Source organism: Verrucomicrobiota bacterium (genome assembly GCA_016200005.1).
Lineage (GTDB): Bacteria > Verrucomicrobiota > Verrucomicrobiia > Limisphaerales > PALSA-1396 > PALSA-1396.
Genome location: JACQFP010000079.1, coordinates 1 through 57,671, shown reverse-complemented (window position 1 = coordinate 57,671; position 57,671 = coordinate 1). Strand labels below are relative to the sequence as shown.

40 protein-coding genes and 2 pseudogenes (1 of these 42 running past the window's edge) are annotated in these 57,671 nt (G+C 58.0%); 16 read left to right on the top strand and 26 right to left on the bottom strand.

Going from position 1 to position 57,671, the window contains the following annotated elements; translation table 11 throughout:
- Both HY298_25730 and HY298_25725 read right to left on the bottom strand, forming a co-directional pair.
- Positions 1–634, bottom strand: partial view of an ABC transporter ATP-binding protein gene (locus HY298_25730; protein MBI3853659.1) — the 5' portion only. The gene continues 257 nt to the left of window position 1, outside the view; 634 of the gene's 891 nt are visible here — the first part of the coding sequence; the start codon lies at positions 632–634; its stop codon lies off the left edge, out of view.
- Entirely contained in the window at positions 631–1,224 is a 594-nt protein-coding gene (locus HY298_25725; GenBank protein ID MBI3853658.1) for a hypothetical protein, read from the bottom strand. Before HY298_25725 ends, HY298_25730 begins: the two co-directional genes overlap by 4 nt.
- A gap of 133 nt (positions 1,225–1,357) precedes the next feature.
- On the opposite strand from HY298_25725, the gene gcvP reads away from it, so the two are divergent.
- The 3 genes from gcvP to HY298_25710 all read left to right on the top strand — a co-directional run bounded on the left by gcvP (position 1,358) and on the right by HY298_25710 (position 5,773).
- Positions 1,358–4,288: an aminomethyl-transferring glycine dehydrogenase gene (gene gcvP / locus HY298_25720; protein ID MBI3853657.1), complete on the top strand. Its 2,931-nt coding sequence runs from the start codon at positions 1,358–1,360 to the stop codon at positions 4,286–4,288.
- Positions 4,289–4,305: 17 nt separating this feature from the next.
- Complete coding sequence (locus tag HY298_25715) at positions 4,306–5,115, top strand: ankyrin repeat domain-containing protein (GenBank protein ID MBI3853656.1); 810 nt, start codon at positions 4,306–4,308, stop codon at positions 5,113–5,115.
- Positions 5,116–5,329: 214 nt separating this feature from the next.
- On the top strand, positions 5,330–5,773 hold the full coding sequence (locus HY298_25710; GenBank protein ID MBI3853655.1) for a hemerythrin domain-containing protein: 444 nt from the start codon (positions 5,330–5,332) through the stop codon (positions 5,771–5,773).
- Positions 5,774–5,847: 74 nt separating this feature from the next.
- Here HY298_25710 and HY298_25705 read toward each other — a convergent pair whose 3' ends face one another.
- The 17 genes and pseudogenes from HY298_25705 to HY298_25625 all read right to left on the bottom strand — a co-directional run bounded on the left by HY298_25705 (position 5,848) and on the right by HY298_25625 (position 28,202).
- On the bottom strand, positions 5,848–6,630 hold the full coding sequence (locus HY298_25705) for a M14 family metallocarboxypeptidase (protein ID MBI3853654.1): 783 nt from the start codon (positions 6,628–6,630) through the stop codon (positions 5,848–5,850).
- Between the two features lie 393 nt (positions 6,631–7,023).
- Complete coding sequence (locus HY298_25700; GenBank protein MBI3853653.1) at positions 7,024–8,595, bottom strand: long-chain-fatty-acid--CoA ligase; 1,572 nt, start codon at positions 8,593–8,595, stop codon at positions 7,024–7,026.
- A gap of 60 nt (positions 8,596–8,655) precedes the next feature.
- On the bottom strand, positions 8,656–9,288 hold the full coding sequence (locus tag HY298_25695; protein MBI3853652.1) for a hypothetical protein: 633 nt from the start codon (positions 9,286–9,288) through the stop codon (positions 8,656–8,658).
- 94 nt (positions 9,289–9,382) lie between these two features.
- The gene (locus tag HY298_25690; GenBank protein MBI3853651.1) at positions 9,383–10,174 is read right to left on the bottom strand and encodes a prepilin-type N-terminal cleavage/methylation domain-containing protein; all 792 of its coding nucleotides are present in this window, start codon (positions 10,172–10,174) and stop codon (positions 9,383–9,385) included.
- A 114-nt stretch (positions 10,175–10,288) separates the two neighbouring features.
- The gene (locus tag HY298_25685) at positions 10,289–12,151 is read right to left on the bottom strand and encodes a hypothetical protein (GenBank protein MBI3853650.1); all 1,863 of its coding nucleotides are present in this window, start codon (positions 12,149–12,151) and stop codon (positions 10,289–10,291) included.
- A gap of 47 nt (positions 12,152–12,198) precedes the next feature.
- A complete protein-coding gene (locus HY298_25680) occupies positions 12,199–12,489 on the bottom strand; it encodes a hypothetical protein (protein ID MBI3853649.1) in 291 nt (96 codons plus the stop codon).
- A gap of 8 nt (positions 12,490–12,497) precedes the next feature.
- Positions 12,498–13,130, bottom strand: coding sequence for a hypothetical protein (locus tag HY298_25675; protein MBI3853648.1), 633 nt, complete (start codon positions 13,128–13,130; stop codon positions 12,498–12,500).
- A gap of 631 nt (positions 13,131–13,761) precedes the next feature.
- Positions 13,762–13,971, bottom strand: a pseudogene (locus HY298_25670) (type II secretion system protein).
- Between the two features lie 41 nt (positions 13,972–14,012).
- On the bottom strand, positions 14,013–14,846 hold the full coding sequence (locus HY298_25665; protein MBI3853647.1) for a prepilin-type N-terminal cleavage/methylation domain-containing protein: 834 nt from the start codon (positions 14,844–14,846) through the stop codon (positions 14,013–14,015).
- Between the two features lie 80 nt (positions 14,847–14,926).
- On the bottom strand, positions 14,927–16,834 hold the full coding sequence (locus tag HY298_25660) for a hypothetical protein (GenBank protein MBI3853646.1): 1,908 nt from the start codon (positions 16,832–16,834) through the stop codon (positions 14,927–14,929).
- Positions 16,835–17,433: 599 nt separating this feature from the next.
- A complete protein-coding gene (locus HY298_25655; protein MBI3853645.1) occupies positions 17,434–19,266 on the bottom strand; it encodes a hypothetical protein in 1,833 nt (610 codons plus the stop codon).
- A 309-nt stretch (positions 19,267–19,575) separates the two neighbouring features.
- Entirely contained in the window at positions 19,576–21,303 is a 1,728-nt protein-coding gene (locus tag HY298_25650; GenBank protein MBI3853644.1) for a CocE/NonD family hydrolase, read from the bottom strand.
- A gap of 216 nt (positions 21,304–21,519) precedes the next feature.
- On the bottom strand, positions 21,520–22,203 hold the full coding sequence (locus tag HY298_25645; GenBank protein ID MBI3853643.1) for a response regulator transcription factor: 684 nt from the start codon (positions 22,201–22,203) through the stop codon (positions 21,520–21,522).
- 137 nt (positions 22,204–22,340) lie between these two features.
- On the bottom strand, positions 22,341–25,427 hold the full coding sequence (locus HY298_25640) for an ATP-binding protein (GenBank protein ID MBI3853642.1): 3,087 nt from the start codon (positions 25,425–25,427) through the stop codon (positions 22,341–22,343).
- Positions 25,428–25,562: 135 nt separating this feature from the next.
- Positions 25,563–26,660 (bottom strand): annotated as a pseudogene (gene bioB, locus HY298_25635) (biotin synthase BioB).
- Between the two features lie 52 nt (positions 26,661–26,712).
- The gene (locus tag HY298_25630; protein MBI3853641.1) at positions 26,713–27,177 is read right to left on the bottom strand and encodes a response regulator; all 465 of its coding nucleotides are present in this window, start codon (positions 27,175–27,177) and stop codon (positions 26,713–26,715) included.
- A 224-nt stretch (positions 27,178–27,401) separates the two neighbouring features.
- Positions 27,402–28,202, bottom strand: coding sequence for a TIGR00282 family metallophosphoesterase (locus HY298_25625; protein MBI3853640.1), 801 nt, complete (start codon positions 28,200–28,202; stop codon positions 27,402–27,404).
- A 232-nt stretch (positions 28,203–28,434) separates the two neighbouring features.
- Between HY298_25625 and HY298_25620 the strand changes: the two genes are divergently transcribed.
- From HY298_25620 to HY298_25595, 6 genes are all read left to right on the top strand, one after another.
- Complete coding sequence (locus tag HY298_25620; protein ID MBI3853639.1) at positions 28,435–29,463, top strand: DUF3500 domain-containing protein; 1,029 nt, start codon at positions 28,435–28,437, stop codon at positions 29,461–29,463.
- Between the two features lie 349 nt (positions 29,464–29,812).
- On the top strand, positions 29,813–30,136 hold the full coding sequence (locus HY298_25615) for a hypothetical protein (protein ID MBI3853638.1): 324 nt from the start codon (positions 29,813–29,815) through the stop codon (positions 30,134–30,136).
- A 93-nt stretch (positions 30,137–30,229) separates the two neighbouring features.
- Positions 30,230–31,444, top strand: coding sequence for a class I SAM-dependent RNA methyltransferase (locus HY298_25610; GenBank protein MBI3853637.1), 1,215 nt, complete (start codon positions 30,230–30,232; stop codon positions 31,442–31,444).
- A 67-nt stretch (positions 31,445–31,511) separates the two neighbouring features.
- Positions 31,512–34,361 carry a tetratricopeptide repeat protein gene (locus HY298_25605; GenBank protein MBI3853636.1) on the top strand — a complete coding sequence of 950 codons (2,850 nt, stop codon included), beginning with the start codon at positions 31,512–31,514 and terminating at the stop codon, positions 34,359–34,361.
- 13 nt (positions 34,362–34,374) lie between these two features.
- Positions 34,375–35,547: a glycosyltransferase family 4 protein gene (locus HY298_25600; protein ID MBI3853635.1), complete on the top strand. Its 1,173-nt coding sequence runs from the start codon at positions 34,375–34,377 to the stop codon at positions 35,545–35,547.
- Complete coding sequence (locus HY298_25595) at positions 35,544–36,515, top strand: undecaprenyl/decaprenyl-phosphate alpha-N-acetylglucosaminyl 1-phosphate transferase (protein ID MBI3853634.1); 972 nt, start codon at positions 35,544–35,546, stop codon at positions 36,513–36,515. Before HY298_25600 ends, HY298_25595 begins: the two co-directional genes overlap by 4 nt.
- A gap of 29 nt (positions 36,516–36,544) precedes the next feature.
- Here HY298_25595 and HY298_25590 read toward each other — a convergent pair whose 3' ends face one another.
- Both HY298_25590 and HY298_25585 read right to left on the bottom strand, forming a co-directional pair.
- A complete protein-coding gene (locus tag HY298_25590) occupies positions 36,545–38,374 on the bottom strand; it encodes a ClcB-like voltage-gated chloride channel protein (GenBank protein ID MBI3853633.1) in 1,830 nt (609 codons plus the stop codon).
- A 314-nt stretch (positions 38,375–38,688) separates the two neighbouring features.
- On the bottom strand, positions 38,689–39,573 hold the full coding sequence (locus tag HY298_25585) for a mechanosensitive ion channel family protein (protein MBI3853632.1): 885 nt from the start codon (positions 39,571–39,573) through the stop codon (positions 38,689–38,691).
- Between the two features lie 176 nt (positions 39,574–39,749).
- On the opposite strand from HY298_25585, the gene HY298_25580 reads away from it, so the two are divergent.
- The 3 genes from HY298_25580 to HY298_25570 are packed head-to-tail and all read left to right on the top strand — an operon-like array spanning position 39,750 to position 43,378.
- Positions 39,750–41,321, top strand: coding sequence for a methionine--tRNA ligase (locus HY298_25580; GenBank protein ID MBI3853631.1), 1,572 nt, complete (start codon positions 39,750–39,752; stop codon positions 41,319–41,321).
- Positions 41,322–41,333: 12 nt separating this feature from the next.
- Entirely contained in the window at positions 41,334–42,350 is a 1,017-nt protein-coding gene (locus tag HY298_25575) for a hypothetical protein (GenBank protein ID MBI3853630.1), read from the top strand.
- Between the two features lie 8 nt (positions 42,351–42,358).
- Positions 42,359–43,378 carry a hypothetical protein gene (locus HY298_25570; protein MBI3853629.1) on the top strand — a complete coding sequence of 340 codons (1,020 nt, stop codon included), beginning with the start codon at positions 42,359–42,361 and terminating at the stop codon, positions 43,376–43,378.
- Between the two features lie 497 nt (positions 43,379–43,875).
- Here the strand turns inward: HY298_25570 and HY298_25565 are convergent, their stop codons facing one another.
- The 5 genes from HY298_25565 to HY298_25545 all read right to left on the bottom strand — a co-directional run bounded on the left by HY298_25565 (position 43,876) and on the right by HY298_25545 (position 53,829).
- On the bottom strand, positions 43,876–46,737 hold the full coding sequence (locus tag HY298_25565; protein MBI3853628.1) for a patatin-like phospholipase family protein: 2,862 nt from the start codon (positions 46,735–46,737) through the stop codon (positions 43,876–43,878).
- Between the two features lie 333 nt (positions 46,738–47,070).
- Positions 47,071–48,555, bottom strand: a complete 1,485-nt coding sequence (locus HY298_25560; GenBank protein ID MBI3853627.1) for a hypothetical protein — start codon at positions 48,553–48,555, stop codon at positions 47,071–47,073.
- Positions 48,556–48,835: 280 nt separating this feature from the next.
- Positions 48,836–50,326: a cytochrome c gene (locus HY298_25555; GenBank protein MBI3853626.1), complete on the bottom strand. Its 1,491-nt coding sequence runs from the start codon at positions 50,324–50,326 to the stop codon at positions 48,836–48,838.
- Positions 50,327–51,220: 894 nt separating this feature from the next.
- A complete protein-coding gene (locus HY298_25550) occupies positions 51,221–51,670 on the bottom strand; it encodes a hypothetical protein (protein ID MBI3853625.1) in 450 nt (149 codons plus the stop codon).
- A gap of 29 nt (positions 51,671–51,699) precedes the next feature.
- Complete coding sequence (locus tag HY298_25545; protein ID MBI3853624.1) at positions 51,700–53,829, bottom strand: hypothetical protein; 2,130 nt, start codon at positions 53,827–53,829, stop codon at positions 51,700–51,702.
- 509 nt (positions 53,830–54,338) lie between these two features.
- Between HY298_25545 and HY298_25540 the strand changes: the two genes are divergently transcribed.
- The 4 genes from HY298_25540 (at position 54,339) to HY298_25525 (ending at position 57,309) form a co-directional block, all read left to right on the top strand.
- Positions 54,339–55,046 (top strand): type II secretion system protein, encoded by a 708-nt coding sequence (locus HY298_25540; GenBank protein MBI3853623.1) that lies wholly within the window; start codon positions 54,339–54,341, stop codon positions 55,044–55,046.
- Positions 54,982–55,485 (top strand): hypothetical protein, encoded by a 504-nt coding sequence (locus tag HY298_25535; GenBank protein ID MBI3853622.1) that lies wholly within the window; start codon positions 54,982–54,984, stop codon positions 55,483–55,485. Before HY298_25540 ends, HY298_25535 begins: the two co-directional genes overlap by 65 nt.
- Positions 55,486–55,555: 70 nt before the next feature.
- The gene (locus tag HY298_25530) at positions 55,556–56,191 is read left to right on the top strand and encodes an NAAT family transporter (GenBank protein ID MBI3853621.1); all 636 of its coding nucleotides are present in this window, start codon (positions 55,556–55,558) and stop codon (positions 56,189–56,191) included.
- Positions 56,192–56,313: 122 nt separating this feature from the next.
- Entirely contained in the window at positions 56,314–57,309 is a 996-nt protein-coding gene (locus HY298_25525; GenBank protein ID MBI3853620.1) for a 2-hydroxyacid dehydrogenase, read from the top strand.
- Positions 57,310–57,671: the final 362 nt, after the last annotated feature.

The following is a 57,671-nucleotide window of genomic DNA, read 5'->3' as shown; positions in this document are numbered from 1 at the left end:
CTTCAAAAACCTTTCGGCCTTGATTCAAAACCGCGATGCGGGTGCAGAGTTGTTCCACTTCATTCAACAGGTGCGAGGAAAGCAGGATTGTCAGACCCAGTTCACGGTGCAATCGCAGAATCGTCTGCCGCATCTCGTGGATGCCTTCCGGATCGAGACCGTCGCTCGGTTCATCCAGAATAAGCAGTTCCGGTTTCGGCAACAACGCCTGCGCCAAGGCCAGCCGCGACCGCATCCCGTGCGAGTAGGTTTTGACTTTGGATTTTTCGCGACCGGTCAGGCCAACCCAATCAATAACCTCGCGCAAGCGTGCCGGCGGCGTGGGCGCTGTGTAGTGGCTCAAAATCTGTAAATTGCTCCAGCCGGACAGATAATCGTAAAACACTGGCGTTTCAAAAATCGCGCCGACCTTTTGCAGCGCATTTTGTCGGTGCGCGGAGACATCATACCCACAAACCCTGACGACGCCCGCCGTTGGCCAGACTTGACCAAGCATCATGCCAATGGCCGTGCTCTTTCCAGCGCCGTTGTGGCCAAGCAGGCCGAAGATTTCGCCGGCAGGCACGTTTAGCGTCAGGTCGTCAACCGCCAGACGGCCGCCGAATTTCTTTTGCACATTCCGCAGTTCGATCATTTCGGTCCGCCTCGCGCTATTGCACCGCTTTCCATCATGCGTTGCAACTCCTCCAGTATCGGAGCCAAGTCTGCTTTCGTCTGGGCCGAACTCTCGTTGTAGAATGATTTTAGGCCGATCTCCCGCACGCGTTTCTCCACCTCCGGTGTGATGACGGGAGCTCGATTGGTCGCCGCTACCGGCGCTGACGGACTGCTTTCGCGAAGATTCTCCCGTACTTCCTTGAGCCGTTTCAGAGCTTCGCCGATCGCCCGGCGTCGTTTCTCCTCTGACATTTTCTCAAATGCTGATAACATTTCTTTGAAACCGTTCGGCATTGTCGCTTCGATAAATGCGGTCTTCTCTACCTCCGTCATTTGTTCCAACCAGCCTTGCAAGACGCCGTCCATTCTCGCTTGTTGGCGCTCATCCGCAGCCAGGGCATTCAGTTTGAAGGCAAGTTGGTTGATGGCTTCCGCCCTTGCCTTGCCCGTCAAGCGGCCCAATTCCACCGATTGCGCGTAGGTCCTCAACTTCTCCGCGGTCATCTTGGAATTGCTTGCCAACGTGTAACCGCCCCACGCCAGCAGCCAGGCCGCAGATATCGTCATAGCCGCAAAAATCAAAGGGCGTTGGCGCCGATTCATCATGGAGCGAACTTAACGCATCACCGTTTTTTCGTCACGCAAAAGCGTCCGCCGCAAAATCTCTTGATTTGCCCGCAACGCCCCGTACTTTCCTCGCATGTTTGTAAACGAAGCAACCGACAAAAACCTGACCAACTCATCTAACGCCATTGATCCTGCCGTAATGGATTCACTCAAACATCCGGACCGTTTCGTCCGACGGCACATTGGTCCCAACGCCGACGATGTTCAACGAATGCTCTCGACGCTTCGTTACAACAACCTCGATGAGTTGATCGACGCCGCAGTTCCCGCCAACATTCGACTTAACCGGCCGCTCAATCTTCCTGCTGGTCGCAGCGAATTCGGCATTCTTAACGAACTCCGCTCCATCGCGGCGAAGAACCAGGTCTTTCGCTCTTACATCGGCATGGGCTACTACGATTGCGTCACGCCACCCGTTATTCAACGCAACATTCTGGAAAATCCCGGCTGGTACACGCAATACACCCCCTACCAGGCGGAGATTTCTCAAGGCCGCCTCGAAGGGCTGCTCAATTTTCAAACGATGGTCTGCGATTTGACCAAGCTTGAAATCGCCAACGCCTCAATGCTCGACGAAGCCACGGCTGCCGCCGAAGCGATGATGATGTGCCATCGGCTTAAACATGAGGAGGGACGGAACACCTTCTTCGTCTCGCAAAATTGTCATCCCCAAAACGTCGAAGTCGTCCAAACGCGCGCAAAAGCTCTCGGCATTGAGGTTGTAGTTGGCGACTACGAATCGTTTACCTTCGATGGAAAAACCTTTGGCGCGCTCGTGCAATACCCCGACACCTACGGTGCCATCCACGATTACTCCGGCTTCGTCGAAAAAGCCCACACCTCTGACGCCCTTGTCACGGTCGCGACCGATTTGCTCGCCCTTACCCTCATCAAACCGCCTGGTGAATTTGGCGCGGATGTCGCGGTCGGAAGCGCCCAACGTTTCGGTGTGCCGCTCGGCTACGGCGGGCCACACGCCGCTTTTTTTGCGACGCGCGACGAGTTCAAGCGCCAGATGCCCGGACGTCTTGTGGGCGTTTCTAAAGATTCACGCGGCCGTTCTGCCTTGCGTTTGGCTCTCGGCACGCGCGAACAACACATCCGCCGCGAGAAAGCCACCAGTAATATCTGCACGGCGCAGGCCCTGCTGGCCAACATGGCGATGGCTTACGCCTGTTACCACGGCCCGGAAGGTTTGAAAAAGATCGCACAACGAATCCAGACACTAACGGATGTGCTCGCTTCCGGCCTGGCGAGGCTCGGTTTTAATCCAGGGCACGCTCCTCACCTCCCTCACTACGACACAATCACCATCGACCTTGGCGACAAGCGCGCTGCCGAGGTCGTCAGTATCGCCGACGCACACCGGATGAGCTTTCGAGTCGTGGATCCTCACACCATCGGCATTTCAATTGATGAAACAACCACCGCCGCTGACATCGCCGAAATCTGGCAAGTCTTCAACGGTGACACCCCCCCCGGATTTACTTTTGCTGACGTTGCGGAGGACTCATCACGCAAAATGCAACACGCCTCACGCAGCTCACTCTTCCTCCAACACCCTGTCTTCAACCGTTACCACTCCGAAACCGAAATGCTCCGGTACCTCAAACGACTCGAGACTCGCGATCTTTCGCTCACAACCTCAATGATTCCCCTCGGCTCGTGCACGATGAAACTGAATGCATCGGCAGAAATGCTTCCATTGTCCTGGCCAGAGTTCAGCCGCATCCATCCTTTCGCGCCGTTGCGTCAGACCAAGGGCTACAAGATTATTTTCCAACAACTCGAAGATTGGCTGGCGGAAATCACCGGGTTTGCAGGGATTTCGTTGCAGCCGAACGCTGGCTCGCAAGGCGAATACTGCGGCCTCCTAATCATCCGTGCGTATCACCAGAGTCGCGGAGAAAGCCACCGCAATGTTTGTCTCATCCCAACCTCCGCTCACGGCACAAACCCCGCCAGCGCAGTAATGGCCGGCATGAAGGTTGTTGCGGTCGCGTGTGACAGCGAAGGCAACATCAGTCTCCAGGATCTGAAAGCCAAGGCCGAGGCTCATCGCAATGATCTCGCCGCGCTGATGGTGACTTATCCCTCCACGCACGGCGTGTTCGAGGAAACCATCAAAGAGATTTGCCAGATCATTCACGACCACGGCGGCCAGGTTTACATGGACGGCGCAAACTTAAACGCACAGGTCGGTCTGTGCCGGCCGGCCGACATCGGCGCTGACGTGTGTCACTTAAATTTGCACAAAACGTTCTGCATTCCTCATGGCGGTGGTGGACCTGGAATGGGGCCTATCGGTGTCGCTGAGCATCTCGTGGAATTTCTGCCCGGTCATCCGGTAGTGAATCTCGGCGGTGAGAATCCCATCGGCGCGGTCGCCGCCGCGCCGTGGGGTAGCGCGAGCATTCTGACCGTCTCATGGGTTTACATCGCCGCGATGGGTGCCGCCGGTCTAACGGAAGCAACCAAAGTCGCCATCCTGAACGCCAATTACATTGCCAAACGTTTGGAGAAATATTTTCCGGTGCTCTACAAAGGCCACGGTGATCTGGTCGCGCACGAGTGCATTCTCGATTTGCGGCAATTCAAGAGCGTTACCGTGGAAGATGTGGCCAAACGGCTGATGGATTACGGTTTTCACGCTCCGACGATTTCCTTTCCGGTGCCCGGCACGATGATGGTCGAGCCGACCGAGAGCGAATCGAAAGCCGAACTGGATCGTTTCTGTGACGCTATGATTGCCATTCACGCTGAAATCCGAGCCATCGAATCCGGTCAGGCCGACAAGCAAAACAATCTGCTCAAGAACGCGCCGCACACTGCCGACATGATCGCCGCCGACAACTGGAATCATCCCTATCCGCGCGACCAGGCCGTCTTCCCGGCAAAGTGGCTGCATGAGCATAAATTCTGGCCTTACGTGGGCCGCATCGACAATGTGTATGGCGACCGAAATCTGGTTTGCTCTTGCGTGGGGATGGAGAATTATTCTTAACACCGAACCCAACGAGAATGGACGAGAAAAGACAACGTGCGCCACGGTCTGACACAAAGTTGCTCCAAGCGTGCTTGGACGGAAATCTAGCCATCATCCGAGAGCGAATTGCTGCCGGTGCGAACGTCAACGCCGGAAGAAAAGACAAGCGTCCGCCCTTGGAGACTGCTGCTCGGTGTGGCCATTTGGAGGTTGTTCGCGAATTGATTGCTGCCGGTGCGGACGTGAATCAGATCGCGAAAGTCAATTTCGAGGTGTTTCCCGGCTCTGCGCTCAACGGAGCGATCAAACAGCATCATTTTGAAATAGCCCAGGAATTGGTTCGAGCGGGTGCGTCAGTTGCGCTGGAAACACATCCTGGCTGTAACGCGGCAAGCGAGGCGGCTTTCAAAACGATTGAAATGTATTGGCGCAAGAGTTCGCCATTGAAGTGGTTTGTGCGAGCAATCGAAATGGTGAGCGAAGAAAAGCCGCAGCTACGATCGTTCGAAGACTGGTTTGATTTTTTGAAACAAGCAGTGGCGGCAGGTGCAAAAGTGAATGACTACTGCCTGTGGGAAGCCTGCAAATTAGGTTGCACTTCAGTAGCGCTTTACCTCATTTCAATTGGAGTGAACATCAATGTCATGCCACATGAGATTTCCGCTCTGCAAAAAGCAATCCAAGGTGGGCTTGATGAAGTTGCTTTGGCGCTCATCGCAGCCGGTGCAGATCCTAACTTGACCGGAAAACTGAGTTCACCGCCAATCAAACTAGCCCGTGCAAAAAAAAGGCACAAAATCGTGCGAGCGCTACTGGATGCTGGCGCAACACCATTGACAAATTAATTTGTTTGCAGGGTTACGCGGAAAGGAAATTGTGTCGAAACTATTTCAGAGTTTTCCCATGAATCCGTTGACGTAGCTCGCCTTCTTCAACGGGAATCATGTTTCCATGTGGCTCAAATCCTCCGCGTTTCCGCGCCTGTACGCTTAATTAAGACAAGAAACGTCTGGCGGAATCGGCGGCGATGAGTTATTTGCTTGGTGTCGTCGTTGCACCATGAAGATCACGGACATTTTGCGGGCGGAACACACTGTGTTTCATCATCTCTTTGACCACGTCGAGGCCGCCGCGCCGCGTCTCAAGACGTTGGCAGAGGCGAAGTCCCTCGCGGCGCTCGTGGACAAGGTCATGTTGCCGCACTCGCAGACCGAGGACGAACTGTTCATCAAACCACTGGAGCATTGTTTCGAGCAGATTGGCCAGAGCGAGACGTTCCATCACGAACACGAATTGATCGAGGAGACGTTCACCAAATTGCGCACGGCCAAATCGGTCAAGGAGGCCAAGCAGCTCTTGCTCGGAGCAGTCACGGCGTCGCGCAAACATTTCGACAAGGAAGAGCGCATCGTGTTCCCGTTGGCGGAGCGGGTGTTGAAGGCGAAGACATTGACGGAACTCGGCAAGGAGTGGGTGAAGCGGCGTGCGGCGAGCTTGAAGTGATTCCGTAGCGGCGGGTCGTGAGACCGCCCCAATGATCTAGGAAGGAAGGTTTGCCGCGCTCTGACGAGACGCAGCTACAGGATCGATTTGAACGCCGCATTTACGCCGGTAAAGAGCGCGTTGACGCGAGTTGGTAGCGGAAAATCCGACGGCGCTTCGAGCGTGTAGCTCAATCGCGTCTTGTAAGTGAAGAGATAAAACGCCTCGGGCCATTCGGGGCGCGAGCGCGGATCGGCGCTGGGACGGATGATTCCGTTGTGCGCTTCGCGACCTTCAATTACGGGTGACTGGTCGATGGGACAAACCTTCGAGACGCTCTCCACGATGGTCTCAGCGAATGAAGGAAGATTATCCGGATTCAATTCATAGACATAGAAGCCGTGCGATTCCCAATCTTCATGGAGACAAAGGCAGACATCGAATCCCGGCTGTCGTTCCAGCCAGGCAATGTGGGCGCGCGTCTCCGCAGCCTGCAGGTGAAGATACTGCCGGTTGAGATCCACGCCGTCCGCATTCTCGCGTCGATTGAGTGGAAAGCCGGTGGGATTCAGGCACGGGCAAAGCCAGAGGTCCACGGCGGCGGGCCATTGATTCTCCTGCAACAACTGGCGGACGGCCAGCGGCGCGGCCGGCTCGTCACCGTGAATGCCGGCGCTGAGGTAAATGCGTTTTGTGTTGGGTGTGAGGTCGGATGCGCGGCGTGTGAAGGCCAGCAAATCACGACCGGGCGCCACGTGAATTTCCTGGAGGTTCCAACCATGCCTGCGCGCGGCGGCCAGGCAATCATTCAGCACGACGGTGATGTCGATCGTTTCGCCGTGGTAGCCGTCGAGGTTTTTGCCGAGCCGGTGCGTCATGCCATTCGATACTCCAGCGCGTTCGTTTTCAATTCACTACTCCAGCCAGCCGCTGTTAGAGGCACTTGCATATTTGAGGAAATGTCCGGTTTCAACATCTTTCGGATCCTACGACGACGGCGTGCCAGTGTACAATCCATTTGGAAAGTCTCTGAAACCAAAGTCACCCATTGGAGGAAATCGTTGTGAATCTCCTGGACCGGCTTGACGGCGAACCGCCCGCACCCTCGCAGATGAAAGCCCGGCCTTTGCGCGGCAGTGATTTACTCGCTGAAGCAATCCGTGTGATTACGGCAAACCCGAAGTTTTGTCCGGGCTGAGTCGCGGCCTCATTTCCAGCGCGGGTCAAAAAGACCGTTGCCGTCGTTCAAGTCAGCTTGGCGCCATGAACAACTACTGCGCAGCCATGTTCGGCTGGCCGCCGCGCAACACATACTTCTGGACCTTGCCGGTGGCCGTCTTGGGCAGTTCGGCGATGAAGTGGAACTCCTGCGGGACTTTGAAATGCGCCAGTTGGTCGCGACAGAAGCGCCGCAGCTCGGCCGCCTCCGTTTTCACGCCGTCGCGAAGAACAACGAAAGCGTGCGGCGCCTCGCCCCATTTCTCGTGTGACCATCCCACCACTGCGACCTCTTGCACGGCCGGGTGCCGGAGCAGGACACCTTCCACCTCCACAGAAGAAATGTTCTCGCCGCCACTGATGATGATGTCCTTCCAGCGGTCCCGAATTTCGAGATAACCATCCGGATGCACGACGGCGGCATCGCCGCTGTGAAACCAGCCATCGCGAATCGCCAGGGCTGTAGCCGCCGGATCCTTGTAATAACCGGCCATGACCGCGTGGCCGCGCATGACAATTTCCCCCATCGTGCGACCATCGTGGGGCACCTCATGTCCCGCGTCGTCCACCACTCGCACTTCGCCGGCGGCGAGACACTCGACTCCCTGCCGGGCTTTCAACCTTGCCGCCTCCCGGGCGTCGAGCCGGCTGTCGTCGGGTCGCGGTTCGCAGATGGTCACGATGGGCGAGACTTCGGTAAGGCCATAAACATGGGTGATGGACCAACCCAGTTCGCCTTCGATCCGTTCGATGGTGGCGGCGGCAGGAGGTGCGCCCGCCGTCAGTACGCGCACGCCGCGTGGCGCCGCGCGGCGTAGTTCCTCCGGCGCGCTGGCGATGCCGATGAGCACAGTCGGAGCGGCACAAAACAGGGTGACGCGTTCCCGTCCAAGAAGTTCGAAAATTGCTTTCGTCTCCGGCTTGCGCAGGCAGACATGCGTTCCTCCCACGGCGGTGATGGTCCAGACGAAGCACCAGCCGTTCACGTGGAACATCGGCAGCGTCCACAGATAACGTTCAGCGGAGGTCATGTGGTTGTGCGCCAGCCGGCCAAGAATGTTCAGATAAATGTTCCGGTGGGTCAACATCACGCCCTTGGGCCGCGCGGTGGTGCCGCTGGTGTAATTGATCGAGAGCAACTCGTTCTCCCGGACGGACGCAATTTCAAACTTCGGCGAAGCGGCCGCCAGATTCTCCTCGTACGACAGCCAGCCGGGTTTGCTCCCGTCAAAGGCGACGAAATGCTTTACGCCCGGCAATTGCGCCCGCACCTGATCTACGGCATCCAGATAGTCAGCCTGCGCGCAGACCACACACGCCCCACTGTGGCCTATGATATAAGCAAAATCGTCGGCGCGCAGGCGGTAGTTGATCGGGACGATGATCGCGCCGATTTGGGGCACGGCATAATAGGCTTCCAGATGCTCGTGTGTGTTCGGGGCGATGCAGGCGACGCGGTCGCCGGGTCGCACGCCCAGCTTCTGAAGCACCGCCGACCAGCGATCGCAACGGTCGAAGAACTGCGCGTAGGTCAGCCGCAGCGCCCCGTCCACCACGGCTTCGCGATGGGAGTAAAGTCGGCGGGCGCGCCGGGCAAACTCAAGCGGCGTAAGCGGTGCTTCCATGTTGGCGAAGGCGGCCAATGATGTGCCAGTGTAGTTTACGCAGCGTCCTCACGGCAAGGCTTACATTCTTCCCGGCGCGAGAACCACGTAATACCGGTTAAACCAGTCGCGGAGGGTTGCAGCCGGTTGGGAGGTTTGCGGCGGCGCGTCAGTGCGTGGCACGAAGGCCAGGTGGACCACGCCCGCCTCCAGCAGATCCTGGCAGCCGGGCGGGTTGCCCGAAATCAACACGATCTTGATGCCGCTTTGTTTCAGCAGGTCAAGGTCGGGCTTGTCCAGCATCGGAAACTCCGCGAACAGCACGAGGGCCGCCGCTTTGGGATGCGCCTGCAAAATCTGCAAAAAGCGATCGCGTGGGATGGCACCACCCGAGAACATGGCCATTGCGGGCGGCACGCTGAACCGCTCGGTGGCGGCGACGCCGACACCACCTTTCCTGAGCGCGGCGCTGAACGCCTTCACCTCAGCCGCCTCGACCGGGTTGACGCCGGCGCGGTTGTCGCGGGCGAGGATGACGACCTGACCTTGGTGGTTGAGCAGACGCGTGGTCTCCTCCCCAGCAACCTCGCCCAGCGCCCGATAAGGGTCCAGTTGGATTTTGGGCAGGCGACCGGGTCTGTTCACGTAGATCCAGGTGGCGGAGCCAAGGATTGCCAAGACAGTGAGAACAACGACGAGGGGCTTCTTGTTCATAATGCGGTCAGGGTCGCTTGTGCAGAATCCATAAATCCATCAAATCCACGCGCCGCACGCTGATTCGTTTTCCCAACTCGGCAATGGAGACGTTTTAGTCGCGGTCCCATTTCCAGCGTGGGTCAGAAAGGCCGTTGCCGCCCCAGACTTCAGAGCCCCACGCGGTTCGACCATCGGCGGTTTTGCCGGGCCAGTATTGCAGCCCCAGCGTGCTGACCTTGATGGCTTGCGCATGTCCATCCACGTAGCCTGTGGTGCAACGCCGGTTGTGACGGCCAATGGGACGGTAGGGGGTTTGATAACTGTACAACGAGCGAAGGCTGGGCGTGCAGAAAAAAAGGGAGCCCGCCTCCGGCACCTCGACCCACAGTTCGGGATTCGTCTCGGCTACGTTGGCAATCAGCCCGTCGTCGGCAATGAAGACGCTTTCGGCGGCATGCTTCACGCTGGTAAGAATCGGCTTCGAGTCCTGTTGATATTGCGGAACGGTCCAGGAGGTTAGTTCGCCGTGGTTCAAGCCCAGCCCGAATCCATTCTTAACACTGGGGCAGGCGATGAGGTTGGTCGTACGAGTATATGATCGCAGCAGGTCGGGCCACATCGTAGCGATTCCCGGGAACCAAGCGCTTGAGTTCGCCGGTTGGTTCCAGGCCACCAGCGCCACGGCCCGGTCCTTGTTGTCCTCCGCATACATGAGGTAACCCAGGCCGACCTGGCGCGCGTTGTTGATACATTTGATTCCACGGGCTTTCTCTTTCGCCCGGGCCAGTGCCGGTAACAGCAGGCCGGCTAAAATGGCGATGATCGCAATGACGACCAGCAGTTCGATCAGCGTGAACGCGACCCCGTCCCGGTGTGACGAGGTCAGGGTGCTGATGGTTTTCATAATTTTCGATTTGGTCGTGCTCATTTCAATTCTCTTTTCATCCATTGCGATTATCGAGGAGGCGCCAGCGACTGTCTCTGACGCCTCCGGTCCCAACCTGCCACCCCAAAATCTTCAAGGGCTATAAGGGATGCTGACGCGGAAGAATTCCGTGTTGTTGGTCGTGAATTCCTTGGTAACAAAAGTGACATTTGTGCCGTCGCTCAACACCGAAGTGCTGGGCACCGTATTCGGCCAGGCGACTGAGCCTCCCAAGGCGTTGGTGGTCTCCAAGGAATTCTGGCCGACACCGGGGCCGGTGGCGTTGTGCCACGTGGTGCGGTAAACGCTGCCCGTCGGCATCACGTAGATGCAGGAAGGAAAGTTCGCCGCCGGCAAGAAATTTGGCGGACTTTGCGCTACGTCCAACTGCTGGCCATTAGTAAAATCGCCTCGCACGACCAAGCCGTCCGTGTTGTTCGTGATGGTGACGTCACTCACAGTCATGTAGAAGCCAAGGCTTGGGTTGCCGATGTTCGAGCCGCCATTGGGACTCACGCCAAGGAAAAATTTAACCTGGCTGGCAAAATTGGCTTCATCGCCGGTTTGCAGGGAACCGGAAGCCTGCGCGTTGTTGGGGGCAATGATGGTGAAACTCGTGTCGCTGTTGGCCCGAAGAGTCCACGTGCCGGCAAACGGCGCATTGGAAAGCGTCGCCATCACCCCAGTGGTGAAGAGGGTATCGAGGTTGGCCTGCGCGTTGTTGCCGCTGTTCGCGTAGTACCCCAACACGGCTTTAGCGCCGCCCCGTCCGTCCGAGATGATGGCCAATTGCAGCACGGTCGGGTTGTCGAGCGCGATGATGTGGCCGTTCCAGTTTGGAATCAGCCAGACGTAAGCCATAAAATTACTGGGTCCATGCGCGGGAGGTTTGGCGATCGTGATCGCATAGGAGGCCGGAGCCTTCCCGACCCACGCACATTCTATGGGGACGGGGGCACCGCCCGAATTGGTTGTATAATAGCTTACGATCTCATTGAAGTTCGCCGGAGTGGCTTCGCTGGTGTTCAATTGCAGCCCGTCGGGTCCCGCGTTTTCCAGCGAAAGCAATGGCGGTGGTGGCTTCGGGTTTGGTGACACGGCCGTAGCGGGCACCACATCGGCGAAGGTCGTGCCGATTCTGAACTCATCAATCGTCATCTCGCAATTGACGCCCGTGCGGATGCCCGCATACCCCGAGCTGAAGGGAGCGCTGTGGTCAGCGGCAAAACCAGTAAAGAACAGCTCGCTGCCATTGGTCGGCTCCTTGGTCTGGTTGAGCCAGACATCCAGCCGGTCGTTGCCGAAGATCGCACTGGTCTGCGGCCCCGGGGCCAATTGGAATCGCCCAACGACGAGATTGGTGCCAGGCATTGACGATTGGATTTGAGCGGTCGTGCCGCTATGCTGCCCCTGGCCGAATGTCGGCGCGCGGATCTGCACAATAAAATCGTTGCTACCGGCGGGTCCCAAACACACCACGCCAGCCCCACCTACCGAATCGTTGGCCGACTCGAACAGGTTGACCGACCCGCCGCTGCCCGAAGCGACGTCATACGTTGCGATGAAGGAAAACCAGATATTTGTCCCCCACAAGGTCGTGATGTCGTTTAGGGGATTGGAGGGATCGAACCATTGGCGGGCTTCGGAATACGCGTTGGCGCTGTCGTGATCGAAAATAGCACCGCCGTTACCAACAATATAACCGCTGGTGCTGTTCGACCAGCTATAGCCATTTGTGATCACGAAATCCAACTCCGAAGGATTGCTCCCGCCGCCACCAAGATTGGCGCCAGTCCACGGCGCCATCCATCCGGTGCCGCCGTTTTGGTTTGAAAGAGTTGATCCGACAGGATAGTTGAAACTTTCATAAGCGATCAGTGCCGCCGGGCTGGTGCAAACCAGCGACAGCTCTCCGATCACAATCAAGTTGAGCTTTGTAAGTTTTGTTATTTTCATAATTACTTTGATATTGTGCGCCGGCTCATGTAGCCGTGGGTTCAAGCTTAATCAATTCTGAAGGCACCAGCCGTACGCAGAACTAATTTCAGGCCAAACCAACCGGCGATTTTGGCCAAAATATGGTAGATGTTGCGCCTCCAGACAGAACTGCATGCCATCACGGCGAACGGGCTAATCGTGGGTAATATTGACAAATCTCCCGGATACGTCATGTCACCAAAGTACGCGACAAGAACGTCGCGATTGCCGCGTTGCACGGCGAACTGCAAAGGCACCGCCGGCTGCCGATCGCAACGCTCGAAGAACTGCGCGTAGCGCCGGCGCGGCGCCAACACCGCAAGCCCTACATTTTTCCAGGCGTGAGAACCACGTAATAGCGGTTGAACCAGTCGCGGAGGGTTTGAGTCGGTTGGAAGGTTTGCGGCGGCCCGTCAGTGCGTGGCACGAAGGCCAGGTGAGCCACCCCCGCCTCCAGCAGACCCTGGCAGCCGGGCGGGTTGCCGGAGATCAACACGATTTTGATGCCGCTTTGTTTCAGCAGGTCAAGGTCGGGCTTGTCCAGCATCGGAAACTCCGCGAACAACACGAGGGCAGCCGTTTTCGGATGGGCCTGAAATATCTGCAAAAACCGATCGCGGGGAACGGTATTGCCCGAGAACATGGCAACTGTCGGCGGCACCGTGAACCGCTCGGTGGTGGCGACTCCAACATGGCCTTTTCTGAGCGCGACGCTGAAGGCCTTCACCTCGGCTTCCTGCACCGGGTTCGCGCCGCCGCTGTTTGCGCGAGCGATGATGACGACCTGCCCTTGGTGGTTGAGCAGACGCGCCGTCTCCTCCCCGGCGACCTCGCCCAGCGCCCGATAGGGATCCAGTTCGATTTTTGGCCCCCGCCCAAATGTGTTCCAGTAAATCCAGACGCCGGAAACAATAATCGCCACAACGGCGAGAACAACGACGAGGGGCTTCTTGTTCATAATGCGGTCAGGGTCGCTTGCCCAACGCGGCGATGGCGACGTTTTAGTCGCGGTCCCATTTCCAGCGCGGGTCAGAAAGGCCGTTGCCGCCCCAGAACTCGTTGCCCCAAGCGGTCTGGCCGTCGGTCGTCCGGCCGGGCCAGTATTGCAGCCCCAACGTGCTGACCTTGATGGATTCCGCGTGCCCATCCACGTCGCTGATCGTGCAACGCCCGTTGTGCCGGCCAATGGGACGGTAGGGCGTCAGGTAACTGTACCACGACCGAAGACTGGGCGTGGCCCAATAGAGGTTGGCCGACCCTGGCACTTCGACCCATCGGTCGGCGTTCGTCTCCGCCAGGTTGGCAATCAGCCCAGCATCAGCCATCACGGCCGCTTCGGAGGGGTGCTTCACAGAGTTCAGTTTCGGCCAGTACCATTGTTGGTATTGGGGTGCGACCCAACCTCCCAATTCGCCGTGGTTCAAGCCCAACCCAAACATGCTGTCTTTGACGCTGGGACAGTGAATGAGATTGGTGGTCTGAATATAAGAGCGCAGCGCGTCCGGCCACAGAACCCCGACGCCGGGAAACCAAGCGCTTGCGGGTGCCACCCGATCAAAAGAGCCGACAGCGACCACCTGATCCGCGTTATCTCCCGCATACAATGTATAGGCCAACTGAATCTGACGCGCGTTGTTCATGCATTGGATTGCGCGAGCCTTCTCTTTCGCCTTGGCGAGCGCCGGGAGGAGCAAGCCGGCCAGGATGGCGATGATGGCAATGACCACCAGCAGTTCGATCAAGGTGAACGCGATATCGACTCGGCATGGCAGCGGCTGGCGTCCGTTTGAGGTTATCATGATCTTGGTTTTCAAACGTCTCTTTAGAGTTTTCATTTCAACTAATCCGTGGTCCACTGCCAACGCGGGTCATAAAGGTCATTGCCGCCGAAGGGTTGCGCGCCGGCCCAGGCGGTCTGACCATCGAGCGTTTTGCCCGGCCAGTATTGCAGACCCATCTCGCTGACCCGAATTGACGTGGCGTGGCCGTCCACGTAACCGGCCGTGCAACGCCGACTGTGGCGGGCGATCGGACGCCACGGTGTGATGTAACTGTACCACGGCCGCGTGCTCGGGGGCAGCCACATGAGGTACGCGGACTGCGGTACTTCGACCCACAGGTCTGCGTTCGTCTCGGCCACGTTGACGATCTCACCCGCATCCGCGGTCGGAATAGCTTGGGATGGACGTTTCACTCGGGCGAGCTTCGGCCTCCAGTCTTGGTTGTACTGACGCGCGGTATAGGCGGTCAACTCGCCTTCCTCCATGCTCAGCCCGAATCCGGTTCTGACGCTGGGACAGGCCAGAATGTTGGTCCCATAAAGATACGGGCGCAACAGGTCTGGCCAAAAGGTGTAAATGGCCGGGAAGAGGGAGCCCGGCGGCGCCGGCTTGTCGGTCAGCCAGAAGGCTACGATCTGATCGCCGTTATCGGTGGGATACATATTGTAGCCCAACTGAATCTGGCGCGCATTGTTCATGCATTGGATGGCACGAGCCTTCTCCTTCGCCTTGGCGAGGGCCGGCAGTAACAATCCGGCCAGGATGGCGATGATAGCGATGACGACCAGCAGTTCGATCAGTGTGAAGGCACCGTTGTACCGCGGGGACCCGCGTTCCAAGCCGGTAAATAATTTCACGACTCGAGGTCTTGTTCGGTTTATCTCAGTTTCCATTCAATCAATCAAAATTACCAAAGAGACGCCAGAGAATGACTCTGACGCCTTCCACTCACCGACCCCCGCCCAAAAAATCATCAGGGAACATAGGGCACGCTGACGCGGAAATAGGCCGCGCTGTTCGTCGTGTATTTTGTCGTGATGAAAGCGATGTTGGTACTGTCGCTCAAGAGCGAAGTCGTTGGCACCACGGTCGTCCAAGCGCCCGAACCGCCCAAGGCGTTGGTGGTGGTCAGGGAGTTGGCGCCTGAACTGGTACCGCACGCGTTCCCCCAGGTGGCCCGGTAAAGGCTGTTGCTCGGCATCACATAAATGCACGAAGGGAAGTTGGCGAGCACAGACCAGTTAGGGGGATTCTGTGCGCTAAACGGTGCCCCGGTGCCGAAATCACTTTGAACAACGACACCGGGTCCCCAACTGGGGTTGATCGTCACGCCACTGTTGTTGGTGATGATGACGCCACTCACGGTCATGTAGTAGCCAAGGGCCGGGTTGCCGACGTTTGGTCCGCCGTTAGGATTCACGCCAAGGAAAAACGAAACGGAACTGGCAAAATTACCCTCATCGCCGGACTGCAATGAGCCGGAGGCCTGCACGTTGTTAGGGGCAATGATCGTGAAGCTCGTATCGCTGTTGGCCCGAAGTGTCCACGTGCCCGCAAACGGAGCGTTGGAGAGCGTTGCGATCACTCCAGTGGTGAAGATGGTGTTGATGTTGTCGTAGAGGGTGCCACCGCTGTTCACGAAGTATCCGAGCACCGCCTTGGCGCCACCCTGCCCATCGGAGATGATCGCCAATTGGACGGCATTGGGGTTGTCCAACGCCTGGATGTGGCCGTTGGGATTTGGAATCAGCCAGGTGTACGCCGTGAAGTTCGTCGGTCCGTTGGCGGGAGGTTTAGCGATGGTGAAGGAATAGGACGCGGGAGTCTTCCCAACCCAGGTAGCGTCAATGGCCACAGGAGCACCTCCAGAATTGGTTGTATAGTAGGTGACGATTTCGTTGGAGTTTGTCGGGGTGCCTTCGCTCAGATTAAACTGGACGCCCGCAGGGCCGGCATTTTCGATCGAAAGAAGCGGCGGCGACGGTATCTGGGCTGGCGAGTTTGCCGTGCTGGGAATCACGTCCGAGTAGTTGGTGCCGATTCTGAACTCATCTATCGTCATCTGCCCGCCACCACCCGTGCGAATGCCTGTGTAGCCTGAACTGACGGTGGCGTCGCGATAAGCGTAAAAGCCGCTATACCACAATTGGCTGCCGGTGGTGGGCTCCGCGTTCGGATTAAGCCAGACATCCAGCCGGTCGTTGCCGGTGAACGGCGGAGCCGCTCCGCCCGGTCCCGTCGGGTCCAACTGGAACCGGCCCACGACGAGATTGGTGCCAGGCCGGCACGCGGCGAGGTTCCTCAGATCGCTGGCCTGCGTGCCAAGGAGCGGGCCAGGAGCCTGACCAAATGCCCCCACCCGGAGTTGCACTTGGAAGTCACCTCCCCCAGCAGGACCCAGGCAAGTCACGCCGAAACCGGTTAATGAATCACCCAAGGCCTCGAATGGGAGGACAGCACAGCCACTGCCCGACGCGACATCATACGTCGCTATGAAGGAAAACCAGATATTGGTTCCGTAGGTGGTTCCGAAGCCCAAGGCCGTGCCGGGACTGAACCATTGCCGGAATTCCCCATGCGGAGAGGAGTCATGGTCGAAAATAGCACCGCCGGTGCCGACAATATAACCACCGGTGCTATTCGACCAGCTATATCCATTGGTGATCACAAAGTCCAACTCGTTGGCCTCGTTACCACCGCCGCCGATGTTGGCCCCCAGCCACGGGCTCAGCCATCCAGTACCGCCGTTTTGGTTCGATAAGGTTGAAGAGATCGAATAATTGAAGTCTTCAAAAGCAATTTGCGCCGCTGGGCAGGTGCAGACCAGCGACAGGAATCCGCTCACAATCAAGCTGAGTTTCACAAATTTAGGTGGTTTCATATTATCTGGGTTTGGGTTCATGGGTTCATGTTTAGCCGATCATGACGGCTGCAGGATTCGTCCTACTCCTTTCACGCCAACCCTGACACAGCGTGTCGGGATTGAAATTGTGCTGCCAGACAAAAAATGCATGTCATCAGGGCTATTGGGTTAATGTTGACTAATCCTAACATGGCTGCCGCATTACACATGTCACTCAAATTAGTGACAGAAGAAACTGTCGCCGGGCACTTGCTGTGCCGCTTCCCACCCGCTGGAAGTCGGTGTTTGCCGGACGCCGTATGCTCTCCAATCCGGTCGGGTCCTCGTGACGATATCTCTGCAAAGCGTCAGGAAGTTCGCACCAACTAACGAACTCCAGGCTGAAGAACGACCGTTGCTCAATCCACCACCGGCGTCACGATCCACCCAGTTTTCCGTTACAGTTGCGGGTCTTTGCGGATGCTCAGTTCGTCGGATAACATCGCAGGCTTAATCGACCTGTTGGCCGCGAAGTTCAAAGTGAGTCGCTCACTGCGGCCGTCGCGAAGGATTCGTTCGTCGGGAAACGTCAGCGCGATCTTTTCATTTGTGTGGACATCTGAGGGCAGGAGTGTGCGTCATCGCGGATGAGCGGTCTTTGTCCGCTGATCTTGATATTCCTTGAACAGCGCAAAAAAGGTGTGCGGATCGAGCACCTCGAAGTCCAGGTCCGGGCGCTGCTGGCGCAGGGCGGCGAGCGTCTCGCTGATTTGCGTCGGGTTCACCCACACGATGCGGAAGAAATAGAAGCCCGGAATCTTGTTCCCGTGATCCTTGATGGCCCTGGCCATGCGACCGGCGGTTTTCTCGGCGCCCTCGAAGTTGCACGCGTGGTTCAGCAGTTCCATCACCGGCATGTCTTTCCAAACCTGCGGCGCGGGGAGTTTTCCTCCCTGGTTGTGAAAATCAATCACGATGGTCGCAAAACCGTTCGGCGCGAACTTGCGAAACGCATCCTTCACGTCCGGCGTCGGTTCGTCCCAGTCCAGCACCATCGGTGCGATGTCCATGTCGGCCTCGCGGAAGAAACGTCGGTTGTGCTTCATGAACAGCGGCAGGTATTTCTTGCGGATGCGGTTTGGATTCATGTAACCGGCGGCGCTCGCGTCGGCGGTGAAGGTGTCGGCGGCTGTGGCGGTGCTGTAGAAATAGGCGATGAGGTCCGGGTAGGTTTCGAGCAGATTCGGGTTGATGCCCCAAGCCAGCGGAGTCTTGCCGCGGTCGGCGTTGTGCCAGTGGTTCGGCAGGAATTCGTAGAGCGGTGTGGCCGAGTCGTAATCCGCCATGAGAATGCAGAGGTAGGCTTTCTTTTCGAGCGGCACTTTCCGGGCGGTGCGGTGCTGACGGAGCGGCGCGCGCGGCGCCTGGCTGTGCAACGACTGATTGTAACACTGGCTCGAAATCGTGTTCTGGTAACAGTTGAACGGCGACATCAACCAGACCGATTCCCATTCCGTCGGCACCGGCTCGTGAGCGCTTTTGTGGTCGGGCATGTTGGCGTATTTCGAGAAGGCGAAAAAGCCGGTCAGCTCGGTCATGTGTTTGCCGGCGGATTGCCGGAGCGTGTCAGTCAGGAGGAGTTTGTAAGTTTCCAGGTCCAGGCCGAGGCGTTGTTCGGGATCATCCTGCGGCTTCTCGTCGCCCCACGGCGAGAGATCGAACACGAACGCGCGATTTTTCACGGCCCAATCGCGCGTGACGACGTAGCCGATGTCGCCGCGCGCCCGCGTGGAAAAGGAATCCTCGAAGAGACAAAGCCACTGCGAAGAGCAACGGCCCTTGGCGAGGTACTCGTGGATGGCCCAGCGATAGGCGTCGTTCTTCTTGCTGCCGGTCTCGGCGCCGGTGAACCGGCCACGGAGATCCGCGAGCACCGGCAGTTGCCATTGTTTCAAGAAACGGGCCGCGTACTCCGGGCTAAGCACGACGCCATCTTCAACTCCGGCCATCGTCGTCGCCACGTTCGCGGTGGCGGGCACGGCGGGGTCCCAGATGATGGCGCCTTTGAGCTGCTTGCCGGCGAGTTGGACGAGCGCGCTCAAGTCGGCCACTGGCTTCAACTCGCGTCCCTCGAGCCAGCGTCCGTCTTTCGAGAGCAGGTCGAGCCAGTATTGCGGACGGGCATAATTGCGCGAGAGCACGTAAAGCGCTGGTGACTTGCGATTGAGGATGCCTTGCAAACAGGCGACCGCCATCGCTTCGTCGTAGGATTCGGGAGTCGCATCGCGGGCAAGGGTGTAAGTGTAAAGCGCACGGCGCGGCGCAACGGTTCTTGTTTTGGCGGCATCCGCAGTCACGCCGGGCTGACGCGAAGCCCCGCTGCAAACCAATGCCATGGTCAACACGAACAGGCCGAGAGGACCCGGCACACGCCAATGATTGAGTGGATCGGCATTCTGTGATGTCCGCATATCGTTTGGTTTGCTTTCGGTAGAAATCCTGTTGTTTTGAACCAGCCGACCGAACACGCTGAGACTAAACATCCCACCGCCGGGCAGGAAGTCCAAAAAGGTGTCGCGCATTTCAGCTTCACCAGTCGCCGGCATCAATCGTGAGCAACGTCCGACCCTGAACCAGCCATCCCTTCCCCTGATCTGCGGTCGTGCGTTGTCCGCCGCTCGCGCTTAAAGCCGGTCGCCCTGCCGGGCTGTTCCATGCATCGCATCATGGCGCGCGTGTCGCAACGGCTCGAAGCGATGACCATCCGTTCTGCCGTTGTGTCATGGCCGTGGAATCACTGGCAGCAAGAGATGGGATGCGTGTTCGCGGTCGTGAAGAATTGTCTGTTTAGCGGTGAGCATTTCGGTGTCGGAGCCGATGGGGTTTCCGCTATTCGGGTTACGATCAAAACGCGGATAATTGCTGCTGGAAACTTCGAGGCGGATGCGATGGCCGCGTTTGAACAGGTTGCTGGTGACCCAGAGGTCAATCTCGAAGCGTTGGGTTTGGCCCGGCTCCAGGAGCGCGGGTTTGTCCGGGCCGTTGCGGTAGCGGGCGCGCAGAATCCCCTCGCACAAATTGTACGCCTTGCCGTCCGGATGCACGTCCACCAGTTTGCCGGTGAAATCCGTGTCGCGCGCGCTGGAAGCGGCCCAAAGGATCAGCTTCACCGGGCCGGTGACTTCGACTTCCTGCTCCAGCGGCGCCGTCGAATAGACGAGCACATCTTCGCGTTCTTCCAACTTGGTCTGGTCACAAGGTCCCGCAGTGGCGCCGACAATGTTGTTTCCGCCCACCGTGGCGACCGGGTTGTCACCGTCGTAAGTGAAACCGTCCTTCGGTTCGGTGCCGGGTTGGGTCGTGTTGAGCGAGCCGTCGCCCTTGAGCGAGTTTGCGTGGCCCGAGCTGCGAAGGTAGTAGGGCGTGAACCGCGTGCGCTTTAGCGGCCACTCGTTTTCGCTGTGCCAACGGTTCTCGCCCATGACAAACAGGTAATAAGGCGGCCAGTCGTGAATCTTCCTCTCTCGCCCTTTGAGCCAATATTCGTACCAATCGAACTGTCGGCTGAAAATTTTCAGTTCGGCGTCGGCGCCGAAATCGAGTTCACCGGTCTTGCGAACACCCACGCCATGTCCCCAGGGCCCCATGATGACGAACTGGTTGGTGCGCGCCTGCGGGCTGCGGGACTTTGTGCGCACACCGGTGGTCAAGTCGAGGGTCGCTTTCGAGAAAATGTCATACCAGCCGCCGACGTTCAGCGTGGGCACGGTGATCTCCGCATAACGGTAATCAATGCCGCGCTGTTTCCAGTAAGCATCGTAGGTGGCGTGTTGAACCCATTCATTGAGATATGGGATTTTTTTTTCGAACTGATCGCCGAACGTGCGCAGCGGCAAATAATTGTAGGCCTGCTGGAGTTTGTTGGAGTCCAACGCCACGCCGCCGACGGCCTCGCCCCAGCCCATCAGCAACCCTAGCATCACGGCGCCACCCGAATACGCCAGGTCCTCGTAGGTGTTGCCAAACGGCACCATCGGCACCATCGCCTTGAGGTATTTGCTCGAATTGGGCGCGGAGGCCCATTGTGTCCAGCCCGCATAAGAGGCACTCGAGGTGCCGACGTTGCCGTCGCACCAGGACTGTTTACCCACCCACTCCTGCGTGTCGAAACCGTCCTGCCCCTCGTGCAGGAACGGTTCCCAAATCCCTTCCGATTTTCCACGACCGCGGCAATCCTGCACCACTGTGACATAGCCTTTAGCAGCGACATCTTTGGCGCCGGGCCATTTTTCGTCCCCTTTGCCGTACGGCGTGCGAATTAGGATCACCGGCCAGGGGCCGTCGCCTTTGGGACGGAAGACATTCGCGGCAAGCTGGACGCCGTCGCGCATCGGCACCTTTACGTCCGCCTCGAAGATAAACGGCGGTTGGTCATTCTCCGCCAATACCGAAACGGCGAGGAAGACGCACAGCAACAAAGCCCGGCTGGAGGAAATCGAAGAGGTCATTTAAATGGCATTTTGAATACATCATGCAGCAGGTCCGCGGGAAAGGGCATGTCCCCAAAATGCGCGACATGACACATGCACCCACCAAGTTGGCACTTTCCTACCGGCAACAGTCCTCGTTGTCGTCCAGGTCCACAGAATAATCCGCACCAACTGCCCGCGAAGTTCTTTGCGCCCAATTGTGAACTCAACGACCAGCACCGTCACACAGGCTGGTCAGCCCCTGGCGGAACTGTGCGGCCGCGCCCCGCCCTCAACGAAGTGGGCGTACTTGGCGACGGCCTGGGCGCGGGAACGCACGTGAAGTTTCTCATAGATGCGGCGGACATAGGTGTTTACGGTATGCACGCTGATGTTGAGCCGGTCGGCGACCTCCTTGAACAGGTAACCTCGCATCAACATGTCCAGCACTTCCTGTTCGCGTGTGGAAAGAACCTCGCTTGCCGCCGCGGGAGCAGGATCGCGAAGGAAGGACTGGACGACTCTGCGGGCGATATTGCTGGTCATAGGGGAGCCGCCGCGGTGAACATCTTGCAGCGCGGCGAGCAGTTCGTCGCGCGGCGTTTGTTTGAGCAGGTAACCGGTCGCCCCCGCCGCCAATGCGTTGTAAATATGGTCGGTATCCTCATAGACCGTCAACATGAGGAACTGTGTGTCCGGCAGCATGGGCTTCAGTCGTTTCACCGCATCCACCCCGCTCATGCCGGGAAGGTTGATGTCCATCAGCACGACGTGTGGCTTCCGCTCGGCCAGCGGTGCCAGCGCGCTCTCGGCGTTGCTCCACTCGCCTGCGAGCTGGAAGCTGGAAGCGCCGCTGACCCAAGCCGCCAGAATCTTGCGGGCGTGCGGATCGTCTTCCACAATCGAAACGTCAATCGTCACGGATTTCTTATACCTCATCACGTCAAGTTTCGCTGTCATGTATTTTGGGGACACGGGGACACAACCACGGAAAACACAGACCAAGGTCCGACGCCTGCCAACCGGCGTGGGTTCAGCTTTCCCTGTAGGCACTCCGTGCTTTGCGATTCATCGAGTCAGGATTTGAACATCACGGTGAACTTCGCGCGCGTGCCCTCGCCCGGCGCGGTGTCCCAGTCACAGCGTCCGCCAATCTCTTCCATGCGTTTCTGCATGTTTGTCAGGCCGTGGCCGGCTGCGCAACGCAAACTGTCTCCTGACGCGGCGACCGCCGGGTTGGCGGGGTGCCAATGGAATCCGCGTCCATTATCCACCACGTGCAATTCAAACCCGGTGGGACGCAATTCGAGCGACACGCACACTTCGGTGGCCTGGGCGTGTTTGACAACATTGTGCAGCGCCTCTTTGAAGGCGAGGAAGACGTTGTGCCGAATCTCGGCGGTCAGCGCCACGGGTGGCAGTTGCACGGGCACATTGAGGCGGCAACGGATGTTGGCCGCGCTCAGGTAGTGCTGGGCGAAGCGACCAAGATAAGCCGCCAGGCTGTCCAACGTGTCGTACTTGGGGTTGACCGCCCAGACGATTTCGTCCATCGCCCGGGTGAGTTCACGGGCGGTGGTCTGGATTTGATCAACATTGGCCGCGGCTTGCGGCTGACCTTGAACCTCGCTGAGGACCGATTGGCTGAGCATGCTGATGCGCGTGAGGCTGGCGCCGAGGTCATCGTGAATGTCGCGAGCGATGCGGGCCCGCTCGCGTTCGAGTGCGCGCTGGCGCTCCAGGTGTTCAAGCTTGCGACGCAGGCGTTGGCGGACCACCCCGAGAACGCCGGCGGCCACCGCCCCGGCACCGCCAACGATCGAGGCTGCCCGGAACCAGAGCGTCTGCCAGAAATACGGCAGCAAGGTGAAAGCGACCGAAGCGCCAGCCTCGTTCCAAACCTCGTCGTTATTGCAGGCGATGACCTTGAAGGTGTAGTCGCCGGGAGGCAGGTAGCTGTATTCCGCGACACGCGTGACGCCCGCATCCACCCAGTCGTGCTCCAAACCTTCCAGCTTGCGACGAAAGCGGACTTTGTCAGGCGCCACGAAACTCAAACCAGTGTAGTGGAACTCGAAGCGCCGGTGCCCCGGCGGAATGCGCAGTGGCTTGGCGATCTCTGGGGCAAGTTCGTTCGGCCGTTCCACAGGTGGCTGCGTCGCCGGTTGCACCAACGTGTGGGATGAGCCGGGGGCAACGTCTGGGTTCGCGTGCATCCAGTTTTCCGACGCCACGCCATCCACGAACAGAGCTTCAATGACCACGGGTGGCGGCACGGAATTGGTGGTGACATTAGCCGGGTCCACCACCGCCAGGCCTTTAACGGTGGGAAACCAGAGTCGCCCATCCGCACTCTTGCAGGCACCGGGTTGAAATCCACCCAAACAAGTTGGCGCACTCAATCCCTCCGCCCGGCCATAGCTCAGGCAATGGACGGAACTGGTCTGGTCCCCGGCACAACGTTCGAGGTCGGATTTGCTGACGCGCAGAATGCCGCCCTGTGTGCCCAACCAAAAGTGGCCAATGCCGTCCGCCACGATGTGGCTCATGATCTTGCTGGGCAATCCCTGCGCGGCGCTGATGATGGAAAACTTTCCCCGGGCCAGCCGGGTCAGGCCGTTGTCCGTCGTGCCAATCCAAAGTGTGCCGTCCGGGTCGGCATACAAACAACTGACCAAGTCGCTGCCCAACCCGTCGTTTTGCCTGAACTGCTTCAACACACCCTTCCGCAAGGACCCCAGGCCGCCGCCCGACATGCCAAACCACAGCGTCCCATCCGGAGACTCTGTGATCGTCCGCACGTCCGGCAGCGTCAGCTTGTCCTTGCCGGCAAACCAGACCAGCTTGCCGGTTTCATAGCGATACAACCCTTCATGAGTGCCGATCCAAAGTTCACCGCCCCGGCCTTCGTACAAAGCAGCCACCGGCGCGGTTATGTTGCGCAGGTCGCCTGGCGACTCAAACCGCGCGCCGTTCCAGCGAAACAACCCACCACCCCACGTGCCGACGAACAGTTCCTGCTGTTTGGTTTCCAGCACGGACCAAATGAAGGGACTCTTGAGTCCGGCCGCTTGGCCCAACACAGTCCATTGCTGACCGTCATAACGATACAGACCGCCGCCTTCGGTGCCCACCCAGGCCGTGTCATCCGAATGTACGCTGAACGAGAGCACTCCGAAACCCTGCCAGCCATCCGGAGGCGACACCATCCGGACTTTGCGCGGACGCAAGCCTTCAAACCCCGTCCCGGTGCCGATCCAGCAATTGCCCTCCTGATCCACGGCGAGCGCCCGGATCCAATCGTGTGACAGGCCGTTGGTGCGGGTGAAGTGGAGCGGCTCGGCGCCGGATCTCAGCAGGTAAAGACCCTCTCGCTGTGTGCCCACGAGCAGTCCCGAGCGCGTCTCGATCAGCAGGTTGACGACCCCAAACTCGCGGGGAAAGCCTTCGACCTCCGTGGCCCACCCACCCTCGCGCCACTTACGGAGACGACCGTTCCCCAGCACCCACACCCCGCCCTCTTCCGCGGCAAAGACCCGCTCATAAATGGCGTTTGGTTGGTCTCCCGGAAAGACCACGGGCACAACGTTGCCCTGATCCAACGTAGCCACTTTGCCGCTGGACGCCATCCAAAGCCTGCCGTCCTTCGTCCGCGCCAAGGTCGCAATCATCATGGCCGAGGCGCCTCCGGGCGTTCGGGCGGTTTTGCCATCGCGCAAACGCAACAGGGTTCCGGTGTCGTTCATCAGCCACACGTCGCCCGCCTCGTCGCTGGTGATCGCCTGGAGGGCGCCGCCCGCCCAGTTAGACCCCAGATGGACTGATTGGAAGCGGCCGTCCGCCAGGCGCGTGACCTGGCCGGTTTCATGACCGATCCACAGCACGCGGTCCGGGCTTTCGTACAGGCTGGTGATGCGGCCGTTCGGCAATTCCGGCGTATTGCCCGAATCGAACACGGTGAAGGTCACGCCATCAAAGCGCACCAGGCCGTGGTAGGTGCCCAGCCAAAGGTAACCGTCGTGAGATTGGACAATGGCGGTGACGCTGTTCTGCTGCCAATTACCCTCGACCTGCGAGACCTCGAAAGGCTCCGCTGAAGCGCTTTGGCCGTTAGCGGCCTGGAGACCAGTTCCAGTCGCCCACAACAAAAAAAATGCCAACACACGCAACAAGCTCGCGTGACCGACCCACCTATGTCCTGCCGATGATAAAAACACAAATCTATTCCTGGCGGTTCTGGCTGGGCACGGGAGGAAGGGTTGAATCCAAACGCAAATCAAGGCAGGGCCAGTTTAGTTTTACGTCACCAGGACCGCTGCCGTCTGGCCAATTTCTTTTTCAAAACCACCGCTGTTTTCTTCCTGATCACTGAACCCGTGTTTGTCCCAGCTCGGATCCAAGCCGAGGTCTTTGAGCATTCGCAGGTCCTTCTCGACGGGCTGATTGAGCGTGGTGAGGTAATTGCCGACCATCAGCGCGCTCGCGCCGGCCAGGAAGACCATGCTTTGCGCGTCGCGCAAATTCACGGTGCGTCCACCGGCCATCATGATTTCCTGTCGCGGCAAAACGAACCGGAAGCAGGCGATGGTCTTCAAAATCTCCATGACCGGCAGCGGTTCGTTCTTTTAAAACGGGGTGCCGGGGATGGGATTGAGAATGTTGATCGGCACGACATTGGCGCCGATTTCTTTCAGCGAGAACGCGAGATCGCAGCGGTCCACGCGCGTCTCACCCATGCCGATGATGCCCCCGGAACAAATTTTGAGGCCGGCCTTTTTCAAATAGCCGATGGTCTCGACGCGGTCTTCGTACGTGTGCGTCGTGCAGGTCTGCGGAAAAAATCGACGCGAGCTTTCGAGGTTATGGCCGTAACATTCGAGCCCTGCTTCCTTCAGGCGATCCGCCACCTTCTGGCTTTTGATGATGCCGAGCGAGGCGTCGGGTCGCGTCTTGCCGCTGGCCTTCAATTCGCGGATGCGGTCGCAAACCTCGTCGAGCATCGGGCCTTCTTTCAAGCCTTTCCACGCGGCGACCAGGCCGACGGCAGTCACACCGTTCTGGTTCGCTTCGTCGGCGGCTTCGAGTACAGGTTCGGGATCGACAAAGCCGTATTTGGGCGAACCGGTTTGATAGAACGACGATTGCGCGCAGAAGCTGCAATTCTCCGAGCACGCGCCGGCTTTGGCGTTGACGATGGAGCACAGATGAATCTTGTTGCCCTTGAAATGTTCGCGGATACGGTTGGCCCACGACATCAAATCAAAAATATCCGCCGTGCTTTCCAGATCAAAAAGCCATTGACCTTCTTCGCGGTTGATGGCGCCGCCGGCCAGGACGCGTTTTCCAAGCGCGGTGATACGACCATGGCGCGTCACGTCAACAGATGCTGCAGTCATGCTTGACAGGATAGCGCGCGAGCGGATTTGCGCAAGGTCAGAACGCGCCAGCTTATTTGCCCGGACGTTTGCGATGGACGGGAGCATCCTTCGAGGGCGGGGTGAGCGGACCCGCCTCGCCCTGCTCTGTCCCGAGCACGGTGACCAGCGCCTGCCGCAACGTTGCCAGCAGGAATGGTTTGCTGAGGATGAGGTCAACGCCTGGAAACTGTTTGCCCTCAGCTTTGAAGATTTCTCCGTAAGCCGAGAGCATAATGACCGGCAATTCCGGCCACCGCTCCTTGATGGCAACCGCCAGGTGATCCCCTCGCATCTTCGGCATTTCAAAGTCGGTCAGCACCACGTCGAATGGTTTGGCCGCAAGTGTTACGAGCGCCTCGTCGCCGTCGTTTGCCAGTTCCACTTGATGGCCATCGTAGGAGAGCAACATGTTGACGGATTCGCGCAACAAACGCTCATCATCGACGACCAATATCCGAAGCGGTCGTCCCGGCCTGGGCTTGCTGGCGGAGGGCATCTACGGCTCACACTATCAACTCGCATTGTCTCTGGCGAGCATTTTTATTTTGCGCTTTTGTCGATCCCATACGAGATGCTTTTCTGCTGAACAACCGGCCATTTCGGTCGTAGATGGGTCGCTGAAATGCAAAATTCCAAGGGTTTGGTTGACGACGCGGTTGTGGCCGGTCAAGTCAGCAGACGTTGGCAATCAGGCGATCCGGCACTTTTCCGTGTGCAGGTTTAAATCGCTTCGGAGAGGCGCTGAATCTTCACAGCTTTACCGGTCGCTGCTTCGATTTCCACGACGACACCTTGGAGCAGCACACGGTTCTTTGCCACTTCAAACTTCTGCGGCTGGTTGGTCAGAAATCGCTTGATGATTGGCTCGATCTCGCGGCCAATCACGCTGTCGTGCGGGCCGGTGAAACCGGCGTCGGTCAGATACGCCGTGCCGCCGGGGAAGATTTGCTCGTCGGCGGTTTGCACGTGGGTGTGCGTCCCGATGACCGCGCTCACTTGGCCAGCGAGCATCCGCGCCAGCGCGATTTTTTCCGACGTCGCCTCGGCGTGAAAATCCACGAAGATGATTTTCGTCTGTTGGCGCAGACGTTCAACCTCGGCTCGGGCTGCGTGAAAAGGGTTTTCGAGATTGGGCATGAACGTGCGGCCTTGCAAATTCAAAACGGCGACTGAAATCGAATTTCCGATTTCTGCTTTCTGCTTTCTGCTTTCAAAAACCGCACTCCCCTGCCCCGGCGTTCCCGGCGGGTAATTGAGCGGACGCAGAAAGCGGCGCTCGTTCTCCAGGAGTTCGATGACTTCCCTTTGATCCCAAAGATGGTCGCCGCTGGTAATGACATCCACGCCGGCGGAGAAGATTTCCTTCGCCATGTCCGGCGTGATGCCCGAACCACCGGCGGAATTTTCCCCGTTGGCAATCACGAGGTCGATGCCGTGCTGTTCCCGCAATTTCGGAACGAGTTCTTTGACCGCGCGCCGGCCCGGCTGTCCCACGATGTCGCCGATAAAAAGAATCTTCACTGGCGGAACAGTAAGCGTCACGTCAGAGCACGCAAGCAAAACGGGCGTAAGTTGCCAATTCTCCTCACCCGCCCTAAAACAGCACCCTCTCCCCATCCGATGGGGAGAGGGACGGGGTGAGGGGCTTTTCGTGGATCGCCAGCGCGAACTTCAAACGGCAACAATGTGTATGTCTAGGAACAAGAATGATTTTCCGTTTGCGTTTTGGCGACGATTCGTTTGACTGGACGACATGAAGAATTCCCGATTGGTCTGTGTCGTCGTCTCGTTGTTCCTTGCGATTGTCTTCCGGGCTTCGGCGCATTCACCGGCCGAAGAAATGAGCGACGCGGCAAATAATTTTCTCGCGTCGCTGACCTCGGAACAGCAGGCCAAGGCGCGGTTTGAATTGAGGGATGAGGAACGCAAAAACTGGCATTTCATTCCCAAAGAACGCAAGGGACTTCCCATCAAAGAAATGACGCCGGCGCAGCGAAATCTGGCGCACGCGCTCCTCGCTTCCGGTCTTAGCCAGCGCGGCTATGCGAAGGCGGTCACGATCATGAGCCTCGAAGATATTCTGCGCGAACTGGAGCAAGGCAAAGGTCCGGCGCGCGATCCCGAGCGATACTTCGTGTCGATTTTCGGCAAGCCCGGCGACAAGGAAACTTGGGCCTGGCGCGTCGAAGGACATCATCTCTCGATCAACTTCACCATCGCGAATGGAAATGACATTGCGGCCACGCCGTCTTTCATGGGCACGAACCCAGCCGAAGTCCGCCAAGGGCCGCGAAAGGGATTGCGAGTTTTGGCCGTGGAGGAAGACCTCGCCCGGCAATTGGTGAAATCATTCAACGATGAGCAAAAGAAAACCGCGATTTACACCAACACCGCACCGGCGGACATCATCACTGGCGCGGAGCGCAAGGCAAGAATTCTGGCGACGACCGGCCTGCCCGCTTCCCGGATGAACAAGGACCAAAGCAAACTGTTGCTGGAGTTGATTCGGGAATATGTCTATCGCCATCGCGCGGAAGTGGCCGACCGTGATCTCGAAAAAATCCGAAAGGCGGGCTTCAGCAAAGTCTATTTTGCTTGGGCGGGTGGACTGGAACGAGGCGAGAAGCATTATTATCGCATTCAAGGCCCGACGTTTCTGATGGAATACGACAACACGCAGAACGACGCGAACCACATCCACGCCGTCTGGCGCGATTTCGAAAATGATTTCGGCGATGACTTGTTGAGGAGACATTACGAGCAGACACCGCATCCGAAATGAAGTGATTTGGCGATAAGACAAGCAGCAACAAACCCTTTCATTAACACCCAACTTCAGTTGGGTGTGGCTGGCCGGAGACACCAAGAAACCGTTTCAACGGTTTGCCGAATTCAGCAAACCGCTGAAGCGGTTAGGTGGCGAAGTTGTTCTCCTCACCCGGCTAAAGCCGGGTGTTAATGGGACTTGGAGCGAAGAACTGTGCTCCCTCTTTTGTTGCCCGTTCAACGCTCATTTCAGGAGGAATGCCGTGCTGGACAGAAACCTACGCCCAGAATACAGTCGCACCGTGAAACCAGATAGGCTGCAATACGCGCGGCCTACTTAGAACGTTAAGACAACGCCAGCGCGTATGGATAAAGACATCATATTGCCGCTCGTAATAGGCTCGTTCGCCATTGCTTTATTTGTCACCGTCTATTGGTGGTTCGACAGACGATCGAAAGTTATTTTGAAGAAGTGGGCGGATGAGAATGAATTTGAAATTGTGGAGAAGAAGCAGCGGTACATGTTTTTTACAGGACCATTCAAGTTCTGGACGAATAGCCGAAACCAGATCATTTATTTTTTTAAGGTGCGCGACCGAGATGGTCGTGAACGATCAGGTTGGGCGCGCTGTGGCAGTTTTTGGGGTGGAGTGTTTTTTAGTGATCAGATAGAGATTCGATGGGATTAGCCGCAAGCGGCCTGATACCGAGATCGCCTGTAAACTCTTCATCGCTCCGACAAAAGCCTTTTCCATGATTCCACCCGCGCGTAACGTGCGCGGGTGAATTTGTCTCCGGGCACAATTGTTTCATTGAGCATTACGGACATCGCGTTCGGCGGCGAGGGCGTCGCACGACGGAACGACTTCGTTGTGTTCGTCCCGTTCGTGCTCCTCGGCGAATTCGTCGAGGCCGAGATTACCGAGATCAAAAAGAAGTTTGCCCGCGCTCGTTTGCTCCGAGTAGTTCAGCCGTCGCCGGAGCGCGTGACGCCGCCGTGCCGTTACTTCGGTGATTGCTGTGGTTGCCAGTATCAGCACATCGCCTACGAAGCGCAGTTGCGCATCAAGCACAAGCAGATCGCGGATTTGTTCGAGCGGGTTGGGAAATTCGCCCCCGACCTTGTCGCGCCAGTGATTCCCTGTCCGCAACCTTACGGCTACCGCAATCGCATCATGATCCGCAGCCAGTGGAACAAGCCGCAGCAAAAGCTGAACATCGGCTTCATTCGCGCGGACAACCGGCTAGTGGTGGACATCGAAGAATGCAAGATCGCCGAGCCGGCGTTGAATCAAGAGATTCAACGAGTGCGCGCGCATCCGCCACCCAAAGGCGGCATCAAGGTTGTTCTGCGAGTCGCGCCGGAAGGCTGGGAGGTGCCGCGCGATTCGTTTTTCCAGAATAATTTTTTCCTGCTACCCAAGCTGGTCGAGGTGGTGCGGGAGCGTTTGCGAAGCGTTGGAGTTCAAGCTTCAGCTTGCCAGGAAATGTCGCCCCGCCGGGAACAAGCTGAAGCTTGGACTCCAACAGGGCGATTTCTCGTGGACGTTTATTGCGGCGTCGGTTTTTTCAGCGTGGAACTGGCCGACCTGGTGGAGTCGTTTGTGGGAGTGGAGTTGGACAACCTGGCCATCACCGCCGCGCGACAAAATGCGACGGCGCACAGCCGCACGAATGGCGAGTTCATCGCGGGCCGGGCGGAGGATTTGTTGCCGTCGCTCTTGACGCGCTTCCCACCAGCGAGCACGACGGTATTGCTCGACCCGCCACGCAAAGGATGTTCACCGGAAAGCTTGCAAGTGTTGCGTCAAACGCGACCCAGCCAGATCATTTATGTCTCCTGTCACCCGGCAACCCTGGCGCGGGACTTGAACGTTTTGTGCGCCGACGGTGTCTTTGAATTGGCGCGCGTCATTCCGCTGGACATGTTTCCACAAACCCAACATGTGGAATGTGTGGCGGATTTGCGTCGCAAGGACAGCCCGTCCGGAGAATAGCATCGTGCTGCTGATGGTAATCTAGCCTTGCCAAGTTGGCCGGCCTGGTTTTCAATGTGAACACCGCATGACAAACAAACATGAGTCGAACACGAGGAATCCTCCTTCCACAATTCTCCCGTGGCTGGTCGCTGCCGGAGTGTTGGTGTTGTATCTGGTGACGCTGAATCGCTGGGTGACGCTTGGCAACCTCGGTCAGATCATTCAATTGGGACGGTGGGACGGACAACTTCCCTTTTACTGGCCGCTGTATTTTGTTGTCACTTATCCCCTGAGCTGGCTGCCGATGAGCTGGCAACCGCAAGCCTTGAATCTTCTGGCGGCGATTTGCGCGGTGCTGACGCTGGCGTTGCTGGCGCGGTCGGTGATGTTGCTGCCTCATGATCGGACCCGCGAACAGCGTTTGCGCGAGCACAGTCCGTCTGCGCGGCTGTCGATTCCCGGCGCCTGGCTGCCGCCCGTGCTGGCGGTGCTGGTTTGCGGTCTGCAGTTGTCATTCTGGGACAATGCGACGGCGGGCACCTCGGAGATGTTTGACCTGCTGCTCTTCGCGTACGTCATCCGGTGTCTGCTGGAATACCGCGTCACGCAACAGGAGTCGTGGCTGACGAAGTTCGCGTTGGTATATGGACTGGCGATTCCAAACAACTGGGCAATGATCGGTTTTGCGCCGGCGTTTCTCGTCGCGTTAATTTGGATCAAAGGAACGGGTTTTTTCAAATGGCGCTTCATTGGCCGCCTGGCCGCTTGCGGTGCGGTGGGACTGCTGTTGTATCTCCTGCTGCCGCTGCTGCACAGCGCGTCGAGCCTGTCGGATGCAACGTTTTGGCAGGCCTTGAAGGCCAACCTGGTCGGTCAAAAGAGCATGGTGCGCAACGCGCTTGCCCTGCCGAAATACGTGGCGTTATTGCTCGCCTTGACTTCATTACTGCCGGTGGTGGTCATGGGCATCCGTTGGAAGTCGTCCCTTGGGGATACCAACGCCATCAGCATCAAGCTGACGACATGGATGTTTCATCTCGTTCATGGTTTGTTTCTGGTTGCTTGTGTGGTGGCCGCGTTTGATTCGGTTTTCAGTCCGCGCAAATTATCCATGGAGATAGGGCTGCGCACATCCTTTCTGACGCTGTATTATCTGGGTGCGCTGAGCATCGGTTATTTTAGCGGGTATTTTCTACTCGTCTTCGGCACGGAACCTTCCGGGCCGCGTTCACGCGCGGGTTTTTTACGGCGAGCCACGAATGGAGTCATCACCGTGATCCTTTGGCTCGCGCTGGTGGGCGGGCCGGCCGCGTTGATCTACCAGAACCTGCCCAGAATCCGGGCGAACAGCGCGGTGCCGTTGCGTCAGTATGCCGAACTGCAGGCAAAATCCCTCCCCAAAAACGCTGTGGTGCTCAGCGACGATCCGACCGAATTGTATCTGCTCACGGCCACGCTGCATCGAAACAAAACGGTGGATGACTACCTCCTGCTGGACACGCGTTTGCTGAAGCTGGCGAAGTACCATGAGTTTTTGAGCAAACGATATGCGCAACGCTGGCCGTATCGCACCTCCACCAACAACCCCACCGGGTTGATTGATGATGTCAGTTTGATGAAAATGATGTTTGACCTCAGCCGCAGCAACGAGGTGTACTATTTGCATCCCAGCTTCGGTTACTACTTCGAGGAATTCTACATGCGGCCGCACGGGCTCGTGTATCAGCTCAAAACCTATACCACCAACTCGATCAACGCGCCGTCGTCGACTCCGGATGAAATCTCCGAGAACGAAAACTTCTGGAAGCAGATTGGAACTGATGTCCTGTCGCCGTTGCCCGGACTGGTGAAACAGCGCGGTTTTGCGGCGACGCTGGTCAGCACGTACTATTCACGCGCCCTTAACTATTGGGGTGTCGAGTTGCAAAAGAGCGGTCAATTTGACGATGCCGCAGCCCACTTCCAGCGCGCGGTGGAACTGAACCCGGACAATGTGGTGGCGCAAATCAATCTCGACTACAATCGCGACCGGCGCGCCGGCAAGAAATCAACCGTGGATGTTGCCAAGACCATCGAAGACAGGTTTTCCAAGTACAGCAACTGGGAACAAATCATGCGCGCCAACGGCCCGTTTGATGAACCGAATTTTTGTTTCGAGCAAGGCCGCATCTTTACCAAAGGCAGAAACTATCGCCAGGCGGTCCAGCAATTTGATCGCGTGGCGGCGCTCGCGCCGGACCATCTGGCGGCGCGGTTATGGCTTGGTCAGTTGATGATCATGGGGCGGATGCCCGGCAAGGTGCTGGATTTGGTGGCGGAGATTCGCGCGCATCCCGAAACTTTTCCGCTGGATCAAACCAACCAGATCGAGTTGATCCGGCTCGAAGCCAGCGCGCAATTTGCCAGCACCAATTCGCAAGCGGCGGACGATATCCTGCAGGCAGCTCTCACCAAATATCCTCAGGACAAGAATTTGCTGGCGGCGGTCGCGCAGGTCCAGATGGCCTTCGGCCACCATGCCGAAGCCATGACCACGGTGGAGAAACTGTTGAGCCTCGCGCCGGACGATCCGCAGGCGCTGCTGAGCAAGGGCGCCCTGTGCATTCAACTCAAGACCTTCAAGGAAGCGGTTGCGCCCCTCACCCGCCTCTTGGAATTGCAGCCGGACAACAACGCCGCGCTGCTGAACCGCGCCATTGCCAATCTGCAAATCGACGAACTGGACGCCGCGCAAAGCGATTACGAGAAATTGAGAACCGCCTTCCCGTCGGCGTTCCAGGTCTATTACGGTCTGGGTGAAATTGCCTTCCGTAAAAAGGACTGGCAAAACGCCATTAAAAACTACGAGCTGTATTTGAAGCACGCGCCGCCCAACACCGAAGAACGAAGATCCATCAGCGCCCGACTCAAGGAACTCAAAGACGGCTCGCCCTGAACATGAAGAGCGGATGCGCGTCACCCACGTCATCACCCGACTCATTGTTGGCGGCGCCCAGGAAAACACCATTGCGTCAGTCTTGGGCTTGCAACAGAAACCCGGTCTGGAAGTAAACCTGATCTCCGGAGCGTCCCCTGGCAGTGAAGGCTCGCTTGAATCAGCATTCGTAAACTCACCTGGCTCGTTGAGGGTCCTGCCCGAACTGGTGCGGCCGGTGCATCCGTTGAAGGACTGTCGGGCCATGCGACATTTGACCGCGTTGTTCCGCACCGAACGGCCGCACCTCGTGCACACGCACAGCGGCAAGGCCGGTGTGTTGGGGCGGCTGGCGGCGGCGCGCGCGGGAGTGCCCATCATCGTCCACACCATTCACGGCCCGTCGTTCGGCCCGTTTCAAGGAGTGCTTTCCAACTGGATATTCTTGTCGGCGGAACGGTTGGCCGGAAGGGTCACAACGCATTTTGTGAGCGTCGCCGACGCCATGACTGAGCAATATCTCAACGCGGGTATCGGCAGGCGCGATCAGTTCACAACCATCCTCAGCGGATTCGACCTGGCTCCGTATTTGTCAACCACCAACGACCCGGCATTGCGCGCCAGCCTCGGAATTGCGCCCACCGACTTCGTCGTCGGCCAAATCGCCCGGCTGTTCAAATTAAAAGGGCACGAGGATTTGTTTCGCGTCGCTTCGGCACTGGTGCAGGAGTGTCCGCAGATCAAGTTCTTGCTCGTTGGCGATGGTCCCTGGCGGCGGCGTTTCGAAAATCAGGCCCGCGCCATGGGACTGGAAAGACAATTCATTTTCACCGGACTTGTTCCCCCGGCACAAGTTCCGTCACTGGTTGGTATCATGGATGCAGTTGTGCATCTGTCCTTGCGAGAGGGTCTGCCCCGCGCGTTGCCGCAGGCGTTGGCGGCGGCCAGACCTGTGGTTGCTTACGACTGCGGCGGCGCCAAAGAAATCTGCATCACTGATGAAACAGGATTTCTTTTGTCTCCCGGCAACACCTCGGAATTAACCGCGCGGCTATTGCAACTGGCGCGTGATTCCAGCTTGCGCGAGCGTCTGGGACGCCGCGGCCAACAAATGGTCAAGGAACGCTTCGACGTCAATCGCATGGTGGCCGATCTTTATGCGCTTTACTTGAAACTGGCCGCTGAAAAACACCTGACCCACACGTGAGTTTTCCATTCAACGTTTATCTGCTGGCCTTCGGCGGCGCGTGGCTGACCGCGCTTCTGACGTTGCCGGCGTGGCGGGCCTGGTGTTTGCGCATCGGGCTGGTGGACGATCCGGGCCATCGCAAGATTCACCAATCGCCCATCCCGCTGGCGGGCGGATTGGCCGTGCTGACCGGAATACTCGTGCCCACCGTCGCCGCGATCTTGCTCATCCAATCCGGCCTCACCGGTTTGCAAACCACCTCCTTGACTCACGGCTTGGGGGCGCGCCGCAAGGAACTGGCCGCGATCTTTTTCGGCGCGGTGACGATGGTCGCGCTGGGATTGTGGGACGACAAATATGAATTGCGCGCCTCCGTGAAATTCGCGGGACAGCTTTTCATCGCGGCCATTGTCGCCGGCGCCGGCGTGCGCGTGACCTTGTTTGTGCCCAGCATCGCGTTCAGCTACGCCATCACGGTTTTGTGGATTCTGACCGTCATCAATGCCTTCAACTTCATGGACAACATGAACGGTCTTTGCGCAGGTCTGGGTGCCATCGGCGCGTTTTGTTTCGCCGCGTTCGCCGCCGTGAGCGGGCAATATCTCGTGGCGCTGCTGGCGCTGCTGGTCTGCGGCGCGTTGCTCGGCTTCCTGCCGTACAATTTTCCGAAGGCCGGCGCGTTTCTTGGCGATGCGGGCAGTCATCTGGTGGGTTACCTGCTCGCGGTGCTGGCCATTCTCCCTCACTTTTATACGCAGAAGAATCCCCGAGTCCTGGCGGTGTTGACGCCGTTGCTGATTCTGGCCATCCCGCTGCTCGATCTGGTCTGGGTGGTCGCCTTGCGCTGGCGCCGCGGTCAACCGTTTTACATTGGAGACACCAATCATCTTTCTCATCGCCTGGTGCGGCGTGGTTTGAGTCCGGTCCGCGCGGTGCTGCTCATCTGGTTGCTGGCAACGGTCCTGGGTGTGTTGGCATTTATCTGAGTCCGCATCACGTTTCACGATTTCACGTTTCACGCTTTGCCCTGGCGGCCCGCGGCAATCGCTTCGGAAAGCAGTCCCAGCACTTCAGCGCGTGCCAGGGCGCCGACCAGTCGATATTCCTTGAATGAGTTTACCACGGGCACGTTCCGCTGTTCACTGGCGAGCACCGTCGGCAACGCCTCCAGCAACCGTTGATTGGGTGTCACGCACGGTGGCGGCGGACGCATCACGTCGTAGGCAATCACCGCGCTCATCTCCTCCCCGGCGTTGAGATACTCCTTCAAATCCTGAAGCGCCACGATGCCAAGCAGCCGCCTTTTGGCATCCACCACCGGGAGAAAATTATTCGAACTGGACAGGAAACGTTCGGCGATCTCCCGCAACTTCACATTCTCACGCACCGGCGGCACCGGCTCGCGCATCAGTTCGCCCACGGTTTGCTCAGTCGCAGTACCCATGCGCGCGCTTTCCCGGTCGGCGGTCAACTGGGTCAGTTGTAGTGGCGCCGTGTAGATGGATTCCCGATGCAGCCGGCGCGCCAGCAGTGACGAAACAACGCACGCCAGCATCAACGGCGGCATCAGCGAATAATTCAAGGAAATCTCGAACACCAAAATCATCGCCAGCAACGGCGAATGCGTGGTCGCCGCCAGCGCGCTCCCCATTCCCACCAGCGCAAACGCGCCGGTCGGCAGCCCGCCAGCCTGACCCAATTCGTGCAAGGCCGTGCCGAACACGCATCCCAGACCCGCACCCAAGAACAAGGTGGGCGTAAACACCCCGCCGACGGCGCCCGAACCAACCGTCGCCAAAGTGGCCAGTACTTTTGCGAGGAGCAGACCCGTCAGGAATAGCACGGGAAATAATTCTCCGGCATATTGACCGTGCAAAATCCGGTTCGTCATAACATAGCCGTTGCCCCACACACCGGGATAGGCCAGCGCGATGATTCCCACTGCCAATCCACCCAGAGCCAGGCGGGCGTAAATGGGCAGCGGCAGGCGTTGAAACCGTTCTTCGCACCAATGAAGCATTTTCAGGAAGGCGGCACCCGTCGCTCCCGCCAGAATGCCCAGCAACAAAAACCACGGTAGTTGAGTCAAACGGGTGACCGCAAACGTCGGCACAACATATCTCGGCTCCATGCCAAAAAAACTGTGGGACACAATCGAGGCGATGACCGAGGCAAACACCAGCGGCGCGAACATGTTCATCGAGAAATTCCCCAGCACAATCAGCGCGGCAAACACCGCGCCCGCCACGGGTGCATTGTAAGCCGCGGCAATGCCCGATGCCGCGCCGCAGGCCACCAGCAATCGCAGGCGGTAAGGTTGCCAGTTCGCAAGCTGTCCGCCCTTGGAAGCCAGCGTGGCGGCCAGTTGCACGATGCCTCCCTCACGTCCGATGGACGCGCCCGAACCGATGCTCAACAGGGAGGAAAGCGTCTTGACTATCCCAACGCGAAACGGCAGCCGACCGTCGCCCGCGACCACCACCTCCAGCAAATTGCTCGAACCTTTCTGCCCGGCAATGCGGAGTCCCCAATACAAAACCAGTCCGGCTGCCAGTCCGCCCAACGTCGGCGCCAACAATCGTTGCCACCAACCCAGAATCTCGGCCACTTCAACCGGGTCGCCCGTGTGACGCAAAAATAATTTCGTAACCGATTCCGTGCAGAGGTAAAAAAGCAGATTGACGAAGCCGCCGAGAACGCCCACGGCGCCCGCCAGGATCAAGTGAAAGGTCTCCTCGCTGAAGCGCAGCCGTTCGCGGAGACGCAACGCGCGCCGCCAATTTCGCAGAATATAAGCCTGCGCGCCTGCAACCACCTTCTCCAATGTCGGCGTCCCCAACTGCACGCTCCAACACTACTGCTTTTTTCGTCCTTGACGAGCGAGATTCCACGGATCGCAGTGCGCGAATCGAACCCCTGAACCCACCCCTGACCTCCTTCCCAGGAGGGGAGCAGCACACGCTCGCTTTGTTCCCCTCCTGGGAAGGGGTCAGGGGTGGGTGAGCGGGTGGCAGGTTCATGGGCAGCCTCCACGTCCATCTTGCCGCGCATCCTGGCCATGAACCCGGCACTCCGAATCCTTGTCCCACCTGGGACAAGGATTGGGAGACAGGCCCGGCATGGTTCATGGGAAAGGAATTGGGACGGGCGTGGTTCGGATCATGACTTTTCAGGAGATGGAGATGACGAGACGAACGAACCCGAGCGCAGATGCACGTCGCGTTGCGGAAACGGAATTTCAATGTTGTTCTCACGCAATTTCTGTTCGATCGCAAAATTGAGATCACTGCGAAACGTCCGCGGGCTGACCGTCATCTCCGAGGACCAGACCGCCAATTCGAAATTAAGCGAGTTGTCGCCGAAGCCGGTCATGAACAGGGATGGCTTGGGCTCTTTCAGCGCCTTCGGATGTTCGGCGGCGACTTCCATCATCAAGCCTTGCAGCTTTTTCAAATCCGTTCCATAGGCGACGCCGAAGGGGATGCGGTAGCGCACGCGGGGATCGTCGTAACTCCAATTCGTGACGCTGTGCGTGATGAAATCAGCATTCGGCACAATGATCGCGATGTTGTCGTTCGTCACCACTGTCGTGCTGCGCAAGCTGATCTTCTTGACCTGACCAGCCACGCCGGAGATTTCCACCCGGTCGCCGATGGCGATGGGTCGCTCCGCCAGGAGAATCAAGCCGCTGACAAAGTTGCTGATGATGTTCTGCAGACCGAATCCCAGCCCGACCCCCACCGCGCCCGCCACGATCGCCAGCGAACTCAGGTCGATGTTTGCCATCTGAAACGAAATGTAAAAGCCGAGCGCTAGAAAGCAGTAGCCCATGATTTTGCCCAACGCGTATTGCAAGGAAGGTTCGAAGTGCGATCGTTTGAGCAGGCGCAGTGTAAAATGCCGGCGCAGGAAGCGCTCCACCACGATGACCACGCCGAACAACACGAATAACTTGATCAGGTCGGCCACGGTGAGCGCCTTGAACAAGTGGTAGTCCAGTATTGATCGAAGAACATCGAACAGCTTGTTGAAGAAATCATCCATGATTCAGTTGGGTTTCGTTGATGGCCCGGGCGCCTGCCGGCACGCAGCCCGGCATCAATACTTGAGCACAGGCTAGGAGATTGGCGGCCGCAATTCAACTTCCGTTTGCGGCGGCCCGCCCTCGCCAATTCCCGTGATTGCCAAGCCGACGCGCCTTCGCCACACTCCCGTCGCGCATGAGCAAGCGATTTTACATCACGACCGCCATTGATTACGTTAACGGCCAGCCGCACCTCGGCCATGCCTACGAAAAAATCATCAGCGATGTCATTGCCCGCAGTCACCGCAGCCTGGGTGAGGAAGTGTTTTATCTTACTGGTCTTGATGAACACGGCCAAAAAGTCCAGCAAGCCGCCCAAGCCGAAGGAAAAGACCCGCAAGCCTATTGCGATGAACTGGCCGCGTCGTGGAAATCGTTCGCCGCCAGGCTGGATTTGACTATCGACGATTTTGTCCGCACCACCGAGGCCCGACACAAGGAAGTTGTCCAGGTGATTTTGTCAAAGCTCCACGCCGCTGGACAATTTTATAAAGCGACTTACAAAGGGTTTTACTCGACCAGGGAGGAGACATTCCTCACCGACAAAGATCGCCGACCGGATGGCACGTTCGATCCCGCCTATGGCGAAGTCATCGAGTTGGAGGAAGAGAATTATTATTTCGACCTGAAAAATCACCAGCAATGGTTGATTGATTACATCAAGTTCAACCCAAGCTTTATCGCACCCGACTACCGTCGCAACGAAGTTCTCGGCTTCCTGAAAAACAACACCCTAGAAGATTTGTGCATCAGCCGTCCCGCGTCCCGTTTGAACTGGGGCATTCCCCTGCCCTTCGACAACAACTTCGTCACCTACGTCTGGTTCGATGCGCTGGTGAACTACGTCACCATTCCAGCTGCTCTCGGTGATCCGACGGTTGTCCACGCCTTAAACCCTCAACCCTCAACCCTCAACCCTCAACTCTCATTGTGGCCCGCCGATATCCACGTCATCGGTAAGGACATACTGAAATTTCATGCCGTGTATTGGCCAATCATGCTGAAAGCGATGGGGCTACCATTGCCCAAACAAATCCTTGCTCACGGTTGGTGGCAGAAAGACGGAGAAAAGATCAGCAAGAGCACCGGCAACATCGTTGATCCCATCACTGTAATTAACGAATGGGGGTTGGACGCCTTCCGGTTTTACGTTGTGCGCGAACTCGACATCGGCCCGGACGGAAACTGGACCGACGCCGGTTTTCAGGCGCGTTACTCCGCCGAACTCGCCAATGGTCTGGGCAACCTCGTGAACCGTTCCCTTTCGATGCTCAAACGCTATCGAAACGGTGTCGTTCCCCTGCAGCACGACGAGCTAGCTGAGTGGGCAAGCACCATAACAAAGTCCACCATTGCACATTTAAAAGATAATCTGTTGCAAGGTGCGCTGATTACCATCTGGATGCTCGTCGTCCGCGCCAATCAATACGTCCAGCTAACTGAGCCCTTCAAACTCGCCAAAGACCCGGCCCGAGCAGGACGCCTCGACGAAGTGCTTTACAACCTCGCCGAAAGCTGTCGCATCCTCGCGGTTTTGCTCTGGCCGTTTTTGCCTAGCACAGCAACGAAGATTTACGCACAGCTTGGCTTGAGCGGTTCACCCGACACATTCGCATTGGCTGAGTGGGGCGGCTTGCAAGCTGGCCACACAATCGGCGAGGTATCTCCGTTATTCCCGCGCAAAGACCAGCCGGCAAAGCAACCCTAGAATCATCACCGCATGGATTCACCAGACTGGGCCAATCTCAGCGATGAAGAATTGTTGGAGAAGAACATCCGGCAGTTGGGTCTGAAACTCGAAGGCACGGAACTTCAGCCTTTGATCCAGCAGTTATACGACGAGCTTGCGCAAAAGAATCTTGTCTTTCATCCCCCTTGTTTTGTCGGCGATGAGTGGTTCTGTCCCGTCGGTGTTCCGGCGATTTTCATTCCGTTCTTCCTCACGCACGAGCGGTTGAGAAAACTGGAGCGAAAAATCATTCTCGAAGTCGAAGGCGAAACCAAGCCGTGGTTCATGCAACTGATGCGCCACGAAGCGGCGCATGCCTACTCCTACGCTTACCAACTTTACAAAAAGAAAAAATGGCAGCAATGCTTTGGCCTCGCCTCAACCGAGGAAACTGACACCTACCGTCCCCGTCCCTACAGCCGTTCTTACGTCATTCATCTTGCCGACTGGTACGCGCAGAGCCATCCCGATGAGGATTTCGCCGAAACGTTTGCCGTCTGGCTCACACCCGAGTTTGATTGGCGGGAGCGCTTTGGCGGTTGGAAGGCATTGAAAAAACTGGAGTATGTGGACGAATTGATGCGCTCCCTTGCCGGCAAACCGCCCGTTCACCAGCCCACAATCCGCGCGACAGACTACGATTGTCTCAACCTCAAACTTAAAACTTACTACGCGCGAAAACGAAAACTCTACGAGGATTCCTACCCTGATTTTTACGACCGCGATCTAAAACAACTCTTTGCAGCCGGCGAAGGAGAGGCGCATCGCGAACGGGCTTCGCGCTATCTGCGCTCCCATCGCAAACCCATCATGGACTCCGCCTGTCGCTGGACAAACGAGAAGAAATATCGCGTGAATCGCTTGTTGACGCGGCTTATCGATCGCTGTGATGAACTCAATCTCTATGTCGCTAACGATGACCCGACACTCCACTTACAAGTCGCCTCTTACATCACGTCGCTGGTGATGAATTATCTGTTCACCGGCAAATTCAAACGTTCAAAATAATCCCCACGGTGAAGAAGAAACAAAAAGTCCTCGCGCTGTTCGACGCCATGGGGCCAACCACCCTGGACCAGAATCTCAGCAAGGAACTCAAGACCAAAGATTGGGAAACCGAAGCCAACGTCCTCGAAGCGCTGGCGACGCTGGGCTACCCGAACGAGCACCTGGCGATCTTCGACGACACCGATTTGATCAGCCAGAAGATTGAAAGCTTTCAGCCCGACATCATCTTCAATCTGGCCGACCAGTTCAAAAACAATCGCGCGTTCGACCAGAACATCGTTTCGTTTCTTGAACTGCAGGACGTGCCGTTCACCGGCTGCGGCTCGACCGGGCTGACACTGTGCAAAAACAAGGGCATCTCGAAAAAGATTCTCGGTTATCACCGTATCCACGTTCCGGATTTCACAATCATTCCGCGCGGCAAACGCATCGCCCGCCCCAGCCGGCTTGCCTTTCCCATTTTCATAAAACCTTTGAAGGAAGAAGCGTCTTACGGAATCGCCCAGGCTTCGTTCGTGGAAAATGACGAGCAATTCAAACAACGCGTCGCATTCATTCACGAAAAATTTGATCAGGACGTGATCGCCGAGGAATACATCGAGGGCCGGGAGCTTTACGTCGGCATTCTCGGCAACCATCGCCTTCAGGTGTTGCCCATTCGCGAGTTGACCTTCAAGGAAGTGCCGCCCGACGAACCCAAGTTCGCCACCTACAAAGCCAAGTGGGACGAGGAGTATCGCAAGCGTTGGGGGATCCGAAATGAATTTGCGAAGGAACTCGATGCGGACCTCGTTCAACGCATCGAATCGATCTGCAAGAAAATCTACCGGCTGCTCGCCATCGACGGTTACGCGCGGCTCGACCTGCGATTGACCCCGCAAAACGAAGTCGTGTTCATCGAAGCCAACCCCAATCCCATCCTCGCCCGCGAAGAAGACTTTGCCGAGTCCGCCAAAAAGGCCGACATCCCCTACCCCAAGCTCATCGACAAAATCATCAATCTCGGCAAACAAACCACACGCGATTAGCCGACGTTCGCCCTCACCGCACGAGTTAAAAAACCATCTGAGCTTTTTACCTCTCGTTCTCCCTCACCCCGGCCCCTTCCCATGAACGCTGTTGCGCAGTCCGTCCCGGCTGCGAGTTGCGGCAGCGTCCCGCTGCCAGCGCGAACGCCCGGCGGGACGCCTGGCCAACTCGCAGGCGAAGACGCCCGCGCTACGTCGTCGCCCGTCTGGTTCAGGGGTTTAATGTGCGAAATGTCCTTTCGGGCAATTCCCTCCCCAAGGAGCGGGAGCTGCCATCGCCCAACCTCTGATTGCTCGGTGACTCTCCTGCCAACTCCAACGCCCGATCTTCCAAAGGAGTGGCGAACGATTCGCCCTCTCCTTGGGGAGAGGGTCGGGGTGAGGGAGGACGTAAAGCATTTTCAACGCAAAGACGCCAAGACGCCAAGGCGCAGGGAAAACAGCAGAACTTCTTTGCGTCTTCGCGCCCCGCAAACGCCAGCGTCGATGACGTCGCACTATTCAGTTTTTGCAATCGGCGAGTTGACGGAGGAGACCTCGACTTTTTCCTTCCAGCCGTCAAGCGGAGGACATTCGGCATACTGGCAGGCCCGGGCGACAAACGTACTGAGTTCATCTGCCGGTTGGCCGTCCAGGGGTTGCGCACGTAATGGGTCCTGGTAAATCCGGTCAATGACGAATTGGCCCAATGCGCGATAGCTCTCGAACTGCGATTCACTGAACCACTGGTCGCCGGTGGTCTCGTGCGGGAATTCCTGGCTGGCGCGCGAATAATTGTAGATGTCCCGCGGCTCGTCACCGCACAAGGCGGGCTTCAAGTAAATCAGTATCCCTTTCCTCGCGCCTTCATCGATGCTGCCGTAATCAATCTCCGCCACCGCGCAGTATTTCCCGAGCCGTTTCCCTTCGTCTCCAATACGCGAGAAGATGTCGAACTTCTTGATTTCAATTCTTACGCCGAGGTCCACCCGCACTTTGCGGATGGCGTTGCCGAGGTCTTCGAGGTTGCATTTGGGGTCGCAGCCGGCGTCGCTGACCACGATGAGCCGGCAGCGGCGCAGGATCATTTCGTAGAAGCCAAGATTTTCGAAGTGCCCGCCGTCAGAAAGATAAACGTAAGGGCTGGTGCTGTCGGTGAGGCCCAGTCCCTCCTTGACCATGTGGCGCACGGGCGAACGCGGCGCGGAGTCGTGAAAGGTGTCATGCCCCATCGCGCCGGGATTGCCGAGCCACCAGCCGAGCCGGACGTTGAACAGCGTCATGAGCAGGGCGACGACCGGCGAGGAATGATAACCTTGATTCGGGCTGGCCGCTGCGCCCGAAACTGCCATCGCGGTGCCAAGCGAAAGGCCGTTTTTAGGCTGGCCGATTTTTCTCAGACTCAAAGCGTAATGTTTGGTGAAGCGGTAGCCGAGCCGGAAATTCCCGCAGTGCAGGGTGCTGGCAGTGAAGGTCTCGGCCTTGCGCTCCTGCCACGCGAGGTTTTCGCCGGTGACGAGGTTGAGCGCCATGTTGACGATGTGCAAGGGCCGCTGCGGCCGCGCGGAGTTGCCCGGATCGCGCAGTTCCTGCAGCGGCAGATTGTCGCAGGGGTCGAAGCCGGTGAAGGGATTGGGGTCGCGTCTGGGATTGGAAGCGCCGAGATAGGCGCGCACGAGCCGATTGCGATAAATGGCGTGGAGCGAGAATTTGTTCACGTTGATGAATCGCGAAAGTAACCATCCCACGAAAGCGCCGACGAGGAGGAATCCGGCGGTCAACCACCACGGTGCGCTGCTGACGACCTGACAGAAATCCTTCCCCGCGTGAAGCCCCGAGTAGGTTTTGAGGTCGGAGACCAAGGGGCTCAATGGTTTCGCGGCCGTGACCAACAGCCTACTGGTGGCGAGTGAAAGGCCGGCCACCAGCGCCGCGAGCGAGATCGGCGCGGCCAGGGTCAGCGCCTTATCGAGAGAAAAGGCAAACGGGCTTTCCTTGGTTTTCCGTTCCTTGTTCGCCGCTGTGCTGCCGTTGTGGCCGACGATCAGGGTGAACAGTCCGCTGATGCCGCCGAGCGCGCCAAGGAGTTTCGGCAGCGCGAGCAATCCCAGGGGCGCAAATAAAACCAGGGCACCAAACAGGCTCCAGCCGACGATGGCGATGAGCAGCCACGCGCCCATCCGCGCCCACCATTCGCGGTCCTCGTCGGAAGTCACGTCGCTCACGACGCCGATGAAGAGGGTTGCCGCGACGAGGAACAACATCAGAAACACCGGCGCGGCAAAACAACTGAACAACATCGAACCCAGCGCAGAATTGGCATTCCGCACACTCAGGGATGCGGCACTCCACAAAAAAACGCCGCCCACCGCGCCGATGACCAGCGTGAGAAAAAATTCCTTGCGCAGATCGGCCCACTTGCCGGCGCGCCAGCGCTGCAAAAAACATTCCGCCAGAAGCCAGCCGGCAAAGTGCAGGACCGCGCCCAGCAGGCAATAGTTCATAATTTCCGGCTTCACTTCCGGCGTTCCACCGACGATTCCCAGGAACCATTTCAGGGCCGCGTTGCTTGTGTCCGTGTCGAGGCCGTTCTGCACCCACGACCACGAGGTGGTGATGCAAATCGCCGCCGCACACATCGGCGCCAAACACCAGAGGAGGAAGCTCTGTTGGTCGCGCCGCAGGAACCAGCCGCGGCTGTGTCGCTGTAAATCGTCCCGTGCCGCCGGGCGGTTCATCGCACTGTAGGCCATGCCCCACGCGGCCAGCAGAAACCCGGAGAAAAATCCCGCCGCGATCAGCCAGTCCGGCGGGGTCAGGTTCAGCAGTGACGCGTGAACGCGCGGCAAGGCGAAGAGCGCCAGCAGAATCGGCGCAAATACCACCCAGTTCAACAGCAGGTTGCGCAAATACGTCGCGGCCAGCACCCAGGTGTCGGCGGAGAACAAGCCGAGTTTCGGGCTGAGGTAATTGCTGTATTTGCGCAGATGGCTCAACGGTTCCGGCTCCGGATCGGTGACCGAATCAGGCTTGCCCGCTTTGAGTTTGTCGCACACCGCGTCCACTCCACCCGCGTGATGAATCCACGAACTGAGCCAGCTTCCGATATAGCCGCCGCCGGAAACGGTCGAAAGGTAATCAAAATGTTTCAACACTCCGTGCTTCGCGAGTCCCTGCGCCACCCCGAGCGCGAAGGTGGCGCTGCGGATGCCGCCGCCGGAAAAACAGAGTGCCGCGCTGCCGGCACCGGCATGGATTTGCCGGTAGATTCTTTCGAGATGAATGTCCGAGATTTTTCTGATGTGGTCTGGAAACGCCTCCTCCAGCAGGAGGCGGTTGAGCCGCGTGAGTTCGGCTGGGTCCAGCTCCAGTCGGGTCATCGCGACCGTTTCTTTTTTCAATCCGGCTTTGGGAAAATCACGATCGTGATAAAGGCAGCTCGGTGTTCGCAACAATTTGTTGAGCCACCGCGCCCGCTCTTCCTTGGTCGCGGAGGCGGGCAGTTGGGCCTGCTCGTCGGCGGGAAACAGCAGTTTGATTTTGGCAAGGAGTTCCTCGCTGGATTCTTTCAGGTGATCCGGCGCGAAGTCCCAGGAGAACGTGGTCGTCGCGCCGCCGTGGAGGGCGGCGTGTTCCTGGTCCAACACTTCAAAGAACGGGACCGGAAGTTTCCGCCGGTAGCTGGCAGTATGGAAGATTTTTTCGAGCATGGCCTAAAGGGTTTTCAGATATTCAATCAAGGATTGTTTCTCCGCGTCACTCAACCCGGTGCCGTAGGTGTGCCCCTGGTTGCCGTTGCCGCGTTCTTTTGCGTCGTGCTTCCAGCCAACGCGGATGGCTGGCGGCGCATGCGAGATGAAACCGACGTTGACCGGGTCGAACACATCGTAGCCTCGGTAGAAGTAAGCCGGGCGCTTGTCCACCGGTTCGAGCAAGTCACGCAGCGTCGGCACGGAACCGTTGTGCAGATAGGGCGCGCGCATCCAGAGACCGTCGAGCGGCGGTGAACAGTAACCAAAATTCTTCACCATGTTCGGACGAGTGATGCCCAGTCGCTTCACCGCGTCGTTGGCCTGGTCGGCGGCGGGTTGGGTCCAGGTGTCGAGGCGCTCGCGGTCGGTGCCGATCTCCTCGATGGGAATCGGCTTGTTCGTGCGCGGCTTGCCCACGTCGTGACATTCGGCGCAGTGGCGGTCGTAAATCGGCTTGCCCTGCCCCGCGAGCGCCGCGTCGATGGGGAACGGATATTTTGGTGGCGGCAGCGTGCTGAGGAAATTGTCGAGGTCCTCCATTCGTTTGATGAACCAGCGCCGCCGTTTGAGCGCCCAGTTCAGCCGGTCAATGGGATTGCTCTTGTCCGGGGCCGCACCGAGACCGAGCGCAGAGTCGATGAGCACCGAACGCACGGCGGGTGTATCGCAGCTCCAGTTGAGAAAAAGATTCGTGCCTTTGCGGGATTGCAGGTTCCAGTTGCTCGGGAAGTCGGCCTGACCCGTCGAGTTGTCCACGGGCATCGAGGTCATGAAATATTTCGTGAGGTTCATCGGGTCGTCACGGCCCGGCCCCCAATCCGGCCAGCCGGGGCGGTTCATCCAAGCGAACTGTTGCTTTTGGGCCTGCAGCGCCCGCTTGGTGAAGGGGATGATGACGAAGCGATAAAGCTGGCGGTCGATGAACGATAGTTTGGTCTCGCGGTCAATCTCCTCCAGAATGTTGCTGGCGTTGAAACGGGAATCGTCGCCGGCCTTCGCCAGGAAACGGAGCAGCCCTTGCACATCAACCGTGTTCGCGGGCGAAGCGACGACCACGTGGGGAACTTCGTCCTCCTTGCTGCGCCAGGTGCCCACGTGGCAAATGGCGCAGTTGTTGGCGATGCGTGGAAAGCCGACGACTTTCTTGCTGAAGCCAACGGGGATTTCCTTCCCTTCTTCCCAGACGAGACCGAAAGATTTGTAACCTCCGGGGCCGGGCATCAAGTCGGGAAAGATACGCGGCATCACCACCCAGATCCAATACGGCAGGCCGCGCGAAAACTCTGCGCCGATGGAGCCGTATTTGAACCGCTCGGCTTCGTTGGCGAAGGGCGGTTGGTCCTCCTCACTGAAGAATTTATACCAGCCGAACAACGCGCCGGCACCACCGAGCACCATGAGCATGATGACCGTGATAAGGATTTTGCGCTTCGTTTTGGTTTTCATGGTTTGGAGATTGCTGGACGGAGGAAGGTAGGGCGCGTCACTTTGTGCGCGCCGGGCCTGGGAGGGTTTGGGAGCGGCGCGCACGGAGTGACGCGCCCTACCTTGAGGTTAATGGGAAGCCTCCGTGGTTCTTTGACCACGAATCGGCACCATGAACCCACCCCTGACCCCTCCCAGGAGGGGAACAGAACGACGGACGCGCGACGATAGTTCCCCTCCTGGGAGGGGTCAGGGGTGGGTCGGTTCATAGTGAGTGGCGACTCCAATTTCATAACTCAACCTAAAATGTTTTCATGTATTCCACGATCGCGTCCTTCTCGGCGCGACCAAGCCCCGTGCCGTATTCCCGACCTTCGTGTCCCGCATTCCCATTGCCGGGGAGGCCGGTGTCGATTTTGAAAAACTTCCGACCTTTCTCCTCGACCACATTCCAGACGAACCCGACGCGCTTGGGTTCATAGACATCGTAGCCGCGGTAAAACACTTTCGGCCGCTGCGAAGCCGGCTCGAGCAAGTCGCGCAGCGTTGGCACGGAACCGCTGTGCAGATATGGCGCGCGCAACCAGATGCCGTCCAGCGGCTGGTTGGCATAGCCGAAGGTCTTGCGAAAATGTTTGAAACGCTCCGCCGGATACGCCGCGTAGAGAAGGTTTTGATTCGCGCAAAGGTCCACCGAATAGGAGTCCAGCCGGTGGCGGTCGGTTTTGATTTGCTCGATTGGAGTGATCTTGCCAACGAGTTCGCCGGTGAAATCGCTGCCGTTCCTGCCGTGGCAACGGGAACAATACTCCATGTAGAGCGACTCGCCCTTCGCCGCCAGAGCGCGGTCGATGGCATACGGGAATGGCGGCGGCGCGGCGTCGAGCAGCCAATCTTCCATCCGCTTGATCGAAGCGCGGTCGAGCGTTGGCGGCGTGGCGCCAGTGCCGAAACTGGCGCTGCGGTTGCGTTCCTCGACGGAGTCGTTGTTGCCGTCCCAGTGCAGATGCATTCCTTTTCGCTTGCGCTGATTCCAGACGGACGGGAAGTCGCAAATGCCGACCCACTCGTTGGTAGGGAGATTGTCCATGCGAAAATTCAACAGCACCTTCGGCGGGTTGAACGTGTCCACGCGACCCGGCCCATAATCCGGTTCGCGATCCATGAAGCTGAAACGCTGACGCAAGGTCAGCAGTCGTTGGCGCATGAGGTCGATGCCCACCAGCCGCAACAGGAGACGGTTCAGCCGATCCTCCGTCTTTTCCTTTGCGATCTCATCCATGAGGCGAGCCGCGTTGAAATTTTCATCGATGGCGCACGCCGAAAGGAAGCGTTGGAAGGCCTGAAGATCGATGGTGTTCGCCGGCATGCCAACGATGATGCGCGGCTTGCTCTCCGGTGTATCGCGCACGGTGCCGACGTGGTAGATGGCGCAGTTGAGGAAAATTCGGTCAATTCCCTGCACGTTGCGGCGCGACGTGCCGACGGGGAATTCCTTGCCGTCCTCGAAAATGAAACCGAGTGATTGCAGCCCCTTGCCGGGGAGGTAACCATCGAACAAGGTCGGAATCGCTTTCCAGAGTGAGAGCGGGATGCCCGAAGTGCGTTCGCCGCCGGTGGAGCCGTATTTGAAATGCTCCACCGGGTCTGCGTAGGTCACCGGTCGGTCGCGGTTGAAACGCACCATCGCGCAGATGACCACGAAGACAAACACCAGACCGAGCGTGGCCCAAAAACGCCGCCAGCGGTAGGGCGTCGGTTCGTATTGGAAGCTGACGATGAAATCGATCAACCGCTTTTTGCCCCACCAGACTTTGCCGAGGTAAAGGCCGGGCGCAACCTCGCGGATTTCATCGCGGATCATTTTCGCGACGAGCGACGTCTTGGAGTAGTCGAGGACGATGCACTCGTTTTGATCGAGCCAGCTCTTGTCTTTGTAAACTTTCGCTTTGATCGCATGGGCACTGAAGGGCGAGATGCGGTTGACCAACCAGCCTTTCGCGCGATGAAAGACTTTGCCTTGCCAGCAGAACCAGCGGACAAACCAAGCGAGGAACTTGCCACAGAGCGTCGCCGGACAAATCAACACCGTGCCGGTGCACTCCCCATCGGGAAGGGTGCCGGCGGCAGACTTTCTGAACAACTCGTCCAGTTCAGCCTGCGACATCTTCAACAACTGCGCGCGGTCAATGGGCATAGATGCTATGGCTCAATAACAACTTCCCTCTCCCCTTTCCGAAGGGGAGAGGGTCAGGGCGAGAATTCTCCGAACTTCGCACGCGCCTTGCGGCCCTTGAACCGAATGGAATGTGGGTGGTCGCGTCAGCGTTTGGAGTGCGGCGACTTGTCGCCGCTTTGAGAAGGTGCCGACTCCAGAGCGGGGGTGTCTTCTCCACACGCCCCGTGTAACAGCGGCGACAAGTCGCCGCACTCCAAACGCTCCGCGCGTATCCGACGGCTTGGAAAGCATCGCGGTTCCCTGACCCCTCCCAAGAGGGGAACAATCCACCGTGCGCCGCTTCCCTCCAGGGAGGGGCTGGGGGTGGGTTCAGGGGTCCAATGCGCGGAATTTTGATTCGGGAAATTCTCACCCCGGCCCTCTCCCCCGCAGCGGGGGAGAGGGAGAATCGTCGCCAGACCTTCACAGGTGAGGCACGCTTCCTTCCTCTGAAAATATCGACGATGCTCACTTGGGAAATTGCAGCGCGAAATCAACCAACCGGGTTTTGCCCCACCAGACTTTGCCGAGGTAAATTCTATTCGCCACGTCCACTAGACGAATCTCGTCGCGAATCTTGCGCGCGAGCAGCGACGTCTTCGAGTAATCGAGGACGATGCACTCCTTCCCGTCCAGCCAGCTTTGGGTGAAGTAAACGCGCGCGACAATCGCTTGCACGCCCGCGGTGGTGATCTTGTTCATCAGTGTCGCACCATTACCGTCGGGGTTTTTGGTCAACACCTTCCCCTGCCAGGCGAAATCATGGACGAAGCGCGCAATCAGCCGCGACCAAAAGGTGCCCGGGCAGACGATTGCAGTGCCGGCCGCATTACCTTCGGGGATGGGGCCGGGAGGATTGGTTTTGAACAGGCCGTCCAACTCGGCCTGCGACTTGTTCATCAGGTCAGCCATTTCCATACGGATCCTTTTGGTTGTCGCTCCGCGAGCTAGAGCGTCTTGAGGTATTCGATCAACGCGCGTTTGTCGGCGTCGGGCAACTCCGTGCCGAAATAGTGGCCGCGGTCTTCGATCAAATCAGGGCACTTGCTGGCTTTGAAGAGCGCCGGTGCGACCTCGGCCTTGAGCAAGTCCTTGGCCGCGGCGGAATCGAGCTTCTCCAGTTTGATTTTGAGCATCGCCTTTTTGATCTTCAGGCAAAGCGCTACCAGTTCTTTGGGGTCCGTGTCCGGATCAATGTTGGCGAGCAAGTTGACCGGCGTGCCCTCGGGAATGGGGCCGAGGCGAAAGTAACCGTCCGCGTCCGTATGCGGCTTGAGCAACGTGCGCAACGGTTCGGGCAGAACGCTCTCCTGAATCTGCAGGTTGCATTCCTGGCTGGTGCGCCAGATGGATGCTTTGTCGAGACGCTTCTCAGGCCACAGCAGTTTCTCAATGGCGTCGTTGAATGCCGCCATCCGGCCTTTGACGGACGGATCGCCGGTAAATTTGCCGAGCGCATTGTTGTGCAGCAACGGTGCCGACGACCAGACGCTGATCAACGACGGTGTCCGGTAATAGCCCGTCCCGCCGCCCGGCACCGTGAACTTCTCCGTCTGATCGGTGTAGGGATTCCAGACCTCGATGTCGCCGACCGAGGGAAGATTCTTGTAAGTCTCAGAGGAGAACGAGTCCCAGACGTGGCCGCGCTTGGCGTTGGTGGCACAGGCGCGAGCGGCGTTGCTCTTGATTTTGCTGATAAGCTGACGCTTGTCGTCGGAGAAGAAGTTACCGTCGCGGAAATCGGTCTTGACGATTTCATTGCGAAACCAATCCTCCGCGTCCTGGCCAGCGGGCGGGCGTTTGCTCGAATGACATTTCGCGCAGTTCTCGGCGAAAACCAGTTTGCCGCGCGTCATCACCGCTTCGTCCTGGCTGATGAGATCCTTGCCCCCCGGCGCATCTTCCAGGCGAAAGGATTGGAGGCGCATGAAAAACTTCGCAACATTTCCAAACTTTGTCTGCGTCGCCAGCCAATAGACGGAATGCTTCTGCGCAGTCGCGATGCTGAAGGGCTTTTGCTTGCGCAGTCCGATGAGCGCGTTGTGTTGCTGCAACCAATGCTGGGAATAGCTGCCGATGTTGACGTAAACGCGCAGCGTCGCGCCGGGCACGCCAACCGAATCTGCACCGTCCTTGAGCACATGTGGGACTTTCAGCTTCGCCGTCACAGTGGGAAGATTCAGCGTATCGCCGGCCAGGGATTCTTCCTCGGCGACCGACAAGCGTTCACCCAACACGAAGATGGGATTGATCGCGTTTGGATTATTGATGTTGTCGGTGGCAATGCGCGAGGTGTCCGAGGTGCCGGGCGGCTGGGTCTTGAGCATCTCCCAGAAAAACCCGCCGGGTTTCACGTTGTGGGCAAAGACCGCGCCTTCACGAATGTATTGATTGCCGATGGCGGAGGCGAGGTCCTCCCACTTCGGGTTTTCCGGGTCCGCCGGCGGGTGGCAGGGATGAAACGCGATGTGACACGAGCCGCACGCAACGCCGACCCGATACGGTCGCACCAGGTCATGGCGGACGGCGTAGTCAGCGTCGGTGTAGTAGCGTTCGCCGTTCCAGTTCTTCACGGCGTCGCCTTTGAAATCGGGATTCTCAAACAGCCGGAAGCCCATGATGCCCGTGGGGTGACCATAGACTTTCGGATCGATCTCCGGCGGCTCAGGCGTGTCGGCTTCGTCAATCCACAGGCCGTATGGGTCCGGCTTGGCGGCCCGTCGGAAACCCGGCTCGTTGATCAGGCCAAGTTCCTTGAAGCGGGTGCCGCGCTTGCGCGAATCAATCGTCTTGAGCAAATCAATCAGTCCGAAACTCTCCCGCGCCATGCGGTCCCAGAACTGTTCGTCGCCGCCGCACCAGAGATTCCAGGTGTTGCGGCCCTTGATCTCGTCCGGCGCCAGGGCGATGCCGCCGTCCATCGGCTTGAACACATCGGCGGCAATTTCCGCAAAATCCTCCGGCTTGCGACCGCCGGCGGAATCTTCGAGCGAACCTTTGGGCGTGCAACCGGCGACGGCCATCAAAACAAGACTGCACGCCAGGAGCCGGGCAGAAACGAACAACGTTGTTTTCATAGGCGTAATCCTTTTTGAGTCAGGCAGCAGCGACTCAAAGCGCATGACACGCTTTCATGAATCAACTGGTTCAAACGGGTGCGACCACTTCCTTCGCGGTTTTATAGTCGTGGCCTGGCGGCAGTGCAACAAATTATTTGAGGCCGACAGCAATTTATGGAGACGCTTGGAGTTTCGGAGAATAATGCCCTGCCTTACGGGGGGAATTTCCGAAACTTTATGTCATCGCACATCCGTGCCTTCACCAATTCGCCAGCGCGGATGAAACAGAACTGAGATCGCCACACTTTCGCGGGTGCGTGGCGGGCAACTTCACAAATCGGAAGCAGCGGCGGGCGTCCCCGCCTGTCGCTACAAGATTTTTAGTTCCACCCGGCGACCGCGCGTTAAGTTATTCGGAATGAACCATTGACTTTTTTTGGCGGTCGGTTCATTTTTGGGGTGCAATCAAGAAGAAAAGGATTACGGAGCTAAATATGACGAAATCGTTTATCCTCACCCGCCGCAGCATTAATCGGAAGGGCTTCACGCTGATCGAACTGCTGGTAGTAATCGCCATCATCGCCATTCTTGCGGGGCTGTTGCTGCCGGCGCTGGCCAAAGCCAAGGAAAAGGGCAACCGGGCCAAGTGCCTCAACAACTTAAAGCAGATTCTATTGTGCACGCACATGTATGTTCATGATTTCAACGATACGCTGCCATACACGGGTTGGAGTTCAGGTCAAACCGAGGTGCCCAACTGGTGCTATACTCGCACTACTGGCAAACCCAAAGACGTCATTGAAAGGGGTCAGTTGTGGCCCTACCACAAACAGGGAGGACTCTATTGGTGTCCCCTTGAACGCACGAACAACGCTGCCTTTCGCGCGCGGGAGATGCAGGTAACCAGCTACACGATGAACGGCTCGGTTTCGGCCTTTGGGACGAGTCCCACGGGCAAGCCATGGGTCAGCTATAAAATGTCGCTGTTTAAGCCCCACTTTATGATTTATTGGGAGTCGGATGAGATGCAATACACCTACTACGACAATGCGACGAGCAATCCTACTGAAGGGGTCAGCAAGCGTCATAGTGGCGGCATCGTGATGGGCATGTTCGGCGGGCAGACCGAGTTCATCAAGTTTAAGGCATACGCGCTCGAGGCCGGTATCGGTGGATATCCGGGCCAACGCCCCGGGCGCATGTGGTGCAATCCAGGATCAAGAGACGGTACCTAATCGCGAGGAACAGAAATATGTTGGGTTCATCTGGGCTTTTCAATTTATGAGGAAAACACTTGACCATGTTGCTTGCGGTTTCGGCGCCATTCTGCTTATGGCTTTTAGTGGTTGTACCAAGTCCACAAGTGACGGTCTCCCGACCGCGAGCACTCCCAAAGAGGCCGCCTCCCAAATCCAGGAAGCGTTCGTGAGCGCTCCCGCTGAAGTAAGAAGCGAGGCCAAGGTCGCTTCAGAGGCCCTGCGAACCGCAGACTACGAAAAAGCCATTGTGTCACTGGAGGTCATGAAGGCCCGTCAAAACCTCACGTTTGAGCAAGGCATGGCCGTGCACAACTCAATGGTCGCTTTGGAAACCAAATTGCTCACAGCCATGGAGGCCGGTGATCCAAATGCCAAGCGGGCCATCGAACTGTTGAAAGCGAGCCGCCGAAATTAGACCCTTGCGGATTCAAGTTCGCCAGCCTCGTTGCGAATGGCTTGAGTGACCCCTGCGGCCGCGGCACGACATGAAATTGTTCGAATTCATCCTGCTGGCGACCAGTTCGTTGTTCGTCATCGTCGATCCCATCTCCACGGTGCCGGCGTTCCTGGCCATGACCCCGCTCGATTCGGCGGAACAAAGAATCAAGATGGCCCGCCTCGCCTGTTGGGTCATGGCCGTGGTGCTCCTGGTCTTTTCGGTCGCCGGCAAATTGATCTTCCAGTTTCTCGGCATCACCCTGCCCGCGTTTCAAATCGCGGCCAGCGTCATCCTCCTGCTCGTGGCGCTGGACATGTTGCGCGCGCAACGCTCGCGCACGCAGGAAACCAGCGAGGAAACCGCCGCCGCCGCCGAGAAGGCCGACATCGCCATCACGCCGCTGGCCATTCCGATGCTTGCCGGACCGGGCGCCATCTCCACTGTCATTCTGCTCCACAACCAGGCTCGGGGTCTGGCGCAACACGTGGCACTGTATCTTTGCATCGTCGCCGTCTCCGCCGCCAGCTACGTCATTTTGCGGCTCGCCACACGCGGCGCGCTCTGGCTCAACCCCATCGCCATGAAAATCACCACCCGCATCATGGGCATGCTGCTCGCCGCCCTGGCGGTTCAATTCCTGTTAAACGGACTTCGGGAGTTGAAGGGCGATTTGCTTCCATAGGTGATGAACGACCGCCAAAGCGAAAGACAGAAATCAGTGATCAGAGATGGCGTTTCACCTTTTTCTTCAAGGCACTCAACTCTCAACCATCAACGCTCAACACCCGGGAGCAGGCAACCATGATCGAAGCCGCCTTTTACGACGCCAAACCCTACGACCGGCAATATTTCGAACGCGCCGGAGCGAGTGACCGTATCCACTGGCGCTTTCACGATTTCCGTTTGAACGTCGAAACCGCGGGCACCGCCGCAAACGCCGATGTCGTCTGCGTTTTTGTCAACGACCGGGTTGATCGCGCCTGTCTGGAAACGCTGGCGCAATTGCGCGTGAAACTCGTCGCGCTCCGTTGCGCCGGCCACAACAACGTGGACTTGGCCGCGGCCAAAGCATTGAAGCTTCCGGTCGTGCGCGTGCCCGCCTACTCGCCGCACGCCGTGGCCGAACACGCGATCGGCTTGTTCCTGACCCTCAACCGCAAAATCCATCGGGCCTACAATCGCGTCCGGGAACACAATTTCTCCCTCAACGGTCTCGTCGGATTCGACCTTTGCGGCAAGACCGTCGGCATCATCGGCACCGGCCGGATTGGCAAAATCACGGCGCAAATCTTTCGTGGCTTCGAGACAACCGTCCTGGCCTACGATCCGTTTCCCTCGCCCGACTGGGCCGCGCAGCACGCCATTCATTACACCGATTTGAACCACCTCCTGGCTGCCAGCGACGTGGTTTCCCTGCACCTCCCGCTGTTGCCCGAAACGTATCGGCTGTTGAAGGCCGGCACGATTGCGCAGATGAAACGCGGCGCGGTCATCGTCAACACCAGTCGCGGCAAACTCATCGACACCACCGCGCTGATTGACGCCCTCAAGTCCGGTCAGCTTGGCGGCGTGGCGCTGGATGTGTATGAAGAGGAGGAAGGGATTTTCTTTGAAGACCACTCCGGCGACGTCCTCCAGGATGATGTCCTTTCGCGCCTGTTGACCTTTCCGAATGTGTTGATCACCTCGCACCAGGCGTTCCTGACCCACGAAGCGCTGATCGAAATCGCGCGTGTCACCTGTGACAACATTCTCAAACTGCAAACCCGCGAACCGTTCCTGGCGGGGACGACGTTGTAAGAAGAAGCTGAAAGTTGAAAGCAGAAAGCAGAGAGCAGGAGACAGAGGAAACATTCAACATTCAACATTCAACCTCGAACGGCGGCAGAGTAGGAGACGACGTGAGGAGACTCTGACTGAACAATCTGAAATGCTGGAATCAGCAGTGGCCGAACTCTCAACCCTCAACTCTCAACTATCTCTGAGGTCAGTGGTCCGTAGTCGGAAGTCATGGGTCAGAACGAGAAATTTCCAAAAGTTGTGGATGGCGGGGGGTGGAGGGCATCCCAAGGGTAAATGTGTTTACGCTGCTATTGCCTTGGGGTTGAGTTCGACACCATCGACGAACTTCACTCCCGCGATCACGCGATCCAGTAACTCAT

Coding starts and splice junctions, on each gene's coding strand:
- HY298_25705 (MBI3853654.1), bottom strand. CDS start 6,630: ATGACGCACCGGCTCGGCAAAAACCTCGACGGCTACCACGGCGAAACG.
- HY298_25725 (MBI3853658.1), bottom strand. CDS start 1,224: ATGACGATATCTGCGGCCTGGCTGCTGGCGTGGGGCGGTTACACGTTG.
- HY298_25655 (MBI3853645.1), bottom strand. CDS start 19,266: ATGCGGACATCACAGAATGCCGATCCACTCAATCATTGGCGTGTGCCG.
- HY298_25710 (MBI3853655.1), top strand. CDS start 5,330: ATGAAGATCACGGACATTTTGCGGGCGGAACACACTGTGTTTCATCAT.
- HY298_25660 (MBI3853646.1), bottom strand. CDS start 16,834: ATGAAACCACCTAAATTTGTGAAACTCAGCTTGATTGTGAGCGGATTC.
- HY298_25695 (MBI3853652.1), bottom strand. CDS start 9,288: ATGAACAAGAAGCCCCTCGTCGTTGTTCTCACTGTCTTGGCAATCCTT.
- HY298_25565 (MBI3853628.1), bottom strand. CDS start 46,737: ATGACCCGACTGGAGCTGGACCCAGCCGAACTCACGCGGCTCAACCGC.
- HY298_25715 (MBI3853656.1), top strand. CDS start 4,306: ATGGACGAGAAAAGACAACGTGCGCCACGGTCTGACACAAAGTTGCTC.
- HY298_25675 (MBI3853648.1), bottom strand. CDS start 13,130: ATGAACAAGAAGCCCCTCGTCGTTGTTCTCGCCGTTGTGGCGATTATT.
- gcvP (MBI3853657.1), top strand. CDS start 1,358: ATGTTTGTAAACGAAGCAACCGACAAAAACCTGACCAACTCATCTAAC.
- HY298_25690 (MBI3853651.1), bottom strand. CDS start 10,174: ATGAAAACCATCAGCACCCTGACCTCGTCACACCGGGACGGGGTCGCG.
- HY298_25650 (MBI3853644.1), bottom strand. CDS start 21,303: ATGACCTCTTCGATTTCCTCCAGCCGGGCTTTGTTGCTGTGCGTCTTC.
- HY298_25530 (MBI3853621.1), top strand. CDS start 55,556: ATGAAATTGTTCGAATTCATCCTGCTGGCGACCAGTTCGTTGTTCGTC.
- HY298_25685 (MBI3853650.1), bottom strand. CDS start 12,151: ATGAAAATAACAAAACTTACAAAGCTCAACTTGATTGTGATCGGAGAG.
- HY298_25605 (MBI3853636.1), top strand. CDS start 31,512: ATGACAAACAAACATGAGTCGAACACGAGGAATCCTCCTTCCACAATT.
- HY298_25645 (MBI3853643.1), bottom strand. CDS start 22,203: ATGAGGTATAAGAAATCCGTGACGATTGACGTTTCGATTGTGGAAGAC.
- HY298_25560 (MBI3853627.1), bottom strand. CDS start 48,555: ATGAAAACCAAAACGAAGCGCAAAATCCTTATCACGGTCATCATGCTC.
- HY298_25580 (MBI3853631.1), top strand. CDS start 39,750: ATGAGCAAGCGATTTTACATCACGACCGCCATTGATTACGTTAACGGC.
- HY298_25575 (MBI3853630.1), top strand. CDS start 41,334: ATGGATTCACCAGACTGGGCCAATCTCAGCGATGAAGAATTGTTGGAG.
- HY298_25585 (MBI3853632.1), bottom strand. CDS start 39,573: ATGGATGATTTCTTCAACAAGCTGTTCGATGTTCTTCGATCAATACTG.
- HY298_25630 (MBI3853641.1), bottom strand. CDS start 27,177: ATGCCCTCCGCCAGCAAGCCCAGGCCGGGACGACCGCTTCGGATATTG.
- HY298_25615 (MBI3853638.1), top strand. CDS start 29,813: ATGGATAAAGACATCATATTGCCGCTCGTAATAGGCTCGTTCGCCATT.
- HY298_25700 (MBI3853653.1), bottom strand. CDS start 8,595: ATGGAAGCACCGCTTACGCCGCTTGAGTTTGCCCGGCGCGCCCGCCGA.
- HY298_25665 (MBI3853647.1), bottom strand. CDS start 14,846: ATGGAAACTGAGATAAACCGAACAAGACCTCGAGTCGTGAAATTATTT.
- HY298_25600 (MBI3853635.1), top strand. CDS start 34,375: ATGCGCGTCACCCACGTCATCACCCGACTCATTGTTGGCGGCGCCCAG.
- HY298_25550 (MBI3853625.1), bottom strand. CDS start 51,670: ATGGAAATGGCTGACCTGATGAACAAGTCGCAGGCCGAGTTGGACGGC.
- HY298_25545 (MBI3853624.1), bottom strand. CDS start 53,829: ATGAAAACAACGTTGTTCGTTTCTGCCCGGCTCCTGGCGTGCAGTCTT.
- HY298_25620 (MBI3853639.1), top strand. CDS start 28,435: ATGAAGAATTCCCGATTGGTCTGTGTCGTCGTCTCGTTGTTCCTTGCG.